This is a genomic window from Streptomyces sp. NPDC046915 (genome assembly GCF_040644935.1).
Classification (GTDB): Bacteria; Actinomycetota; Actinomycetes; order Streptomycetales; family Streptomycetaceae; genus Streptomyces.
The window spans coordinates 145,189-200,761 of record NZ_JBEYXB010000015.1 but is presented as its reverse complement, the minus strand read 5'-3'; the positions used below and the strand labels follow the sequence as shown (position 1 = coordinate 200,761).

The window sequence follows — 55,573 nt, the reverse complement described above, 5'->3', positions numbered from 1 at the left end:
GCGACCTGGGCGTACCGCCGGGCCGCCGTCCGGTGACGCGTCGCACAGGGCGACCTGGCACGATGTCAGGGTGACCGCACCACTGACTCCGCCTCCGCCGCCGCACGAACCGTCCCCGCACCAGGACCGGCAGGCGCCGCAGTCCGCCGGGTCCGCGGGAGGAGCCTACGAACAGGACGGCCCCGGGATGAAGACCGAAGTGCGGGACGCCGCCGTGATCACGGTGGCGATGGCGCTCGGTGGGGTGCTGCTCGGGCTGCTGTGGCTGTGGCTCGCCCCGCACGTGCCGCTGGTCGGTGACGCGAGCGGGAAGAACTGGATCGTCTACCTCAAGGACACCGAGGGGGAGCAGGCGATCGGCGTCGACGGAACGTTCACGCTGCTGGCGCTGGCCTTCGGGGCGGTCAGTGCGGTCGTGGTCTTCCTGCTGCGCCGGCGTGGGGGTGTGCCGCTGGTGGTCGCGCTGACCGTCGGGGGTGTGCTGGGGTCGTTGCTGGCGTGGCGGCTCGGGGTGTGGCTCGGGCCCGAGAAGGACGTCCTCGCCCATGCCAGGTCCGTGGGGAAGGGTGTGACCTTCTCGGCGCCGCTGAAGCTGGGGGCCCACGGGGCGTTGCTGGCGTGGTCGGTGTCCGCGGTGCTGGTTCATCTGGGGCTGACCGCGCTGTTCGGGCCGCGGGACCCTGACCCGTACCAGGAGGGGCCGTACGGGGCGTAGGCCGCGCCGCCGGCTTTTTCTCGCCCCCGCCGCCCTTACTCTTCCCGTCCCCAGGGGCTCTGCCCCTTCGGCCCCGCCAGGGGCTGCGCCCCCTGGACCCCCCTTCGGCCTGAACGGCCTCGTCCTCAAACGCCGGACGGGCTGATCATCAGGACCCGCGCCCCGAGCCAGGTCAGCCGCGGCCGATGGGGGCCAGGATGGCTTCCGTGAGGTTCGTCAGCTCGCTCGGGGCGAGTTCGACCTCCAGGCCCCGGCGGCCGGCCGAGACGCAGATCGTGGGGTGGGCGGTCGCCGAGTCGTCCAGGACCGTGGGGAGCTTCTTGCGCTGGCCCAGGGGGGAGATGCCGCCGCGTACGTAACCCGTGGTGCGTTCCGCGTGGGCCGGGTCCGCCATGGCCGCGCGTTTGCCGCCGACCGCCGCCGCGAGGGCCTTGAGGTCGAGGGAGCCCGCCACCGGGACCACGGCGACCGTCAGGGTGCCGTCGACGTCCGCGATCAGGGTCTTGAAGACGCGCTCGGGGGAGACGCCCATCGCCTCGGCGGCCTCCTCGCCGTAGGACGGGTGGGACGGGTCGTGGTCGTAGGAGTGGACCGTGTAGTCCACGCCGGCCGCCGTCAGGGCCACCGTCGCGGGGGTGCCGCCCGGCTGCTGCTGTTTCTTCGGCTTCTTCGCCATGGAGGGTCCCGGCCTCAGTTCAGGTTCGTCGGGCCGCGCGTCAGCTCCGCGGCGGGCAGTGACGGCAGGTTACGGATGATCGCCGTCTCCGCGCGAAGGAGTTTCAGCTCGTCGCGCAGCCGCGACGCGGTGTCCGGGGCCTGGAGCAGACGCTGCTTCGTCGGGGTGTCGAGCATCATCGCCGCCGCCACCAGGTAGGAGACGACGGCGGGCTCGTCCGGCAGGTCCGCGCCGGTGGACAGCGAGCGCTCCCGCGCGCCCGCCAGCCGCTTCTGGTACTGGCGGAACGCCCGCAGCACGCCCTCGGCCAGCGCACCCGCCTCGTCGCCCGGGTCCTCCGCCAGCTCCTCCAGCTCGGCGGTCAGGAACGGACCCGACGCGTCCACGGACAGCAGCCGTACCCGGGTGGTCCCGGTCGCCAGCACCTCGAAGGTGCCGTCGGCCCGCTCCCGGACGGTCGCGGCGTCCGCCACGCAGCCCACGGCGTGGAACGCCCGGGTGGGGTCGGCGCCGAAGCCCGCGGCGGGTCCGCGTTCGGGCAGGGCCGTCGGGTCCGGCATGCCCGGGGCGCTCGGCGCCACTTCGTGGCCGTCGCGGATCGCCACCACGGCGAACCGGCGCGGCTCTTCCTCGGGCGTCTTCAGCAGCTCGCGCATCATGGCGCGGTAGCGCTCCTCGAAGACGTTGAGGGGGAGCACCAGGCCCGGGAACAGAACCGAGTTCAGCGGGAAGAGGGGGAGACGGACGGTGGTCACGGCGCCACCCTAATGGTCACCGGCGGGGACGTGTCCGCGGTGCTCACTCCGCGGTCGCAGCGGGGCCGGGACCAGCCCGCTCCGGCCGCTGCGGGGGGCCGCCGTCCGGAGCTCCTCGCGCAGCCGCAGAAAGTGGCCGAGCGGGTCGTCGGAGACCCGCTCCCACGGGAAGGAGGTGGCGTACGGGCCGATCAGCCGGAGCTGGGCACGGGCGTCCTCCCGGCGGCCCAGCCGCATCAGCACGTAGGTGAGCTTGTTGCGGATCTCGGCGGGCCAGGGATCGGCCGCCGGGAACCGGGCGGACAGCGCGATCGCCCGGTCGGCCGCCGCCTCCAGCCGCTCGCGCGGCACCTCGGGCCCGCAGCCGTCGGTCAGGTAGCCGAGGGCCGCCCGCGCGGGCAGCGCCTGGACGAGCGAGTCCGCCGGGGCGTCCTGCGCGGCCAGGTCGGCGAAGTCGAAGCACTCGCGGTGCGAGCCGTGCCAGGAGGCGGCCAGATAGCGCAGGGCGGCCACATGGCAGCCGTAGTGGTGCGGGGCGCGCCGGACCGCCGCCTCCCACAGCTCCTCGAAGTACCGGGGGCCGGCCAGGGACCCGCGCGCGTGGTCCAGCGCGAGCCGCCACGGCACCGGGTCGCGGGCGTCGCCCCGGGCGGCGGCCGTGATCAGCGGGTTCAGCTCGCGCAGCAGCTCGGTCCGGGCCGGCGAGGGCCAGGCTCGGTCCACCGCCAGCTGGGCCCCCACCAGCAGCCCGTCGGGGTCGTCGGGAGCGGCCTTGCGCCACTCCTCGAACCACTCGGAGCGCGAGCGGGCGAAACCGGCCAGGCGCCGCGTGTACCGGTCGCGGTTCTCCCACTCGGCGGCCGCTCGGGTGGCGGCCAGCAGCTCGGCGGCGGCGCGGTGATCGCCGCTCCCGGCCGCGACGAGGGCGGGGCCGAGGCGGTCGTCGGGCGCGTCGAGCAGTACCTCGTCATCGGCCGGGGGTCCGACCGGACGCGAGGGGGTCCTTTTCATCCGGGTGGGGCGGACGAACGGGGGCAGCAGAGCCATGGTGTCGACCATTGAAAGACCGCAGGTCGACGACGCGCCAGCCCCTACGGCAAGGCCGGTGAAAGTTGTACGCGACCCGGTCAAGGACCGGCAAAAGATGATTACTGTTCAGCTTATGATGGGTACCTGTCAAGCGGGTGCCTGTCAAACGGTCCGGTCAGCTCCGCCCGGTCCCGGTCAGCTCCGCCGCAGCAGCCGCGTCGCCCCCGCCGCCACCGTCGTCGCCAGGACCCAGCCCAGCAGGACCAGCGCCGCCGCCAGCCACTGCCAGCCGCCGCGCAGCTGCCACTGGCCCACCTGGCCCAGGTCGATGACCGGCAGCAGCAGGTCCAGGGCGAACAGCGCCGGGCTCCAGGCCGGGTGGCCGCCGGAGTTCATCGGCGGATGGCTGGCGTGCGCGAAGGCGAGCGTGCCCGCCGCCCACAGCACCGCCATCCACACCGCGGCCCGGCCGGGCCGGTACCCGTAGGCGACCGTCCAGTCCTGCGCGTACCCCCAGAGCTTGGCGGCCAGCGGCAGGGTCTCGCGGCGGCGGCGCTGCTTGGCGAGCAGCACCTCGCGCGCGTCCTCGTCCTCCCCGGCCCCGCGCAGCACGGCGGCCAGGCGCTCGTACGGCTCGGGGTTGTACTCGGCGGTCGCCGCCGCCACCCAGTCCAGGCGCTCGGCCAGCGGGAACGGGCCCTGCGGCACCAGGCTCTCGTACGTGAAGCCGCCCATGTGCAGACTGCCCGGCCCCGGCCAGCTGGCCGCGCGGTCCACGAGGTTGGCCACCCGCGCCCCCGACAGCACCACCTTGCCGCGCTGCGGCCGCTCCCCGAGGAAACGCAGCTCGGGCGTCTGCACCCGGCGCAGCGACAGCTCCTGGTCCTCGGTGAAGCCGAACCGGGCCCGCTCGAGGTCGACCGCGTCGCCGAACCGCCCGTCATCGAGGCGTACCCCGCCCTGGCACTCGAAGCGCTGGACCCGCGTCCCGCGCGCGGGAGTGGTGCCGCTGAGCAGCGGGCTGCCCACGCCGGCCGGGGTCATGTAGAGGGTGCGTTCGACGGTCAGCTGGGGCGCGTTCAGGGCCAGCCGGGAGTAGGGGTTGGCCAGCTTGGCGCCGCGCAGGCTCAGCGACACGCCGACCTTGGCGCTGCGCAGGCTCAGCTCGCCGTGCGACTCCAGCAGCTCCGCCTGGAGGTCCTGGCCGACGGTCATGCCGTCGGCGGCGATCGAGCGGCCGGTGCGGTCCCGGTACACGACCGCCTGGTTGAGCAGCAGATCGGTGCCGATGTGCGCGTCGGTGAGCCGGACGCCGTTGTGGAAGCGGCAGCGCGGCAGATGCAGATCGCCCTCGGTGTGCACGCGGGCGGCCTCCAGGCGCGGCACCGTGCAGTCCACCAGGCGCAGGGTGGTGAAGCGGGCCTCGGGCAGCAGGACCTCCCGGTCGAAGCGGCAGCCCTTGAGTTCCACGTACGGCACCACCGTGCCGCCCGCCAGGTCCAGGGTTCCGCTGATCCGCACGCCGGACAGCTTCAGCGCCGACACGCGGCCGGCCAGCGCGGGCGGGCCGTCCAGGAGCAGCCAGCACACGATGCGGGCCCGTACGGTCCGCTCGGGCCCCCAGGGATGCCCGCCGTGCGGGTCGTCCACCACGGCGTCCCCGCTGCTCAGGTCGTACGGGCTGCCGTTGCGGAAGGCCTGCCACATCCCGGCCTCGGCTGCGGTCAGGTCGTCCGGCAGGTCCCCGGCGCGGAGGCCGGCCCCCTCGGTCACTGCTCTTCCTTCCCCCTCAGCTACTCGTGGGTTCACCTGCTCGTACAGCCGTTCATGCCCGCTGAGTGACGCCCCGAACGCTAGTGGTGAAGGGGATCTTCCGGGTTCCGGCCACGTTCTGTATCAGCCATTGATACGCGCGGACGACAGCCGACGCCGGTCTGAGAGAATTGGGGCTGTGATCTCCCGAATCGATCTGCGCGGCGACGCCCTTCCGGAGGGCCCCGCTCTGCGCGACCTGCTGCCCCGAGCCGACTTCGACGTATCGGCCGCCCTGGAGAAGGTGCGTCCGATCTGCGAAGCCGTGCATCATCGGGGAGACGCGGCGCTGATCGACTTCGCCGAGAAGTTCGACGGGGTCCGGCTGGAATCCGTACGGGTCCCGGCCCGGGCGCTCGCCGACGCGCTGGAACAGCTCGACCCGGCCGTGCGCGCGGCGCTGGAGGAGTCCATCCGCCGGGCCCGCCTCGTGCACCGCGCCCAGCGCCGTACGTCCCACACGACCCAGGTCGTGCCCGGCGGCACGGTGACCGAAAAGTGGGTGCCGGTCGAGCGTGTCGGGCTGTACGCGCCCGGCGGCCGGTCGGTCTACCCGTCGTCCGTGGTCATGAACGTCGTGCCCGCCCAGGAGGCCGGCGTCGAGTCGATCGCGCTCGCCTCCCCGGCCCAGGCCGAGTTCGATGGTCTGCCGCACCCGACGATCCTCGCCGCCTGCGCGCTGCTCGGCGTCGACGAGGTCTACGCGGCCGGCGGCGCCACGGCCGTCGCGATGTTCGCGCACGGCACCGAGTCCTGTCCGCCCGCCAACATGGTCACCGGCCCCGGCAACATCTGGGTGGCCGCCGCCAAGCGCTACTTCACCGGCAAGATCGGCATCGACGCCGAGGCGGGCCCCACCGAGATCGCGATCCTCGCGGACTCCACCGCCGACCCGGTGCACGTCGCCGCCGACCTGATCAGCCAGGCCGAGCACGACCCGCTCGCGGCGGCCGTGCTGGTCACCGACTCCACCGAACTGGCCGCCGCGGTGGAGAAGGAACTCGAACCGCAGGTCGCCGCCACCAAGCACATCGACGACCGGATCGTCCCGGCCCTCAAGGGCAGGCAGTCCGCGATCGTGCTGGTCGACGGCCTCGACGAGGGACTCAGGGTGGTCGACGCGTACGGCGCCGAGCACCTGGAGATCCAGACGGCCGACGCCGTCGCCGTCGCCGGCCGGGTGAAGAACGCGGGCGCGATCTTCATCGGCCCCTGGGCGCCGGTCTCCCTGGGCGACTACGCGGCCGGATCCAACCACGTCCTGCCCACCGGCGGCTGCGCCTGTCACTCCTCCGGTCTGTCCGTGCAGTCCTTCCTGCGCGGCATCCACATCGTCGACTACACGCGCGAGGCACTGGCCGAGGTCGCGCACCACGTGGTGACGCTGGCGGAGGCGGAGGACCTGCCCGCGCACGGCGCGGCGGTCAAGGCGAGGTTCGGCTGGAAGGTACCGACGAGCAAGTGAACATCCGAATCGACGATCTTCCCGTACGGGACGAGCTGCGCGGCAAGTCCCCCTACGGCGCGCCCCAGCTGGACGTCCCCGTACGGCTGAACACGAACGAGAACCCCTACCCGCTGCCCGAGCCGCTGGTCGAGCGGATCACCGAGCGGGTGCGCGAGGCCGCCCGGAACCTCAACCGCTACCCGGACCGGGACGCGGTCGAGCTGCGCACCCAGCTCGCGAAGTACCTGACCGACACGTCCGGCTACGAGGTGGGCCTGGCCAACGTCTGGGCGGCCAACGGCTCCAACGAGGTCATCCAGCAGCTGCTCCAGACCTTCGGCGGGCCCGGCCGTACGGCGATCGGCTTCGAGCCGTCGTACTCGATGCACGGCCTCATCTCGCGCGGCACGGGCACCGGCTGGATCTCCGGCCCCCGCAACGACGACTTCACCGTCGACCTGCCGGCGGCCGAGCGGGCCATCGCCGAGCACCGGCCCGACGTCGTCTTCATCACCACCCCCAACAACCCCACGGGCAACGCGGTACCGACCGAGACGGTCCTCGCGCTGTACGAGGCCGCGCAGGCGGCCAAGCCGTCCATGGTCGTCCTGGACGAGGCGTACATCGAGTTCAGCCACGGCAGCTCGCTGCTGCCGCTGCTCGAAGGTCGGCCGAATCTCGTCGTCTCGCGGACCATGTCGAAGGCGTTCGGCGCCGCCGGTCTCCGCCTCGGCTACCTCGCCGCGCACCCGGCCGTCGTGGACGCCGTCCAGCTCGTCCGGCTGCCGTACCACCTGTCGGCGATCACCCAGGCGACCGCCCTGGCCGCCCTGGAGCACACCGGCACGCTGCTGAAGTACGTCGAGCAGCTGAAGTCCGAGCGGGACCGGCTGGTGAGCGAGCTGAGGTCCATCGGCTACGAGGTCACCGAGTCCGACGCGAACTTCGTGCAGTTCGGGCGGTTCGAGAACGCCCACACCGCCTGGCAGGAGATCCTCGACCGGGGGGTCCTGGTCCGTGACAACGGCGTACCGGGGTGGCTGCGGGTCACCGCCGGGACCCCGGCCGAAAACGACGCGTTCCTCGACGCGGTCCGTGAGATGAAGAAGGAGAGCGCATGACTCGCGAGGCGCGCGTCGGAAGAATAGAGCGCACGACGAAGGAGACCTCGGTCCTCGTCGAGATGGACCTCGACGGCACCGGGAAGACCGACATCGCCACCGGCGTCGGCTTCTACGACCACATGCTCGACCAGCTCGGCCGGCACGGTCTGTTCGACCTGACCGTGAAGACCGACGGCGACCTGCACATCGACTCCCACCACACCATCGAGGACACCGCCCTCGCACTGGGCGCCGCCTTCAAGCAGGCCCTCGGCGACAAGGTGGGCATCTACCGCTTCGGCAACTGCACGGTTCCGCTGGACGAGTCCCTCGCCCAGGTCACCGTCGACCTCTCCGGCCGCCCCTACCTCGTGCACACCGAGCCCGAGAACATGGCGCCGATGATCGGCGAGTACGACACCACGATGACCCGGCACATCCTGGAGTCCTTCGTCGCCCAGGCCCAGATCGCGCTGCACGTGCACGTGCCCTACGGGCGCAACGCGCACCACATCGTGGAGTGCCAGTTCAAGGCGCTGGCGCGGGCGCTGCGCTACGCGAGCGAGCGGGACCCGCGCGCGGCGGGCATCCTTCCGTCCACGAAGGGTGCGCTGTAACCCATGAACGGTCTGTCCACCGTCCTGATCGTCGTCGGCCTCTTCCTGGTCGGCGGCATCTACTCGTTCGTCAAGCAGCAGATGCCGAAGAGCCTGATCGTGCTGCTCTCGATCGCCGCGGCGATGTGCCTGGTCGCCGGCGTCATGCGGCTGGAGGTGTGGAACTGATGAGCGCGCCGAGGAAGGTCGTGGTCTTCGACTACGGCTTCGGCAACGTTCGCTCCGCCGAGCGTGCCCTCGCGCGCGCGGGGGCCGAGGTCGAGATCACCCGCGACTTCGACAAGGCGATGAACGCCGACGGCCTGCTCGTGCCGGGCGTCGGTGCCTTCGCCGCCTGCATGAAGGGCCTGCGGGAGGCCCGCGGCGACTGGGTCGTCGACCGCCGGCTGTCCGGCGGGCGGCCGGTGATGGGCATCTGCGTCGGCATGCAGATCCTGTTCGCGCGCGGCATCGAGCACGGCGTCGAGACCGAGGGCCTCGACGAGTGGCCGGGCTCGGTCGAGCCGCTCCAGGCCGACGTCGTGCCCCACATGGGCTGGAACACCGTCGAGGCCCCGGCCGGTTCCGAGCTGTTCGCGGGCCTGGACGCGGACGCGCGCTTCTACTTCGTGCACTCGTACGCCGTCCACGACTGGAGCCTTCAGACCCACAACCCGGCGCTGCGCCCGCCCAAGGTCACCTGGGCGACGCACGGCAAGCCCTTCGTGGCCGCGGTCGAGAACGGCGCCCTGTGGGCCACACAGTTCCACCCCGAGAAGTCCGGCGACGCCGGAGCCCAGCTCCTCACCAACTGGATCGGAACCCTGTAGAGACATGGCCAAGCTCGAACTCCTCCCCGCCGTCGACGTCCGCGACGGCCAGGCCGTCCGCCTCGTGCACGGCGAGTCCGGCACGGAGACCTCCTACGGCTCCCCCCTGGAGGCCGCCCTGGCCTGGCAGCGGTCCGGCGCCGAGTGGCTGCACCTGGTCGACCTCGACGCCGCGTTCGGCACCGGCGACAACCGGGAGCTGATCGCCGAGGTCGCGCGGGCCATGGACATCAAGGTGGAGCTCTCCGGCGGCATCCGCGACGACGCCTCCCTGGCCGCCGCCCTCGCCACCGGCTGCACCCGGGTGAACCTCGGCACCGCCGCGCTGGAGACCCCCGAGTGGGTCGCCAAGGTCATCGCCGAGCACGGCGACAAGATCGCGGTCGGTCTCGACGTACGCGGCACCACGCTCCGGGGCCGCGGCTGGACCCGTGACGGCGGCGACCTCTACGAGACGCTGGAGCGGCTGAACAAGGAGGGCTGCGCGCGGTACGTCGTCACCGACATCGCCAAGGACGGCACGCTTCAGGGCCCCAACCTGGAACTGCTGAAGAACGTGTGCGCCGCGACCGATCGCCCGGTCGTGGCCTCCGGTGGCGTGTCGTCGCTCGACGACCTGCGGGCCATCGCCGGCCTGGTACCCCTCGGTGTCGAGGGCGCCATCGTCGGGAAGGCGCTGTACGCGAAGGCGTTCACCCTTGAAGAGGCCCTGGAGGCGGTAGCCCAGTGAGCGACGTACGACGTGTGACGACCGGCGCGCCCTGGGAGGAGAGCTTCGGCTACTCCCGAGCGGTGGAGCTGCCCAACGGCCTGGTGCTGGTCTCCGGTTGCACATCGATAGTGGACGGTGAGATCGCCGGAGGCGGACCGTACGAGCAGACGGTCAACGCCTTCAACGTCGCGCTCGCCGCGCTGGGGCAGTTGGGCCTCGGCCGCGACGATGTGGTGCGTACGCGCATGTACATCACCCACGCCCGGGACGTGGACGACGTCGGACGCGCTCACAAGGAGCTGTTCGACTCCGTCCGGCCCGCCGCATCCATGATCATCGTCTCCGGCTTCGTCGACCCCAGTCTGGTCGTCGAGGTGGAGGTGGAGGCCTTCCGAGGAGTGTCCGGAGCATGACGCTGGCCGTCCGAGTCATCCCCTGCCTGGACGTGGACAACGGCCGGGTCGTCAAGGGCGTCAACTTCCAGAACCTGCGTGACGCGGGCGACCCGGTCGAGATGGCCAAGGTGTACGACGCCGAGGGCGCCGACGAACTGACGTTCCTGGACATCACCGCCTCGTCGGGCAACCGCGAGACGACGTACGACGTGGTGCGCCGCACCGCCGAGCAGGTGTTCATCCCGCTGACCGTCGGCGGCGGCGTCCGTACGGCCGAGGACGTGGACAGGCTGCTGCGGGCGGGCGCCGACAAGGTGGGCGTGAACACCGCGGCGATCGCCCGCCCGGACCTGATCCGCGAGATCGCCGAGCGCTTCGGCCGGCAGGTGCTGGTGCTGTCGGTGGACGCGCGCCGTACGGATTCGGGCTCCTTCGAGGTGACCACCCACGGTGGCCGCAAGGGCACCGGCATCGACGCCGTCGAGTGGGCGCACCGGGCCGCCGAGCTCGGCGCGGGGGAGATCCTGCTGAACTCGATGGACGCGGACGGCACCAAGGACGGCTACGACCTGGAGATGATCACCGCCGTACGCAAGCACGTCACGGTCCCCGTCATCGCCTCGGGCGGCGCGGGCAAGCTCGCGGACTTCGGCCCGGCCGTCGCCGCCGGCGCGGACGCCGTGCTCGCGGCCTCCGTCTTCCACTTCGGCGACCTGCGGATCGGCGAGGTGAAGCAGGCGCTGCGGGAGGGTGGTCACCCGGTCAGGTGACACATCCCAGATATGAAAGGGAAGTTGCGCAAAATCTGTTGCGCAACTTTTCTTTCGTATCTAGCCTGAGGGTATGGCGAGCAAAGAGAACCGGCGGATCACCGACGTCGGCACGCTGAAGGCCCTGGCGCACCCGCTGCGGGCCGACCTGTACCGGCTGCTGTGCGTCGAGCGGGTCGCGACGGCCTCGCAGCTCGCCGAGCATGTGGACGAGGCCGTCTCCCTGGTCAGCTACCACCTGCGCAAGCTCGCCGAGCACGGGCTGATCGAGGAGGCGGAACCGCAGACCGGGGACGCGCGGGAGCGCTGGTGGCAGCCCGCGTCGGACGGGGTGAGCATCCGCGACGAGGACTTCCGGGGCGAGCCGGCGAAGGCCGCGGCCCACCTGGCGGCCACCCGCCTCTTCCACGACCAGCGTGCCGACCGCTACCGCCGCTACCTGGACGAACGCCCCACCTGGAACCCCGAGTGGAACGCCGCGTCCATGGACAACGAGTCCCTGATGCGGCTGACGCCGGCGGAACTCACCTCGTTCAAGCAGGAGTTGCTGTCGCTCCTGCGCAAGTACGACGAGCAGGGCCAGGCCGCCGAGGCCGCGGGCGAGACCGAGGGGCGCGAACACGTCGCCCTCTACATGTACGGCTTCCCCTTCCGCGTCTGAGAGAGGCCACCACCGTGACCACCGCGACCGCGATACCCGTCGAGGAGCACGTCCCGGACCGCCCCGCCCACCGCGACCCCAACGTCCTGCGCTGGCTCGGGGCGTACACCTCCTCGATGGTCGGCGACAGCGTCTACTACCTCGCCCTGTCCTGGGCCGCCGTGCAGGCCGGAAGCCCCTCGCAGGCCGGGATCGTGATGTCGGTCAGCGCGCTGCCGAGGGCCGTGCTGATGCTGGGCGGTGGCGTGATCGCAGACCGGCTGGGGCCGCGCAGGGTGGTCATCGGCAGTGACGCGGTGCGCTGCGCCGCCGTCCTCGCGGTGGCCGCCCTGCTGTTCCTCACCAGCCCCGGCCTGTGGCCGCTGGCCCTGCTGGCCCTGGTCTTCGGCACCGTCGACGCCGTGTTCGTACCCGCCGTGGGCGCCCTGCCCGCGCGGATCACCGGCAAGGACCAGCTCGGCCGGGTGCACGGCATGCGCGGCCTCGCGATCCGCTTCGCGAGCGTCGTCGGCGCCCCGCTCGGCGGCCTCGGCGTGGCGGTCGGCGGCGCGGCGGCCGCGTTCGGGCTCGCCGGGCTGCTGATCGCCGTGTCGTTGCCGCTGCTGATCACCGTGCGGGTACGGGAGCTCCCCGGCGACGACACCGTCGGCACCGATGCCGCCCGGGGCACCGCCTGGAGCGACCTCGTGGGCGGCCTGCGCTACATCCGCGGCCACCGCGTCCTCGCCCCGCTGATGATCACCATCGCCCTCGGCGACCTCGGCTTCGTCGGCCCGCTCAACGTCGGCCTGACCCTGCTGGCCGACCGGCGCGGCTGGGGTGCCTCCGGAATGGGCTGGGTGCTCGCCGGGTTCGGCGTCGGCGCGGGTGCCGCCTCGCTGCTGCTGACCGTCCGGGGCCGGCTGCCGCGGGCCGGGCTGGTCGCCGGGTGCGCCGTCACCGCGGGCTCCGTCGCCGTCGGCGCCCTCGCCTTCGTCCCCACCCTCGCCGGCGCCGTCGCCGCCGCCCTGGCCGTCGGGCTGCTCACCGGCCTGAGCGGCATGATGTGCGGCGCTCTGCTCCAGACCCAGTCCGACCCCGCCTACCTGGGCCGGGTCACCGCCGTCTCCGGCCTGGTCAGCCTCGGCCTGACCCCGCTGAGCATGCCGTTCTCCGCCGCCGCGATCGGCGCCTGGGGCCTCGGACCGGTGTACGCCGTCAGCGCCGCGGTGTGCGGCCTCGGCGGGATCGTCGCCCTGTGCGTACCGGACCTGCGCCGTGCCGAACTGCCCCGCTGACGCTCATTCCTTCGGCTGAGCCAGCTGCACCAGGTTGCCCACGGTGTCGTCCAGCACCGCGGCGATCACCGGACCCTGCTCCTGCGGCTCGTGGGTGAAGCGCACCCCGAGCCCGCGCAGCCGCTCGTACTCCGCCGCGATGTCGTCCACCGAGAAGACGATGGCCGGGATCCCCGCCTCGTACAGCGCCCGGCGGTACGGCTCCGCGATGTCGCCCCCGCCCGGCTCCAGCAGCAACTGGAGATCCGGCTGGGCCCCGCCGGGGGCGCCCACCGTGATGAACAGCGTGCCGCCGCCCAGGTCCAGGTGGGTGCGGGTCTCGAAGCCGAGGACGTCCGTGTAGAAGGCGTGGGCCTTCGGCACGTCGTCGACGTACACACCGGTCATCGCGACCTTGATCATGGGAGCCCCCTCAGATGCCGAGCTGCTTCGACTCGTGCAGCCTGGAGATCGCGTCCTCGTCGCCGTCCACGCCCACCTTGGCCGCACTCTGCCGGCCGAAGGCGAACAGCAGTAGCTCGGACGGCTCGCCGGTGACCGTCACCACCGGCGTGCCGCGGTGGGCGACCGCCGTCTGGCCGTCCGGGCGGCGCAGCACCAGACCCGTCGGCGCACCCCGGCCCATCAGACGCGCGGTGCGCTCCAGACGGGACCACAGCGCGTCCTGGAAGACCGGGTCCAGCTCACGCGCGCCCCAGTCGGGCTGGGCGCGGCGGACGTCCTCCGTGTGCACGTAGAACTCGACGGTGTTGGCCGCCTCGTCGATCTGCTTGAGCTGGAAGGGCGAGAAGCGCGGCGGGCCCGTACGGATCAGCTGGATCAGCTCCTCGTACGGCTTCGCGGCGTACTCCGCCATCACCTTCTCCAGGCGCGGCGCGAGCGGCTTGAGCAGGGTGCCGCCGGCCGCGTCGGGACGGCGCTCGCGCACCACGACGTGCGCGGCCAGGTCCCGGGTCCGCCAGCCCTCGCACAGGGTCGGCGCGTCCGGACCGGTCGTTTCCAAGAGGTCGGCGAGCAGGAGCCGTTCACGCTTGGCGAAGGTCGACATACCGTCAGCCTACGACCGCCCACCGGGTCCGCACACTGGACATCACCCTGCCGTGTCGGCGCCGCCCGGCACAATGGCACTCATGACCAGTACGACCGGCACGCCCGGGTCCAGCAGCCTCGACCCCGAGATCGCCGCGCGCCTCAAGCGCAGCGCCGACGGACTCCTGCCCGCCATCGCCCAGCAGTACGACACCAAAGAGGTGCTCATGCTCGGCTGGATGGACGACGAGGCGCTGCACCGCACACTCACCACCGGCCGCTGCACGTACTGGTCCCGCAGCCGCCAGGAATACTGGGTCAAGGGCGACACCTCCGGCCACTTCCAGTGGGTCAGGTCCGTCGCCCTGGACTGCGACGCCGACACCCTGCTGGTCACGGTCGACCAGGTCGGCGCGGCCTGCCACACCGGCGCCCGCACCTGCTTCGACGCCGATGTGCTGCTCAAGGACGCCGATTCCGGCGTCTCTGCCCCGGATCAGTAAGGTCTGCCGCCATGGACCTCGAGACGTTCCGCAAGCTCGCCTCCGACCGCCGCGTCATTCCGGTCACCCGCAAACTCCTCGCCGACGGCGACACACCGGTCGCGCTGTACCGCAAGCTCGCCGCCGAACGCTCCGGCACCTTCCTGCTGGAGTCGGCGGAGAACGGCCGCTCCTGGTCCAGGTACTCCTTCGTGGGCGTGCGGTCGGCGGCCACGCTGACCGAGCGCGACGGCCGGACCCACTGGCTCGGCACCCCGCCCGTCGGCGTCCCCACCGGCGGCGACCCGCTCGCCACCCTGCGCGCCACCGTCGAGGCCCTGCACACCCCCCGCGACCTGGCTCACGACCTGGGCCTGCCGCCCTTCACCGGCGGCATGGTCGGCTACCTCGGCTACGACATCGTCCGCCGCCTGGAGAAGATCGGCCCCGGCGAGCGGGACGACCTGAGGCTCCCCGAGCTGACCATGCTCCTGACCAGCGACCTCGCCGTCATGGACCACTGGGAGGGCTCCGTCCTGCTGATCGCCAACGCGATCAACCACAACGACCTGGAGACGGGCGTCGACGAGGCGTACGCGGACGCGGTGGCCCGCCTCGACGCGATGGAGGCCGACCTGACCCGCGCGGTCGCCCAGCCGCCCGCCGTGCTGCCGCCCTCCGAACTGCCCGAGTACACCGCCCTGTGGGGCGGCCCCGACTTCCAGCGGGCCGTCGAGGACGTCAAGGAGCGCATCCGCGCGGGCGAGGCCTTCCAGGTCGTACCGTCACAGCGGTTCGAGACGCCGTGCACGTCGAGCGCCCTGGACGTGTACCGGGTCCTCAGGGCGACGAACCCGTCCCCGTACATGTACCTGTTCCGCTTCGACGGGTTCGACGTCGTCGGCTCGTCCCCCGAGGCCCTGGTCAAGGTCGAGGACGGGCAGGCCATGGTCCATCCCATCGCCGGCACCCGGCACCGCGGCGCCACCCCGCAGGAGGACCAGGCCCTCGCCGACGAACTGCTCGCCGACCCCAAGGAGCGCGCCGAGCACCTCATGCTCGTCGACCTCGGCCGCAACGACCTCGGCCGGGTCTGCGAGCCCGGCTCCGTCGAGGTCGTCGACTTCATGTCCGTCGAGCGGTACTCGCACGTGATGCACATCGTCTCCACGGTGACCGGACGCGTCGCCGAGGGCCGGACCGCCTTCGACGTGCTGACGGCCTGCTTCCCGGCCGGCACCCTCTCCGGAGCCCCGAAGCCCCGCGCGATGCAGATCATCGACGAACTCGAACCGTCCCGGCGCGGGCTGTACGGCGGCTGCGTCGGCTACCTCGACTTCGCCGGCGACTCCGACACGGCCATCGCCATCCGTACGGCCCTGCTGCGTGACGGCACCGCCTACGTCCAGGCCGGCGCCGGCATCGTCGCCGACTCCGACCCGCTCGCCGAGGACCAGGAGTGCCGCAACAAGGCCGCGGCGGTGCTGCGGGCGGTGCACACGGCCAACCGGCTGGGCAAGTAGGGCGTTTATCACGTTCCTCACGTGAACCCCGGGTGACGGTTCGCCCGGGGTTCGGGAGATAGTGGAGTACGTGACTGCTGTACCCAACCCCCGTTCCCAGGCGCCCGCATCCGCGCGGTCCGGCCGCCGGAGCCTCGCCGTCGCCCTGCTGTGCGGCGCGCTCGGCGCGGCCGTGGCCCTGCTCGCCACCCGGCAGAGCTGGTCGGAGGGCACCGCGACGGTGGCCGGCGGCGCCTTCCCGCTGACCGCCAAGGGCAGCGACGTCACGGGCGTCCCCGCGGCCCTCGCCATAGTGGGCCTCGCCGCGCTCGTCGCCGTCTTCGCCGTCCGCAAGGCCGGCCGTTTCCTGGTCGCGGGGCTGCTCGCCCTCTCCGGCGCCGGTACCGTCGCCGCGGCCCTGATCGGCGCCTCCGACAGCTCCGCGCTCGACGAGAAGGCCGCCGAGACCACCGGCGACACCTCCGCCACGGTCGCCGAGCTCACCCACACCGGCTGGCCCTATGTCGCGGCCGTCGGCGGCGCCCTCCTGCTGCTCGCGGGCCTCCTCGCCCTGCGGTACGGCCGGCTGTGGCCCGCCATGTCCGGCCGCTACGAGCGCGACGGCACGCCCCGCCCGCGCCGCACCCCCAAGCCCGCCGACCCCGAGCGCCCCGAGGAGCTCTGGAAGGCCCTGGACCGGGGCGAGGACCCCACCGGGGCGTGACACCTTCCCGGGCACCCTCCGGGATGTGGCGAAACAGACGCCCGTCACCAGCCACCCCCGCTCACGGCACGCGTACGCGTACGGGACAATGGACGGCGAGCATCCGCCCCGGACACGGGCGGACCCGGAGACGTACGGCACCGTACGACACGCACACCAGCAACGAGGAGCAAGCAATGGCGGGCAGCAGCCACGGTCACACCCCGGCCGCCTGGACCGGTGTCACCATCACCTTCATCGGTTTCTGCGTCGCGGGCGCCTTCATGGTGATGGCACAGCCGCTGGGCTTCTGGGCCGGCATGGTGATCATTGCCCTCGGTGGTGTCGTGGGCCTCATCATGCGCTCGATGGGCCTCGGTCAGCCGAAGCAGACCCACGCGGTGCCGCACGCCGCCCCGGCCGCGACCCGCGAGCCGGCGAGCGTCGAGAGCTGAGTGGCCGAGTACTTCTTCTTCGCCCGCCCGTGAGGGGCGGCCGGTTCCGTGAGGCGCCGGCCGCCCCTCACGCGCGCGTGCGGCCCGTACGGGGCAGAATGCGAGGCGTGAACGCCCACAGCCCCAGCGCCCACGGGACGCCGCGGCCCACCACCCGGTGGGGAAGGCTCGCCGTGCCCGCCGGGATCCTCACGGCCGTCACCGGGGCCTTCGCCTACGTCGGGGCCGTCGACCCCAACCAGCCCGGCCACTACCCGGTGTGCCCCCTGCTGCGCTACACCGGCCTGTACTGCCCCGGCTGCGGCGGCCTGCGCAGCGCCCACGCCTTCGTCCACGGGGACCTCCTCACCGCGCTCCAGGACAACGCGGTGGCCGTGGCCGGCTATCTGGGCTTCGCCGCGCTGTGGGCCGTCTGGGCCGTCCACGCGGTACGCGGACGCCCGCTGCGGATCGACCCCTCCCCGGCGCAGCTGTGGACCGCCGGGGCGTTGCTGCTGGTCTTCACCCTCGTCCGGAACCTGCCGTTCGGCGGCTGGCTCCACCCTTGACCGGCCTGTGGACGTCCAGGTACTGGGATCGGCGTCAACCGGATGTGAGGCCTGCGCCCTCCTCCGGATACCATCGCAGTGACCATGGCTTTTCAATGGCTTTTCAACCGTCTGGAACAACCGTCTGGAAGGGGGCCGCTCGCGTGAGTGTGCTCGACGAGATCATCGACGGAGTCCGTGCCGACCTCGCGGAGCGGCAGGCGCGCGTCAGCCTCGACGAGCTCAAGGAGCGCGCGGCGAAGGCTCCCGCCGCCAAGGACGGCGTGGCCGCGCTGCGCGGTGAGGGCGTCAAGGTCATCTGTGAGGTGAAGCGCTCCAGCCCGTCCAAGGGCGCGCTGGCCGCGATCGCCGACCCGGCCGGGCTCGCCGCGGACTACGAGGCGGGCGGTGCCGCCGTCATCTCGGTCCTCACCGAACAGCGCCGCTTCGGCGGCTCGCTGGCCGACCTGGAGACCGTCCGGGCCCGCGTGGACATCCCTGTCCTGCGCAAGGACTTCATCGTCACGTCGTACCAGCTGTGGGAGGCCCGTGCGTACGGCGCCGACCTCGCGCTGCTGATCGTCGCCGCCCTCGACCAGCCGGCCCTGGAGTCGCTGATCGAACGCGCCGTCTCCATCGGCCTCACCCCGCTCGTCGAGGTGCACGACGAGGACGAGGTCGAGCGCGCGGTGGACGCGGGCGCCAAGGTGATCGGCGTCAACGCGCGCAACCTCAGGACGCTGGAGGTCGACCGCGGCACGTTCGAGCGAGTCGCCCCGGAGATCCCGAACCACATCGTCAAGATCGCCGAGTCCGGCGTCCGCGGCCCCCACGACCTCATCGCCTACGCCAACGCCGGCGCCGACGCGGTCCTGGTCGGCGAGTCCCTGGTGACCGGCCGCGACCCCAAGACGGCGGTGGCCGACCTGGTGGCGGCGGGCGAGCACCCGGCACTGCGGCACGGCCGGGGCTGATTTCCCGCTAGGGTTTTCTCCGATGACTCCGCTGACCCCTGTCACGACCACGGACCGCTATGCCCGCCTCGCGCGCGGCTGCCGTCCGCGTGGCTGCCGCGCGCCCGCACGCAGGGTGCACGGCCGACGGGTGCGATACGTCATCGGAGACGAACCTGGACAGGTAAACGGGCGGCGATGGCAGCGCCCCGAAAGGGGCGCGGGGCTGTATTCGATCTGCGGCTACCGCCGCGCGGGCGCGACAAGCCACTGACGGCTCGCAGCCAACGGACGAACCCCCGCCCCCACGGCGAATAGTGTCTTTTCACACGCACTCACCGTGAGGTACCCGCATGCCCAGCGACTTCTTCATCCCCGACCCAGAGGGTCAAATCCCCACCCCCGAAGGCTACTTCGGGGCCTTCGGCGGCAAGTTCATCCCCGAGGCCCTCGTCGCGGCAGTCGACGAGGTGGCCGTCGAGTACGACAAGGCCAAGCACGACCCCGAGTTCGCCCGCGAGCTCGACGACCTGCTGGTCAACTACACCGGCCGCCCCAGCTCCCTCACCGAGGTGCCCAGGTTCGCCGAGCACGCCGGTGGCGCACGTGTCTTCCTGAAGCGGGAGGACCTCAACCACACCGGCTCCCACAAGATCAACAACGTGCTCGGCCAGGCCCTGCTGACCAGGCGCATGGGCAAGACCCGTGTCATCGCGGAGACCGGCGCCGGCCAGCACGGTGTCGCGACGGCGACGGCCTGCGCCCTGTTCGGCCTCGAGTGCACGATCTACATGGGCGAGATCGACACCGAGCGGCAGGCCCTCAACGTGGCCCGTATGCGCATGCTGGGCGCCGAGGTCATCGCCGTGAAGTCCGGCAGCCGCACGCTGAAGGACGCCATCAACGAGGCCTTCCGCGACTGGGTGGCCAACGTCGACCGCACCCACTACCTCTTCGGCACGGTCGCCGGCCCCCACCCCTTCCCGGCCATGGTCCGCGACTTCCACCGCGTGATCGGCGTGGAGGCCCGCCGCCAGCTCCTGGAGCGGGCGGGACGCCTCCCGGACGCCGCCGTCGCCTGTGTCGGCGGCGGTTCCAACGCCATCGGCCTCTTCCACGCGTTCATCCCGGACGCCTCCGTCCGCCTGATCGGCTGCGAGCCCGCCGGCCACGGCGTCGAGACCGGCGAACACGCGGCCACCCTGACCGCGGGCGAGCCCGGCATCCTGCACGGCTCCCGGTCCTACGTCCTCCAGGACGAGGAGGGCCAGATCACCGAGCCGTACTCGATCTCGGCCGGTCTGGACTACCCGGGCATCGGGCCCGAGCACTCCTACCTCAAGGACAGCGGCCGCGGCGAGTACCGCGCGGTCACCGACGACGCGGCGATGCAGGCCCTGCGCCTGCTGTCGCGGACCGAGGGCATCATCCCGGCGATCGAGAGCGCCCACGCGCTGGCCGGCGCCCTGGAGGTCGGCAAGGAGCTGGGCAAGGACGGGCTGATCGTGGTCAACCTGTCCGGTCGCGGCGACAAGGACATGGACACGGCCGCCCGCTACTTCGGCCTGTACGACACCGACGCCGAGGTCGCCGCCAACGCGGCCGACACCGCCGAGATCGAGGGGGACGCCAAGTGAGCGGAAACATCCAGCTGCTGTCCGACACCCTCGCCGCCGCCAAGGCCGAGGGCCGCTCGGCGCTCATCGCCTACCTCCCGGCCGGGTTCCCGACCGTGGACGGCGGCATCGAGGCGATCAAGGCCGTGCTGGACGGTGGCGCCGACATCGTCGAGGTCGGACTGCCGCACAGCGACCCCGTGCTCGACGGGCCGGTCATCCAGACCGCCGACGACATCGCCCTGCGCGGCGGCGTCAAGATCGCGCACGTCATGCGCACGGTCAAGGAGGCCCACGAGGCCACCGGCAAGCCGATCCTCGTCATGACGTACTGGAACCCCATCGACCGCTACGGCGTCGAGCGCTTCACCGCCGAGCTGGCCGAGGCGGGCGGCGCGGGCTGCATCCTGCCCGACCTGCCCGTGCAGGAGGCGGCACTGTGGCGGGAGCACGCCGAGAAGCACGGCCTCGCCACGGTCTTCGTGGTGGCGCCGAGCAGCAAGGACGAGCGGCTCGGCGAGATCACCGCGGCGGGCAGCGGCTTCGTCTACGCGGCCTCGCTGATGGGCGTCACCGGCACCCGGGAGTCGGTCGGCGCGCAGGCGCAGGACCTGGTGGAGCGGACCCGCGCCACCGGAACCGACCTGCCCGTCTGCGTCGGGCTCGGTGTCTCCGACGCGGCCCAGGCCGCCGAGGTCGCCGGCTTCGCCGACGGCGTGATCGTCGGCTCGGCCTTCGTCAAGCGGATGCTGGACGCGCCGGACCACGCGGCGGGCATCGAGGCGGTCCGCGCGCTCGCCGGTGACCTGGCGCAGGGCGTACGCGGCCGGGGCTGACTCATTCGGTCACTCGAACGAGTGGACCTGGGACCGGGGAGGCGCGCTGCGCCTCCCCGGTTCGTTCTGGGGGTGTGAGCGAGAAGAACCGTGAGGGAAAGCGCACCGCCCGGGAGCGGCTGGCGGTCGAGCGCGAGAAGCAGAAGTCCGCGGAGAAGCGACGGCGCGCGCTGATCGTCGGTGCGAGCGTCGTCTGTGTCCTGGGCCTCGCGGCGGTGATCGGAGTGATCGCCGCGAACTCGGGCAAGGAGAAGGGCGCCGCCAAGGCGGGCCCGGTCGTGGCGCCCTCGGGGGCACAGGGCAAGGACAGCCTCGCGATCCCGGTCGGCAAGGACGGCGCCAAGTCGACGCTCACCGTGTGGGAGGACTTCCGCTGCCCGGCCTGCCAGGCCTTCGAGACGGTGTACCGGCCGACGCTCCACGAGCTGACCGACGCGGGCAAGCTCAGAATCGATTACCACCTGGTCACGCTGATCGACGGCAACCTCGGCGGCAGCGGATCCCGCCGCGCGGCCAACGCCGCGGCCTGCGCCCAGGACGCCGGAAAGTTCCGTGACTACCACGACACGCTCTACCGGAACCAGCCCAAGGAAACCGACGACGCCTTCTCCAGCGACGCCAAGCTGATCGAGCTGGCGGGCAAGGTCCCCGGCCTGGACACGGCCGCCTTCCGCAAGTGCGTCAACGACGGCACGCACACCGGCTGGGTGGTGAAGTCCAACAAGGCCTTCCAGGCGGGCGGCTTCACCGGCACCCCGACCGTGCTGCTGGGCGGCAAGAACATCTACGAGGACCGCACGATGACCCCGGCCAAGCTGAAGCAGATGGTGGAGGAGGCCAACAAGGGATAGCCGACGACAGTAAGCGTTTCTCACGCCCCTGTTATGGACCCGTAGCCGGGCCGCCTGCCGTGTGCCCGGCCGGGCACGGTAGCGTCGACCCTGCCATGGAACTTGCCTATATTCCCAGCCCGTCGCGCGGGGTGATCCACCTCGGTCCCATTCCGCTGCGCGGCTATGCGTTCTGCATCATCATCGGCGTCTTCGTCGCCGTCTGGCTCGGCAACAAGCGGTGGGTCGCCCGCGGCGGGCAGGCCGGCACGGTGGCCGACATCGCTGTCTGGGCCGTGCCCTTCGGCCTGGTCGGCGGACGTCTCTACCACGTGATCACGGACTACGAGCTGTACTTCAGCGAGGGCCGCGACTGGGTGGACGCCTTCAAGGTGTGGCAGGGCGGCCTCGGCATCTGGGGCGCCATCGCGCTCGGCGCGCTGGGCGCGTGGATCGGCTGCCGGCGACGGGGCATCCCGCTGCCCGCGTACGCAGACACCATCGCCCCGGGCATCGCCTTCGCGCAGGCCATCGGCCGCTGGGGCAACTGGTTCAACCAGGAGCTGTACGGTCGCGAGACGCACGTTCCGTGGGCGCTGCACATCACCTCCTCCGAGGGTGGCCGGGTGCCGGGCTACTACCACCCGACCTTCCTGTACGAGTCCCTGTGGTGCATCGGCGTCGGCTTCCTGGTCATCTGGGCCGACCGCCGCTTCAAGCTGGGCCACGGCCGGGCGTTCGCGCTGTACGTCGCGGCGTACTGCGTGGGTCGCGGCTGGATCGAGTACATGCGCGTGGACGACGCCCACCACATCCTGGGGCTCAGGCTCAACGACTGGACCGCGATGATCGTGTTCCTGCTCGCGGTGGCCTACATGGTGATCTCGGCGAAGAAGCGGCCGGGACGGGAAGCCGTGGTGGAACCGGGTGTCTCCGACGGTTCGACCGAGGGCGAGGCTGCCGCCGAGCCCGACGGCGAGGACAAGGCCGCGACGGAGCCGGAGACGTCCGACGCGAAGACGGACGTGAAGCCGGACGCGAAGGCAGAGGGCGGCGACGAGACCGCGACCGAGGCAGAGGCCGAGACCGAGGTCAAGGACGAGGCCGGGTCCGGGACGAAGAAGAGCTGACGTCCGACCGTACGGCCAGTACGAAGGCGAGGGCGCCCGGGATGCCGGGCGCCCTCGCCGTGTCTCAGGATCAGGACCTGTCCGCCAGCGCCAGTGTCCGCTGGGCCGCCGCCACCACCGCCGCGTCGACGAAGCGGCCGTCCGGCAGGGCCTGCGCGCCCTGGTCTGCCATGGCCGCCTTGACGATCGTCTCGGCCTGTTCCAGCTCCGCCTGGGTGGGGAGGTAGGCCCGCTCGATCACCGGGAGCTGGCGCGGGTGGATCGCGGCCCGGCCGAGGAAGCCCAGGGCGCGGCCGTGGGCACAGGAGGCACCCAGACCGTCCAGGTCACGGATGTCGGGGTGCACCGACTGGGGCGGCGGGGGCAGCCCGGCCGCGCGCGCGGCGACGACCACCCGGGAGCGGCACCAGTCGAGGCCCACGTCGTCCCGTACCCCCAGGTCGGCCCGCAGGTCCGTCTCGCCCAGGGCGATGCCTCGCAGCGAGGGATGGGCGGCGGCGACGGCGTAGGCCCGTTCGATGCCCAGCGCGCTCTCCAGCAGGGCGAACAGGGGCAGCGCGGTGCGCTCGGCGACGCCGACCACGTCCTGCGCCGACGTCACCTTGGGCAGCCGCAGCCCGGCCACGCCGTCGAGCGAGGCCACCGCCCGGACGTCCGCCGCCGCCCACTCCCCGTCCAGGGCGTTGACCCGCACGTGCACGGGGACCGGCTGGGGTTCGGCGAGCAGCTCGGCGGTGGCGGCGCGGGCGTACGCCTTGCGGTCGGGGGCGACCGCGTCCTCCAGGTCGACCACCACGACGTCCGCGCCGGAGACCAGCGCCTTGGTGACGACATGCGGGCGGTCGCCGGGGGCGTACAGCCAGGTCAGTGGGAACGGGCTCACAGGACGCCCTCCTCGCGCAGGGCGCGCAGTTCCTCCGGGGTGAGCCCCAGCTCGGTCAGGACGGCCTCGGTGTCCGCGCCGTGCGGCCGGCCCGCCCAGCGGATCGCGCCGGGCGTGGCGGACAGCCGGAAGAGGACGTTCTGCATGCGCAGCGGGCCGAGCTCCGGGTCGTCGACGGTGGTGACGGTGTCCAGGGCCTGGTACTGCGGGTCGGCCAGCACACCGCGTACGTCCTGGATCTCCGCGATCGCGGCCTCCGCCTTCTCGAAGGCCGCGAGGACCTCGGTGCGGGTCCGCCCGGCGATCCAGCCGCCGACCGCCCGGTCCAGCACGTCGGCGTGCGCGGCCCGGTCGGCGCCGGTCGCGAACCACGGTTCGTCGATCAGCTCCGGCCTGCCCACCAGCCGCATCACCCGTTCCGCGACCGACTGGGCGGACGTGGACACGGCCACCCAGGAGCCGTCGGCCGTGCGGTAGGTGTTGCGCGGGGCGTTGTTGGCGGACCGGTTGCCGGTGCGTGCCTGGACGTATCCGAGCTGGTCGTACCAGGTGGGCTGGGGGCCGAGGACGGTCAGGATCGGTTCGATGATCGCCATGTCGACGACCTGGCCGGCGCCGGTGCGCTCCCGTGCCGCGAGCGCGGTCATGACGGCGTACGCCGTCGCCAGAGCGGCGATGGAGTCGGCCAGGCCGAACGGCGGGAGGGTCGGCGGGGCCTCCGGGTCCCCGGTGATCGCCGCGAAGCCGCTCATCGCCTCGGCGAGGGTGCCGAAGCCGGGGCGGTGGGCGTACGGGCCGAACTGGCCGAACGCGGTGACCCGGGTGAGGATCAGCCGCGGGTTGACGGCGGACAGCTCGTCCCAGCCCAGGTCCCACTTCTCCAGGGTGCCGGGGCGGAAGTTCTCGATCACCACGTCGGCGGTGGCGGCCAGCCGCAGCAGGGTGGCCCGGCCGCCCGGCCTGGACAGGTCCAGGGTGATCGTGCGCTTGTTGCGGCCGAGCAGCTTCCACCACAGGCCGACGCCCTGCTTGGCGGGGCCGTGGCCCCGGGACGGGTCGGGCTTCGCCGGATGCTCGACCTTGACGACCTCGGCGCCGAAGTCACCGAGCAGGGTGGCGGCCAGCGGCCCGGCGAAGAGGGTGGCGAGATCGAGGACGCGCAGACCGCTGAGCGGTTGGCCGGTACTCGTGCGGTCGGTACTCGTGCGGTGGGTACTCATGCGGTGGGTGCTCATGCGGTGGGTGCTCATGCGGTGTACTGCGCCTCGATCTCCGGGCGGTACGGCATCGACGCCGACGCCCCCTCCCGCTGGACGGAGATCGAGGCCGCCGCGGCCGCCCAGGTCAGCGCCTCCCGCACCGGCCGCTCCTCGGCGAGGGCCACCGCGAGGGCGCCGACGAAGGTGTCGCCCGCGCCGGTGGAGTCCACGGCGGTCACCCGGGGCGCGGGCACCACGAGGGGTTCGGCGTTCCGGAGCATGTACAGACAGCCCGCCGCGCCCAGGGTGATCACGACCTCCGGCACCCGGTCGAGCAGGGCGGCGGCCGCGTCGAGCGGGTCGGTGCGGCCGGTGAGGGTCGCCGCTTCGTACTCGTTGGGCACCAGCAGGTCGGTGGCGGCGAGCAGTTCGGGCGGGAGCGGCCGGGCGGGCGCCGGGGTGAGGACCGTACGGACGCCGTGCCGGCGGGCCGCCTCCGCGCCCGCGAGAACGCCCGCCGACGGGATCTCCAGCTGGAGCAGCAGTGCGTCGGCGGAGGCGATGACGCCCTCGTCGCCCGGGGTGAGGTGGTCGACGGTGCCGTTCGCGCCGGGGATCACGACGATCGCGTTGCCGCCCTCGTCGTCCACGACGATGTGCGCGGTGCCGGACGGGCCCTCGATGGTGCGAAGGCTGTCGGTGTCCACGCCCGAGTGCTCCAGGGCGGAGCGCAGCCGGGTGCCGAAGACGTCGTTGCCGACCGCGCCGATCATCGAGACCGTCGCGCCGGAGCGGGCCGCGGCGATCGCCTGGTTGGCGCCCTTGCCGCCGGGGATCGTACGGAACTCCCGTCCCGTGACGGTCTCCCCGCGCTGCGGGGCCTTCTCGACGTACGCGACCAGGTCCATGTTCGTGCTGCCGAGTACGGCGATGTGGGTCATGGGTGGGTCACCTCCGGACGGGTGAGCGAGTGGGTGAGGTGGGCGAGGGCGTCGAAGCCGGTGCCGTCGAAGCCGGCGACGGACGTGGCGAGGCGGTTCTTCAGGGGGGCCGTCCAGCGGAGCGGGAGGGCGCCGGGGGAGCCGGCCAGGAGACCGGCGATGCTCCCGGCGGTGGCGCCGTTGGAATCGGTGTCCCAGCCGCCGGACACCGCCCGGCAGACGGAGCCGGTGAAGTCGCCGTCCGCGTGGGTGAGGGCGGCGGCGATCAGGGCGGTGTTGGGGATGGCGTGGACCCAGTGGTAGGTGGCGGAGTGGGTGGCGTGGAGTTCGTCCACGACCTCGTCGAAGTCCTGGTGGGACCGGGCGAGCCGGACCGCGTGGTCGATCGCCCCGGCCAGGCGGGAGCGGGGCGGGACCACCGTGCGGCCGGTGCGCAGGCAGGCGTGGATGTCGTGGGTGCCGGTGGCCGCCGTGGCGATGGTGGCGGCGGTGAACATGGCCGCGTAGACGCCGTTGGCGGTGTGGGTGAGGGCGGCGTCGCGGTGGGCCTGTCCGGCGGCGGCGGCCGGGTCGCCCGGGTTGGTCCAGCCGTGGACGTCGGCGCGGATCAGGGCGCCGATCCATTCGCGGAAGGGGTTGCGGTGGTGGGCGGTGTGCGGGGGCTCGACGCCGGTGAGCAGGTTGCGCAGGGCGAGGCGCTCGGCGGTGAAGGTACGGCCGGGCGGGAGTTCGTCCAGCCAGAGCCCCGCCACGTCGGTGGTGGTGAAGCCCTTGCCGTGCCGTCGGAGGAGGACGAGGTTGAGGAGGGGGTAGTTGAGGTCGTCGTCCTCGGGCATGCCGTCGATGTTCTCGGCGAGGGAGGTGGCGGCCGAGCGGCGGTTCCAGGGGTACGCCTCCGTCAGCTCCGCGGGGACTCCCCGGGCCGTGAACCAGGTGTGCAGAGGCCAGTTGCCGGTGGCGCGGGCCAGCCGGCGGATGCCCTCCAGGGGGAGCTTCTCCACCGGTTTGCCGAGGAGGCAGCCCACGGCCCTGCCGAGCCAGGCGGCTTCGAGGGCGAGCGGGGTGGGGGCACCGCTGCCCGCGGGCCGGGTGGGCCAGGCCGGGCAGGCGGCCCTGATCCCCGCCAGGTCCGTCGGTTCGTCCTCCGCGAACCGGCTGGGGAGGTCGGCCAGTTCGTCCAGCAGGTCCTCCGCCAGCGTCCGCAGATAGCGTGACGCCGGCCGCGCCGACGCCCCCGCCCTGGCCGGCGCCTCCCGCCCGCCCGCCGCCCTCCAGCGCGCCGCGATCGCCGACGGCTCACGGCCGTCCTGGCGGGCCTGGCGGAGTTCGTGACCGAGCAGGTCCTCCGGCTGGACCCAGGTCAGGCGGAGCATCCGGTGCCCCCGAGCCGGGCGAAGGCCGCCTCGTGGGACCGGCGGCGGCTCACGTCCCGCGCGAACACCTCCTGGGTCACCTCGGCCAGTGCGCGCGCCGGTTCCCACAGGTCCAGGCGGCTGGCCTCGGCCACCGCCTTCGACCAGTCCTCCGGGACCGGTGAGCCGAGTGCGCCGGCCAGGGCGCCCGCCATCGTGGCGATGGAGTCGCAGTCCCGGCCGTAGTTGACCGCGCCCAGGACCGCCTGCCGGTAGTCGCCGCCCGACACGAGCAACATGCCCAGCGCGACGGGGAGTTCCTCGATCGAGTGCAGCCGGGAGGGGCGGCGGGCGCCGAGGGAGGGGTTGCGGTAGTCGGGGCCCACCGTGTCGTACGGGGCGACCGCCTCCCGGATCGGGGTCAGGGCCGACTCGAAGTCCCGGTGGCCGCCCGCCACTTGGCAGACCCGGTCGATCGCCTCCCGGGTGCCGTCCTTCGCCAGGTCCAGGCACGCGGCGACCACCGACTCCGGCGTCGCGTCCGGCGTGGTCGCCGCCGCCACCGCCGCCGCGAGGACCCCGGCCGCCTCACGGCCGTACGACGACTGGTGCGCGCCGGCGACGTCCAGCGCCTCGGCGTACGCGCCCGCCGGGTTCGCCGCGTTGACCAGGCCGACGGGGGCCATGTACATCGCCGCACCGCAGTTGACGATGTTGCCGGTGCCGGCCTCGCGGGGGTCGGCATGGCCGTAGGCCAGCCGGGCCACCAGCCACTTCTCCGCCAGGAAGATCCGTTGCAGCGGGAGTGCCTCCGCCTCCAGCTCCGGGATCCAGCGCGGGGTGGTCATCAGGTCGGGGACCAGGTGGTCGGCGATCGCGTACGCGTCCAGGTGGTCCCGGACCCGGGCGTACACCCGGACCAGGGCGTGGGTCATCAGGGTGTCGTCGGTGACGTGTCCGTCGCCCTTGTGGTACGGCGCGATCGGGCGGGCGGTGCGCCAGGCGTCGCCGTTCCACGGGCCGACGATGCCGTGGACGCGGCCGCCGTGGCGCTCGGCGATCCGGTCGGGGGAGTAGCCCTCGACGGGGCCGCCGAGCGCGTCGCCGACGGCGGCGCCGACCAGTGCCCCGGTGATCCGCTCGTCCAGACCGGCGCCGCTGCTTTCTTCTCCTTTGGGCGTCATGCCCCGAATCATCCTCCTGGTCGGACCGGTTGCGTGGCTTCCAGGAGTCCGGCGAGTTCCACCAGGTCGGTGCCGGTCAGACGGGGCAGGGCGCAGCCGGAGAGGGTGCGGCAGGCGTCCCGCCAGGCCCGCGGGATCGCCTCGCCGCCGCCCAGTGCGCCGGTCAGCGCGCCGGCCAGGGCGGGGGCGGAGTCGGCGACCCGGGACAGGCAGGCCGCGGCGGGGACCGCCTCGCCGATCCGGCCGCGGGCCGCGGTGACCAGGGCCAGGGCGACCGGGACGGTCTCGGCGGCGGCGATGCCGTAGCTGTAGACGTGGTCGACGATCTGGTGTTCGAGGAGCGGGACCAGCCCGAAGGCGGTGTCGGTGTCCTCGACCAGGGCCAGCGCGTGGCGGGCGTTGCGGCCGATCTCCGTCTCCCCGGGCAGCTCGGCGAGCGCCGCCGTCACACAAACCCCGGCCTCGGCGCCGCCGAGCGCGAGCGCCAGGGCCGCCGCCATCGCGCGGGCCCCGTGCACGCCGTCGCCGTCCTGGGTGTAGCGGGCGTCGAACTCGGCGAGGTCGGCCGCGCGGGCGGGGTCGCCGGGGTGGGCCACGGCGAGCACGCAGGCCCGTACGCAGGCGGCGTCGTCGAAGTAGTGCGGGTTGTCGTGGCCGGTGGCGGGCGGACGGAGGCCGGCGGCGAGGTTGCCGAGTCCGGCGCGGACCGAGATCCGGGCGCGCAGCGGCAGCACCGCCGACTCGACCTCGGGGGCGCGTTCGGCGGCCGCCGCGACCTCGGAGGCGACGGCGGTCCAGGTCAGGTCGATGGCGGCACGCATCCGGCGGTCCCGGCTCAGGTCCCCGAGCGCGCTGTCGTCCCCGGCGCGCAGCACCGCCTCCGCCGCGAACGCCGCCCATTCGGCGTCGTCGGAGGGGCCGAGCCGCAGTGGCTCCGGCGGCTGGTTGAGCGCGATCGGCACCGGCAGCGTGGTCGTCGCGTTGTGCTCGGCGAAGGTGTCCAGCTCACGCGTGAGCCGCCGCGTCCACTCGGGCATCCGCGCGGCCCGGTGCCGAGCCGCGGGCCACCCGGCGGCGTCCCCGGCGGCGAGTCCGAGGAGGAGGCCTTCGATGCGGCGGGTCATGGCCGTACCTGGTCGTGGTCGGCGTCGTGCTCGGCGAAGGTGTCCAGCTCACACGTGAGCCGCCGCGTCCACTCGGGCATCCGAGCGGCGGGCCACCCGGCGGCGTCCCCGGCGGCGAGCCCGAGGAGGAGGCCCTCGATGCAGTCGGTCATGGCCGTACCTCGCTGTTCCGGTCACGGGCGCGGGTGGTGGTCGGTTCGGGGGTGAGCCGTCGGGGATGCAAGGGCATCCGTGCGGTGGGCCGGCCGGCGGCGAGTCCGGGGAGGAGGCCTTCGAGGCGGCGTGTCATGGCCGCACCTCGCTGCTCAGTTCGCCGGCGCCGGTGGTGGTCACCAGGCGGCTGCCGGCGAGGAGCTGTTCCACCGTCGGCAGGAAGTCGGGCACCACGACTTCCGCGCCCCACTTCCCGCCCTCCTCCGGCACCAGCAGCTCGGCCACGTCCAGCACGTGGTGGCCCGCCATGGAGGGCAGGCAGCTGCCGCGGGCCGGACCGATCGCGGCGGCCCAGTCGACGGGGATCGCGGAGACGCCCCGGGTCGCCCCGGCCAGGGCGCCCGCGACCGCGGCCGTGGTGTCGGCGTCCCGGCCCATGTTCACGGCCGTGAGCACCGCCTCCCTGAGGTCGCCGTCGGCCGCCGCGTACGCGCCGAAGGCCAGGGCGACCGCCTCGGGAGCCAGGTCGGTCCAGGGGTAGCCGCCGATGACGACGGCGGAACGGACCGCGCGTTCCCCGCGGTGGGCGACGGCCACCGCGCGGCGCAGCGAGCGGGCCGTCCAGGAGTCCTCCGGGACCACGGCGAGGGCGGCGGCCACCACGGCGACGGTCGGCGCGCCCGCCATCGCCGCCGCGACCCCGGCGGCCACCGCCTGGCCGCCGTAGATGCCCTCGCCCTCGTGGCTGACCGAACCGTCGATCGCCACCAGCCGGGCCGCCTCGGCCGGGCGGCCCGCCGCGAACACCCCGAAGGGGGCCGCCCGCATCGCCAGGCCGTCGCTCCAGGCGTGCCGGTGCTGGGCGGAGATGGGGGCGGCCAGGCCCCGGCGGAGGTTCTCCAGGGTGCCGCGCTCACTGAAGCCCGCGCCCCGGAAGGGGCCCTCGTGGCCGTCGGCGATCCACTCGTGCCAGGCCGCCTCGACGTGGGCGGGGGTGAGCGCAGAGCCGTGCCGGGCCAGCAGGAGACCGGAGAAGATCGCGTACTCGGTGTCGTCCGTGCCGGCCGGCCGCTCGGCCACGTACCCGGTGATGCGGCCCCAGCGGGCGCGGATCTCGGAGGGCTTCATGTTCTCGGCCGGTGCCCCGAGCGCGTCCCCGACGGCCAGACCGAGCAGCGCGCCGCGCGCCCGTTCGCGGACCGATGCCTCAGTGGCCGATGCCATGCGGGCCTCACCTCCGGGGGAGCTCCGCCCGGGGCGCGGAGCCCTTTGCGGAGGTGTCCCACGGGAGCGGCCCGGTAGCGCCTCCGATACCGCCAAGTCACCCGGTCGGGGTCAAAACCGCAGGTTAGCCCAGCCTTTCCTTGCTGGCGGCGATGGAATTCGAGGCGTAGCTTCGGTGTTGTCGAAAAATAGAACTCGTCCAAAGTTAGCTTTGGCTAAGCTTCCTGGGGGACCCCTGATGGCCATCATCGAGACCGAGGCGGTGCTGCACGAGGCGCACCGTGACAACCACACGCACCGGGATGTGAACGGCGGCTGGCTGCGCCCCGCGGTGTTCGGCGCGATGGACGGCCTGGTCTCCAACCTCGCCCTGCTGACCGGCGTCGCGGGCGGTTCGGCCGGTCAGCACACCATTGTGATCACAGGGCTCGCGGGCCTGGCGGCCGGGGCCTTCTCCATGGCGGCCGGCGAGTACACCTCCGTCGCCTCGCAGCGCGAGCTCGTCGAGGCCGAACTGGATGTCGAACGCCGTGAGCTGCGCAAGCACCCTCAGGACGAGGAGGCCGAGCTCGCCGCGCTCTACGAGGCACGCGGCGTCGAGCCCGAGCTGGCGCGCGAGGTGGCCCGGCAGCTGTCCCGCGACCCCGAGCAGGCGCTGGAGATACACGCCCGCGAGGAACTGGGCATCGACCCCGGTGACCTGCCGTCGCCGCTGGTCGCGGCCGTGTCCTCGTTCGGGTCCTTCGCGCTGGGCGCCCTGCTGCCCGTACTGCCGTTCCTGCTGGGCGCGACCGCGCTGTGGCCGGCCGTGCTGCTGGCCCTCGCCGGGCTGTTCGGCTGCGGTGCCGTGGTGGCCCGGGTGACCGCGCGCAGCTGGTGGTACAGCGGCCTGCGGCAGCTCGCGCTCGGCGGCGCGGCGGCCGGTGTGACGTACGCCCTGGGCAGCCTGTTCGGAACGGCCGTAGGATAGTCCGAACGCTACTTATGCGTTGGGCTGTATAAATAGCCGTTACCTGCTGGTTTCGAATGCTTAACCACCGGGCATGAGCCGTAAGCGCTGCGGGCAATGAGGCCTGCCGTGTACCCGTGGGGCGGGCGACGACGCTTCTCCCGTCCCCTCCGGCCGACCGACACCGATCTACCGATCATGTCCGGATCGGTCCCCACACACTTCCACCACGCTGTGCGGTACCCCCCACCGCCACCCCGTGGTGTCCGCATGTTGGAAGGCAGTATCCGGTTCCCGAGAACCATTCCATCATGTAACCTGCACGAAATTTTGCACTCACGCAGAGGGCCAACGTCGTCCCTCGGCACTTTGCACATGCCACATGACGACGACGGGAGAGCCGATGCGTACGCCGCGCCAGCCGTCCCAGCATTCCGCGAATGGCCAGAACTGGTCGTTCATGGATGCTCGCCCTGCTGCGCAGGGTATGTACGACCCCCGCAACGAGCACGACGCCTGTGGCGTCGGCTTCGTGGCCACCCTCACCGGCGAGGCGAGCCACGCGCTGGTCGAGCAGGCGCTCACGGTTCTGCGCAACCTCGAGCACCGCGGCGCCACCGGCTCCGAGCCCGACTCCGGCGACGGCGCGGGCCTCCTCTCGCAGGTGCCGGACGCCTTCTTCCGTGAGGTGGCCGGATTCGACCTGCCCGCGGCGGGCTCGTACGCCGTCGGTATCGCCTTCCTCCCGGAGGAGGGCGCCGAGGACGCCGTCTCGCGGATCGAGACGATCGCGGCCGAGGAGAGCCTGACGGTCCTCGGCTGGCGCGAGGTCCCGGTCGCCCCCGAGCTGCTGGGCGCCACCGCCCGTTCGACCATGCCGTCCTTCCGGCAGGTCTTCGTCACCGACGGTGCCGGCGAGGGCATCGCGCTGGACCGCAAGGCCTTCGTGCTGCGCAAGCGCGCCGAGCGCGAGGTGGGCGTCTACTTCCCGTCGCTGTCCGCGCGGACCATCGTCTACAAGGGCATGCTGACCACCGGCCAGCTGGAGCCCTTCTTCCCGGACCTGTCCGACCGCCGCTTCGCGTCCGCGATCGCGCTCGTGCACTCCCGGTTCTCCACGAACACCTTCCCGTCGTGGCCGCTCGCGCACCCCTACCGCTTCGTCGCCCACAACGGTGAGATCAACACCGTCAAGGGCAACCGCAACTGGATGGTCGCCCGCGAGTCCCAGCTGGTCTCCGAGCTGTTCGGCCCGCAGGAGAAGCTCGACCGCGTCTTCCCGATCTGTACGCCCGACGCCTCCGACTCGGCGTCCTTCGACGAGGTGCTCGAACTCCTGCACCTGGGCGGGCGTTCGCTGCCGCACTCGGTGCTGATGATGATCCCGGAGGCGTGGGAGAACCACGACTCCATGGACGCGGCCCGCCGCGCCTTCTACGGCTTCCACTCCACGATGATGGAGCCCTGGGACGGCCCCGCCTGCGTCACCTTCACCGACGGCACCCAGGTCGGCGCCGTGCTCGACCGCAACGGCCTGCGCCCCGGCCGCTACTGGGTCACCGACGAGGGCCTCGTCGTCCTCGGCTCCGAGGTCGGCGTCCTCGACATCGACCCCGCCAAGGTCGTCCGCAAGGGCCGCCTCCAGCCCGGCCGCATGTTCCTCGTGGACACCGCCGAGCACCGCATCATCGAGGACGACGAGATCAAGGCGCAGCTCGCCGCCGAGTACCCGTACGCGGAGTGGCTCGAGGCCGGCGAGATCGAGCTGGGCGACCTGCCCGAGCGCGAGCACATCGTGCACACCCACGCCTCGGTCACCCGCCGCCAGCAGACCTTCGGCTACACCGAGGAGGAGCTGCGCGTACTCCTGGCGCCGATGGCCAAGGCCGGCGCCGAGCCGATCGGCTCCATGGGCACCGACTCGCCGATCGCCGCGCTGAGCGAGCGCCCTCGCCTGCTCTTCGACTACTTCACCCAGCTGTTCGCGCAGGTCACCAACCCGCCGCTGGACGCGATCCGGGAAGAACTCGTCACGAGTCTGCGCTCGTCGCTGGGCCCCGCGGGCAACCTGCTCGACCCGACCGCCGCGTCCTGCCGCTCCGTCGTGCTGCCCTTCCCGGTGATCGACAACGACGAGCTGGCCAAGCTCATCCACATCAACGCCGACGGCGACATGCCCGGCTTCAAGGCCGCGACCCTCTCCGGCCTGTTCCGGGTCTCCGGCGGCGGTGACGCCCTCGCCGCGCGCATCGAGGAGATCTGCGCCGAGGCCGACGCGGCCATCGACAACGGCGCCCGTCTGATCGTCCTGTCCGACCGGCACTCGGACGCCGAGCACGCGCCGATCCCGTCGCTGCTGCTCACCGCGGCCGTCCACCACCACCTCATCCGGACCAAGCAGCGCACCCACGTGGGCCTGCTGGTCGAGGCCGGTGACGTCCGCGAGGTCCACCACGTCGCCCTGCTGATCGGCTTCGGCGCCGCCGCCGTCAACCCGTACCTGGCGATGGAGTCCGTCGAGGACCTGGTCCGCGCGGGCACCTTCCTGCCGGGCATGGAGGCCGAGAAGGCCATCCGCAACCTGATCTACGCCCTCGGCAAGGGCGTCCTCAAGGTCATGTCCAAGATGGGCATCTCGACGGTCGCCTCCTACCGCGGCGCCCAGGTCTTCGAGGCCGTCGGTCTCGAAGAGGGCTTCGTGGAGAAGTACTTCAACGGCACCGCCTCCAAGATCGGTGGCGTCGGCATCGACGTCGTCGCCAAGGAGGTCGCCGCCCGCCACGCCAAGGCCTACCCCGCCTCCGGCATCGCTCCCGCGCACCGCGCGCTGGAGATCGGCGGCGAGTACCAGTGGCGCCGCGAGGGCGAGCCGCACCTGTTCGACCCGGAGACGGTCTTCCGCCTTCAGCACTCCACGCGCGCCAACCGCTACGACATCTTCAAGAAGTACACGGACCGTGTGAACGAGCAGTCCGAGCGGCTCATGACGCTCCGCGGCCTGTTCGGCTTCAAGTCCGGTCCCGAGGGCCGTCCGCCGATCTCCATCGACGAGGTCGAGCCGGTCTCCGAGATCGTCAAGCGGTTCTCCACCGGCGCCATGTCGTACGGCTCCATCTCGCGCGAGGCCCACGAGACCCTCGCCATCGCCATGAACCAGCTGGGCGGCAAGTCCAACACCGGTGAGGGCGGCGAGGATCCGGACCGTCTGTACGACCCGGCGCGGCGCAGCGCGATCAAGCAGGTCGCCTCCGGCCGCTTCGGTGTGACCTCCGAGTACCTGGTCAACGCGGACGACATCCAGATCAAGATGGCCCAGGGCGCCAAGCCCGGCGAGGGCGGCCAGCTGCCCGGCCACAAGGTCTACCCGTGGGTCGCCAAGACCCGGCACTCGACCCCGGGCGTCGGCCTGATCTCCCCGCCGCCGCACCACGACATCTACTCCATCGAGGACCTGGCCCAGCTGATCCACGACCTGAAGAACGCGAACCCGCAGGCGCGGATTCACGTCAAGCTGGTCTCCGAGGTCGGCGTCGGCACGGTCGCCGCGGGTGTGTCGAAGGCGCACGCGGACGTGGTGCTGATCTCCGGCCACGACGGTGGTACGGGTGCCTCCCCGCTGACCTCGCTGAAGCACGCGGGCGGCCCCTGGGAGCTCGGCCTGGCCGAGACCCAGCAGACGCTGCTGCTCAACGGCCTGCGCGACCGCATCGTCGTGCAGACCGACGGCCAGCTGAAGACCGGCCGTGACGTGGTCATCGCCGCGCTGCTCGGCGCCGAGGAGTTCGGTTTCGCGACCGCCCCGCTCGTCGTCTCCGGCTGCATCATGATGCGCGTCTGCCACCTGGACACCTGCCCGGTCGGCGTCGCCACCCAGAACCCGGTGCTGCGCGAGCGCTTCACCGGCAAGGCCGAGTACGTGGTGAACTTCTTCCAGTTCATCGCCGAGGAGGTCCGCGAGATCCTCGCCGAGCTGGGCTTCCGCTCCATCGAGGAGGCCGTCGGCCACGCGGAGACGCTCGACGTCACCCGTGCCGTCGACCACTGGAAGGCGCAGGGCCTGGACCTGGAGCCGCTGTTCCACGTGCCCGAGCTGGCCGAGGGCGCGCTGCGCCACCAGGTGGTCGCCCAGGACCACGGCCTGGAGAAGGCGCTGGACAACGAGCTGATCAAGCTCGCCGCCGACGCGCTGGCCGCCGACTCGGCGACCGACGCCCAGCCGGTGCGCGCCCAGGTCACCATCCGCAACATCAACCGCACGGTCGGCACCATGCTCGGCCACGAGGTGACGAAGAAGTTCGGCGGTGCCGGTCTGCCCGACGACACCATCGACATCACCTTCACCGGCTCCGCCGGCCAGTCCTTCGGCGCCTTCCTGCCGCGCGGTGTCACGCTGCGCCTGGAGGGCGACGCCAACGACTACGTCGGCAAGGGCCTCTCCGGCGGCCGGGTCGTCGTCCGCCCGGACCGGGGCGCCGACCACCTCGCCGAGTACTCGACGATCGCGGGCAACACCATCGCGTACGGCGCGACCGGCGGTGAGCTGTTCCTGCGCGGCCGTACCGGTGAGCGGTTCTGCGTCCGCAACTCCGGCGCGCTGGTCGTCTCGGAGGGCGTGGGCGACCACGGCTGCGAGTACATGACCGGCGGTCACGCGGTGGTCCTCGGCGAGACGGGCCGCAACTTCGCGGCCGGCATGTCCGGTGGTGTCGCCTACGTGATCGACCTCGACCGCGACAACGTCAATGCCGGGAACCTCGAATCGGTCCACGAGCTCGACGACGCCGACAAGCAGTGGCTGCACGATGTCGTGCGCCGCCACGCCGAGGAGACCGGCTCGACGGTCGCCGAGAAGCTGCTGGCCGACTGGGACCAGGCCGCGGCTCGCTTCACCAAGATCATTCCCAGCACGTACAAGGCAGTGCTCGCCGCCAAGGACGCCGCCGAGCGAGCCGGTCTCACCGAGACCGAGACCCACGAGAAGATGATGGAGGCGGCGATCAATGGCTGACCCCAAGGGCTTCCTGAACCACGGCCGTGAGGTCGCCAAGACCCGCCCCGTCGATGAGCGCGTCAAGGACTGGAACGAGGTCTACGTTCCCGGTTCCCTGCTGCCGATCATCAGCAAGCAGGCCAGCCGGTGCATGGACTGCGGCATCCCGTTCTGCCACAACGGCTGCCCGCTGGGGAACCTGATCCCCGAGTGGAACGACTACGCCTACCGCGAGGACTGGGGCGCCGCCTCCGAGCGCCTGCACGCGACCAACAACTTCCCGGAGTTCACCGGTCGCCTCTGCCCGGCCCCCTGCGAGTCGGCGTGCGTGCTGGGCATCAACCAGCCGCCGGTCACGATCAAGAACGTCGAGGTCTCGATCATCGACAAGGCGTGGGAGACCGGGGACGTCGCCCCGCAGATCCCCGAGCGTCTGTCCGGCAAGACCGTCGCCGTCATCGGCTCGGGCCCGGCCGGCCTGGCCGCCGCCCAGCAGCTCACGCGGGCGGGCCACACGGTCGCGGTGTACGAGCGCGCGGACCGCATCGGCGGCCTGCTGCGCTACGGCATCCCCGAGTTCAAGATGGAGAAGCGGCACATCAACCGCCGCATCGAGCAGATGCGCGCGGAGGGCACCCGCTTCCGTACGGGCATCGAGATCGGCCGCGACCTCAAGGCCACCGACCTGAAGAAGCGGTACGACGCGGTGGTGCTGGCGGTCGGCGCGACGACCTCCCGTGACCTGCCCGTGCCCGGCCGCGAGCTCAAGGGCATCTACCAGGCCATGGAGTACCTGCCCCTGGCCAACAAGGTGCAGGAGGGCGACTACGTGGCGCCCCCGATCTCGGCCGAGGGCAAGCACGTCGTCGTCATCGGCGGCGGTGACACCGGCGCGGACTGCGTGGGCACCGCCCACCGCCAGGGCGCGGCCTCCGTCACCCAGCTGGAGATCATGCCCCGCCCGAACGACGAGCGGCACCCGACGAACCAGCCCTGGCCGACCTTCCCGATCCTCTACAAGGTCACCTCGGCCCACGAGGAGGGCGGCGAGCGCATCTACTCGGCGTCCACCACCCACTTCGAGGGCGACGAGGACGGCAACGTGCAGTGGCTGCACCTGGCCGAGGTCGAGTTCGTCGACGGCAAGCTGACCCAGAAGCCGGGCACCGAGCGCAAGGTCCCGGCCCAGCTGGTCACCCTCGCCATGGGCTTCACCGGCACCGACCGTGAGAACGGCCTGGTCGAGCAGTTCGGCCTGGACCTCGACGAGCGGGGCAACATCGCCCGCGACGCCGCCTTCCAGACCAATGTGCCGGGCGTGTTCGTCGCCGGTGACGCCGGCCGCGGCCAGTCCCTCATCGTCTGGGCCATCGCGGAGGGCCGCTCGGCCGCCCGCGGCGTCGACCGCTTCCTCACCGGCGCGAGCGACCTGCCGGCCCCGATCCGCCCGACGGACCGTGCGCTGATGGTCTGACGGCCACGGGGAGACACCCCAAGAGACGTCCCGTACAAAGGCGTACGGAACACAGACGGCGCCTGCCCAGTCCCCGACCGGACCCGGGCAGGCGCCGCCGCCTTTCTCAGGTCAGTGCGGAGACTTTCGCCCAGGCCAGCACCAGCAGCAGCGCCAGCAACCCCACGCACACCCCCGCCTGTACCAGCGTCCGCCGGCCGTCACGGGGCGCGTACGCGTACGCCAGCGTCACCACGCCGCCCGCCAGCAGGCCGCCGAGGTGGCCCTGCCAGGAGGTGAGGCCGGCGGAGATCAGCAGCCACAGCAGCAGACCGCCCATGAACCGGTTGACGGTGTCCATGTCGGAGCCGAGGCGGCGGGCCATGACGTAGTAGGCGGCACCGAGCCCGAAGATCGCGCCGGACGCGCCGACGACGAGATCGTGCGGGGCGATCAGCAGGACCAGGACCGAGCCGCCGAGCGCGGACAGCAGATACAGGGCGAGGTAGCGGACGCGGCCCAGTTGCCCCTCCACGACCCGGCCGATGTTCCACAGCGCGGCCATGTTCATCAGGATGTGCAGGATCCCGAACGTGCCGTCCGTGGGCGGGCTGTGCAGGAACGCGCCGGTCAGCAGGCGGTACCACTCGCCGTGCGCGACACCCTCCGGGAGATAGCCCGCCGGCACGGTGCCCAGCATCCCGAACCGGCCCACGACCGACGGCCGCACCAGCTCCGCCAGGTACGCGAGCACGTTCAGCCCGATGAGCACGTACGTCACCAGCGGCACGGCCGCGATCCGGCCGCCGAACGCCGTTCGCGCCTGGCGCACCGACCTGGCGCCCTCCTTCACGCACTCCACGCACTGGTGGCCGACCGCGGCCTCCCGCATGCAGGCGGGGCAGATGTAGCGGTCGCAGCGGGTGCAGCGGACGTGGGACTCCACCTTGGGGTGGCGGTAGCAGGTGGTGACGGCGGGCGCGGCGGCATCGGGGGACGCGCCGGACTCGGGGGACTGGGTGGACTCGGCGGACTCGGGCGCCACGGCCGGCTCCTCGGGAAGGTTGGGGACGGATGAGCCGGTGGGGACGGCGGCGATCAAAATAGCGAACGATGCGGCCGGGATGGGAAGGTGGGGCCATGGTTGCGATCAGTCTCAGCAAGGTGGAGCAGACCGCGCCCGCGCTGGTCAGCCTGTACAAGAGCGCCGGGGCGTCCCTCGCCCGGCACGGGCTGGACGGGCAGCGGGCCGCCGTCTACCTCGTGGTCGACTACTCCGGTTCGATGAAGCCGTACTACGCCGACGGCAGCGTGCAGGCCCTCGCCGACCGCGTGCTGGGCCTGTCCGCCCACCTCGACGACGACGGCCGGGTGCCGGTGGTGTTCTTCTCGACCGACATCGACGCCGTCTCCGACATCTCCCTGGCCGACCACCAGGGCCGGGTCGAGCGGATCGCCGCCGGACTCGGGCACATGGGGAAGACCAGCTACCACCTGGCGATGGACGCCGTCATCGACCACTACCTCGACAGCGGCTCCCGCCACCCCGCCCTCGTCGTCTTCCAGACCGACGGCGGCCCGATCAACAAGCTCGCCGCCGAGCGGTACCTGTGCAAGGCGGCGAAGCTGCCCATGTTCTGGCAGTTCATAGGCTTCGGCGATCCGGGCAGCAAGCAGTTCCAGTTCCTGCGCAAACTCGACGAGCTGGCGGTGCCGCAGAAACGGGCCGTCGACAACGCCGGCTTCTTCCACGCGGGCGCGGACCCGCGGACCGTGCCCGACACGGAGCTGTACGACCGCATGGTGGGCGAGTTCCCCAAGTGGCTGGTGGCCGCGCGGGCCGCGGGAATCGTACCGGGCTGACGGAGGCTCACCCGCGACCGTCACTTCCGGCCGTCACTCCCGGCTGTCACCCCCGGCCGTCCTCCCCGCCGAGCACCAGGTCCCGGCACTCGTCCGGGCCGCCCCAGGCGGTGCGCAGGGCCCGGGCGCGGGTCAGCCAGAGGGACAGGTCGTACTCCGCCGTGTAGCCGATGGCGCCGTGCAGCTGGAGCGCAGCACGGGCCGTGGTGTACGCGGCCTCGCACGCGCTCAGTTTGGCGGCGGCCACGTCCGCCGGGTCCATCGTCAGGGCGGCGCCGAAGAGCAGGGGGCGGGCGAACTCCAGGGCGATCTTCGCGTCGGCCAGCCGGTGCTTCACCGCCTGGAAGGAGCCTATGGGGGCGCCGAACTGGGTGCGTTGCCTGACGTAGCGGACGGTTCTGTCCAGGAGCGCGAGGCCGACGCCGAGTGCCTGCGCGGCGGTGGCCAGCCGGGCCCAGGTGACGGCCCGCGCCAACGGCGGGTCCGGGGTGAGGAGTTCGCCGCCCGGGGCGAGGGCGGTGAGGCGGCGCGCGGGGTCCAGGCAGGCGCGGACCGGGCCGGGGCCGGGGGACAGGTGCAGGCCCTCGGGGGAGAGGGCGAGGTGGAGGGTCGCCGCGTCACCGTCCAGGGCGTACTCCGTGACGGCGACCGTGGCCATCGTCTCGCCCGCGACGAGCGGGGGCAGGAACCGCTTGGCCAGGCCCGGCTCGGCGAGCAGCACGGCGGCCGCCACTGTCTCCGCCAGCGGGCCGGGCACCGCGTGCCTGCCCAACTCCACGAAGGCGACCGCCAGTTCCACGGGCAGGGGGCCCGTCCCGTCGTACGCCTCCGCGACCGCCAGCCCGAACACCCCCGCCTCCGCGACACGGGCCCACAGCGCGCGTCCGCCCGTGTGGTCGCCGCGGCCCCAGTCCCGGATCGCCGACGGGGTGTCGGCCGCCGTCAGCATCGCGTGCAGCGAGTCGGCGAGGGCGCGCTGCTCGGTGTCGAGGAGGAAGCGCATCAGCGGCGTCCCTTCGGCAGGCCGAGCAGGCGCTCGGCGACGATGTCCCGCTGGATCTCGTTCGTGCCCGCGTAGATGGGGCCGGCGAGCGCGAACACATACCCCTCCGACCAGGCGGAGTCCGCCGCCTCGCCCTCGGCGCCGAGGAGGTCCAGGGCGGTCTCGTGCAGCGCCAGGTCGTACTCGGACCAGAAGACCTTGTTCAGGCTGGACTCCGGGCCGAGGGTGTCGCCGTCGAGGAAGCGGGAGGCGGCCGCGTAGGTGAACAGCTGATAGGCGCGGGCTCCTATGAGGGCGTCGGCCACGCGGGCGCGTGCGGAGTGCGGACCGCCCTGTTCCCGCCACAGGGCGTGCAGCCGGTCGGCGGCGGCGAGGAAGCGGCCCGGGGAGCGCAGGGTGAGGCCGCGTTCGTTGCCCGCCGCCGACATCGCGATCCGCCAGCCCTGGCCGGGCTCGCCGATGACGTCCGCGTCCGGCACGAACACCTCGTCCAGGAACACCTCGGCGAAGGCCGGCTTGCCGTCCAGGCGGCCGATCGGGCGGACCGTGACGCCGGGCGCGCGCAGGTCGAACATGAGGTAGGTCAGGCCCTGGTGGGGTTTCGGCGTGTCGGGGTCGCTGCGGAACAGGCCGAAGGCCCGGTCGGCGAACGCGGCCCGCGACGACCAGGTCTTCTGCCCGCTGAGCAGCCAGCCCCCGTCGGTTCGTACCGCCCTGGAGGTGAGCGAGGCCAGATCCGAGCCCGCCTCCGGCTCCGACCACGCCTGCGCCCAGACCACCTCGCCGGTCGCCATGGGCGGCAGCACGCGCGCCCGCTGCTCCGCCGTGCCGTGGTCGAAGAGGGTCGGTGCGAGCAGGCTGATCCCGTTCTGGCCGACCCGGCCCGGCGCGCCGGACGCCCAGTACTCCTCCTCGAAGACCAGCCACCGGACCAGGCCGCAATCCCGCCCGCCGTACTCCGCCGGCCAGTTGACGACCGACCAGCGGTCCGCGGCCAGTTCGGCCTCCCACGCGCGGTGGGCCGCGAAGCCCTCCGCCGTCTCCAGGGACGGCAGCGGGCCGGCGGGCACATGCGCCCCGAGCCAGGCACGGGCCTCGGCGCGGAACCGCTCGTCGGCCGGAGCGAGGGTGAGGTCCACGATCGGGTCACCGTCCTTCCCTAACAAGTGTTTGGTAGGTTAGCGTGGCCCTATGACAGGCGTCGAGAGCCCGGCCCATGTGCCCGGGCACGGGCTGCTGGAGGGGCGCACCGCCGTCGTCACCGCGGCGGCCGGAGCCGGGATCGGTGGGGCGACCGCACGCCGCTTCCTGGAGGAGGGCGCACGCGTCCTGATCAGCGACGCGCACACCCGCCGGCTGAAGGAGTACGAGGCCGGGCTGAGCCGGGAGTTCCCGGGAGCGGTGACGGCCGTACCCTGCGACGTCACCGACGAGGCACAGGTGCGGGCCCTGTTCGACACCGCCGTGCGGGAACACGGGCAGCTGGACGTCGTCGTCAACAACGCCGGGCTCGGCGGGACCTCGCACCTCGTCGACATGACCGACGAGCAGTGGTCCCGCGTGCTGGACGTGACGCTGAACGGCACCTTCCGGTGCACCCGGGCGGCCCTGCGCGCCATGCGGGAGACCGGGAGCGGCGTGATCGTCAACAACGCCTCCGTGGTCGGCTGGCGCGCCCAGGCCGGGCAGGCGCACTACGCCGCCGCGAAGGCCGGGGTGATGGCGCTGACCCGGTGCGCGGCGATCGAGGCGGCCGAGTACGGGGTGCGGGTCAACGCGGTCGCGCCGAGCCTCGCCATGCATCCGCACCTGGTGAAGGTGACGACGCCCGAACTGCTGGAGGAACTGACCGCGCGCGAGGCCTTCGGGCGGTACGCGGAGCCCTGGGAGGTGGCCAACGTGATCGTGTTCCTGGCGTCCGGCTACTCCTCGTACATGACCGGGGAGGTCGTCGCCGTGAGCAGCCAGCATGCCTAGGTCCTGTCGGCCCAGGACCACAATGGACCCGTGCCGACCAAGAAGAAGCCCCAGGTGACCGCCGCGAGCAAGCCCGCGGCCGCCGCCGCTCACGATCGCCGCCGCGAACTCCTCGGCACCGCCGCCGAGGTCTTCGCCGAGCAGGGCTACAACGCCACCACCGTCCGCAAGATCGCCGACCACGCGGGCATGCTCGCGGGCAGCCTCTACTACCACTTCGACTCCAAGGAATCGATGCTGGAGGAGATCCTGCGGACCTTCCTCGACGAACTCTGGGGCGGCTACGACACCGTCCTGGCCGCCCGACTCGGCCCGCGCGAGACGCTCGAGGCGCTCGTCACCGAGTCCTTCCGGGAGATCGACCGGCACCGCGCCGCCGTCGCGATCTACCAGAAGGAGAGCAAGCAACTGGTCGCGCAGGAACGGTTCACGTTCCTCGCCGAATCGCAGCGCAAGTTCGAGAAGGCGTGGCTGTCCACCCTGGAACGCGGGGTCGCCGCGCACGTCTTCCGGGCCGACCTCGACGTCCGGCTCACCTACCGGTTCGTCCGCGACACCGTGTGGGTCGCCGCGTCCTGGTACCGGCCCGGCGGACAGCACAGCCCGGAGGAGATCGCCCGGCAGTACCTGTCGATGGTGCTGGACGGGATCGCCGTACGCGAATAGCCCTTATCCGCGAGGGAGTTGTCATGGCCGAGGCCTACATCGTCGAAGCGGTCCGCACGCCTGTCGGGCGGCGCCGGGGAGGACTGAGCGCGGTCCACCCGGCCGACCTGGGCGCACATGTGCTGAAGGAGCTCGTCGCCCGCTCGGGGGTGGACCCGGCCGCCGTCGAGGACGTCGTCTTCGGCTGCCTGGACGCGGTGGGCCCGCAGGCGGGGGACATCGCCCGGACCTGCTGGCTGGCGGCCGGACTGCCCGAGGAGGTGCCGGGCGTGACCGTCGACCGGCAGTGCGGCTCCTCGCAGCAGGCCCTGCACTTCGCCGCGCAGGCCGTGCTCTCCGGCACCCAGGACCTGGTGGTCGCGGGCGGCGTGCAGAACATGTCGCAGATCCCGATCGCCTTCGCCACCCGGCTGGCCGCCGAGCCCCTCGGCTTCACCGAGGGCCCCTTCGCGGGCAGCGAGGGCTGGCGCGCCCGCTACGGCAGCCGGCCGGTGAACCAGTTCGCCGGCGCCGAGATGATCGCCGCGAAGTGGGGGATCAGCCGCCAGGACCAGGAGGAGTTCGCCCTGCGCTCGCACGGCCGGGCGGTACGGGCCATCGACGAGAGCCGCTTCGACCGGGAGACCGTGCCCTACGGCGACGTCACCGTGGACGAGGGCCCGCGCCGGGACACCTCCCTGGAGAAGATGGCCGCGCTCAAGCCGGTCATCGACGGCGGCACCGTCACCGCCGCCTGCTCCTCCCAGGTCTCCGACGGCGCCGCGGCCCTGCTGCTGGCCTCGGAGCGGGCCGTACGGGAACACGGGCTGCGCCCGCGCGCCCGCGTGCACCACCTCTCCGTACGCGGCGAGGACCCCATCCGCATGCTCACCGCGCCCATCCCGGCCACCGCGCACGCCCTGAAGAAGACCGGCCTGACCCTCGACGACATCGACCTCGTCGAGATCAACGAGGCCTTCGCCCCCGTCGTCCTGGCCTGGCTGAAGGAGACCGGCGCGGACCCGGACAAGGTCAACGTCAACGGCGGGGCCATCGCCCTCGGCCATCCGCTCGGCGCGACCGGAGCCAGGCTGATGACGACCCTGCTCCACGAACTGGAGCGCACCGGCGGCCGGTTCGGACTCCAAACCATGTGCGAGGGCGGCGGCCAGGCCAACGTGACGATCATCGAACGCCTGTGAGGAGGGAGCCGATCATCGAAAGGCTGTGAGCTTTCCTCGTACCTCCTCCGCCTCCTTCATGATCCGCTCCACCAGCTCCGCGCACGACGGCAGGTCGTCGATCACCCCGGCGACCTGCCCGGACGCCATCACCCCGAGGTCCGTACGCCCGTCCACCATCGCGGACCTGAGCAGCATCGGCGTGTTCGCGGCGAGCAGCACCTGACTCCAGGACAGCTCCTTGCCGTGCTTCAGAGCGAGACCGTCCCGCACCATCCGCCGCCAGGTCAGCCCCGACAGCCGCCGGAACCCCGCCGCCCGCCGGACGGCGTGCAGCAGCGCGCGCGTGCGGCCCGACCGCTCCAGGGCGTCCACCAGGTCGGTGCGCAGCATGCGGTGCGGCAGACCGTCCACGGCCGTGGTCACGGTGACGTCCCGGACGGTGGCCGCGAGGTATCTGGCCTTGACCGCGTCCGGCACCGTCGAGTCCGAGGTGAGCAGGAACCGCGTGCCCATCGCGATCCCCGCCGCCCCGTAGGCCAGCGCCGCGACCAGTCCCCGCCCGTCGAAGAAGCCGCCCGCCGCCACGACGGGTATCCGCACCGCGTCCACCACCTGCGGCAGCAGCACGGTGGTCGCCACCTCGCCGGTGTGCCCGCCGCCCTCGCCGCCCTGCACGATCACCGCGTCCGCGCCCCAGGCCGCCACCTTCTCCGCGTGCCGCCGCGCCCCGACGGACGGGATCACGACCACGCCCGCCTCCTTCAGCTCCGCGATCAGCTCCCGGGAGGGCGCCAGAGCGAAGGACGCCACCCTGACCCCCTCGTCGATGATCAGACGGACCCGGTCCCCGGCGTCGCCCGCGTCCGCCCGGAGGTTCACCCCGAACGGCGCGTCCGTGCGTGCGGCGACCTCGCGTATCGCCGCGCGCAACTGGTCGAGGGTCATCGTCGCGGAGGCCAGGACGCCCAGCGCGCCCGCGTTCGCCGCCGCCGAGACCAGACGCGGGCCCGCCACCCAGCCCATCCCCGTCTGCACGACCGGATGCCGGACCCCGGCCAGCCGGGTGAGCGCGGTCCGCATCAGCCCCTCACCCCCTCGGGGACCTCGCGGGCGCGGGCGCCGCCCGGGTCGAGCACCTCGCGGATCAGCCGCAGCTCCTCGGCCGTCGGCTCCCGGGTCGCCGGCACCTCCTCCGGTATCGCGAGCGTGAAGCCCGTCGCCTCCGCCACCCGCGCCACGGTCACTCCCGGGTGCAGTGAGGCGAGCCGCATCGAGTGGTCGGGCGTCGCGAAGTCGAACACGCCCAGGTCGGAGACGACCCGCGGGATGCGGTGGTACCCGGCCGTGCCCGGATACCGGGCGGCCCGGTCGTACCCCACCCCGCACACCATGTCGACCCGCTCCACGAAGACCCGCCGGGAGTGCCTCGGGATCCAGTAACTCGTCGGGTTGTTCAGTGTGTTGAGCGGCGCGCCACGCACGCCGAGCAGCTGCCGCCGGGGTCTCGCCCAGTCCCCGATGCACGAGATGTTCTGGTTGCCGAAGCGGTCGATCTGGCTGGCCCCCATCATCACGTGCCGCCGCCCGCCGGCCACCAGCGTCAGATGCTGCCGGTAGGGCAGCCAGCCCTCGGCCGTCCCGTCCGGCCGGACCAGCAGCGCCTCGCCGTCGGTCAGCAGCAGGTCCGGCGCGAAGGTGAGCCGGGCCAGCCGCGCGCCCAGCGACGGGATCAGGCCCATGGGGCTCGCCAGGATCTCGCCGGCGCCGCGCCAGGCGTCGGCGCAGGCGATCACGCAGTACTCGGCGCGAGTGGGCCCCGTCATCGCCGCCCCTCCTGCCACGCCCGCACCGCCGACCGGTACGCCTGCTCGTCCCCGCCGAGGAACCGCTCGGCGAACTCCGGCCAGGGCGCGGTCGTGTACTCCTTCTGGAAGTCCTCGTCCCGCTCGTAGTCGGGGGCGCACGAGGTGAAGTGGGCGCCGTTCGGCGCCTCGACGACACCGGTCACCACATGCCGCTTGACCAGCAGCGACTGCGGTGCCGCCGCCTTCGTCAGCTCGGCCGTGTCCACGATCCGCTCGCACGAGACGTAGGCCGCGTCCGCCGCCTCGCAGAACAGGTCGTCGAAGTACGGATCCGGACCCAGATACTGCCCGTTGCCCAGCCGGTCCGCGCGGTTGACATGGACCAGGGCGGCGTCCAGCCGCAGCGCGGGCATCGCCACGAACGTCTCCCCGTCCTCGTACGGCGACGCGACCGTCCGCAGGCCGGGGTTCACCCGCATCACGTCCGAACCGATCCCGGCCCGCACCGGCAGGAAGGGCAGCCGGTTCGCCGCCGCGGTGAGCCCCCACATGAACATCCCCTCGTCCACCTCCATCAGCTCGAAGGCCCCCCGCTCGCGCGCCGCCCGGTAGTGCGGTTCGAGCGGGACGGAGTCGAGCGTGACGAAGGCGGCCACCAGCTTGCGGATCCGGCCCGCGGCGGCCAGCATCCCGACGTCCGGGCCGCCGTACGAGACGACGGTGAGGTCACCGATCCCGGACCGCAGCAGGGCTCTGACCAGGGCCATCGGCTTGCGCCTGGACCCCCAGCCGCCGATGCCGAGGGTCATGCCGCTCGCCAGCCGTGAGACGGCCTCGTCGGCGGTCATCGTCTTGTCCCTCACCTACGCACCCTCCTTCCCGAACGTGTCGCGGACCCGGTCGGCCACCCCGCTCATGGCCGCCTCGAAGGTGAAGCCCTGCTCGAAGCGGTAGCTGCGGCGCACGTCGACCGGATCGATCCCGTTGATGGCGGCCTTCGCCAGGCGCAGCAACCGCCCGTCCTTGGCGGCGATCTCCCGCGCCAGCTCCAGCGCGGCCGAGTGCAGTTCGTCGCGGGGTACGACCCGCCACACCGAGCCGTGGGCGTGCAGCTCGGCCGCGCTCGCCGTGCGCGAGGTGTAGTACAGCGTCCGCATCAGATGCGGTGGGACCAGGCGGGCCAGATGGGTGGCCGCGCCCAGCGCACCCCGGTCCAGCTCGGGCAGCCCGAAGACGGCGTCCTCGCTCGCCACGATCGCGTCCGCGTTGCCCACCAGGCCTATCCCGCCGCCCAGGCAGAAGCCGTGCACCGCCGCCACCACCGGGGTCTCGCACTCGTACACCGCCGCGAAGGCCTCCGCGCAGCCCTGGTTGGCGCCGAGCAGGGCGTCGTTCCCGCCCGCCTGTATCTCCTTGATGTCCACGCCCGCGTTGAAGCCCCGGCCCTGCGCGGTCAGCACCACGCACCGGGTCTCGGGATCGCGGCCCGCCGCGCGCACCGCTTCCGCCAGTGCGAACCAGCCGCGCACCGGCAGCGCGTTCACCGGCGGGAAGTCGACCGTGACGACGGCGATTCCATCTTTTTCCGGCCCCTTTTCCGGGGACGAGGTGGAGACACCCATGGACGCATCAGCTACCTTCGCACTCAACGCCTTTCCACCAAACATTTGTTAGGTGAGGTCTCGAAGTTAGCAGTCGGCTCCGACAAGCGGGAGGCCCTGTGGATAACTCACTGCGCGGTCGAACCGTCGTCGTCACGGGCGGCACACGGGGCGTCGGGGCCGGGATCGTCCGGGCCTTCGCCGAGGCCGGTGCCCAGGTGCTGACCTGTGCCCGCCGACCACCCGAACAACCCCTCGACGGCGTCGGATTCACCCCCCTCGACCTCCGCGACCCACCCGCCGTGCGCGCCTTCTTCGACGCCCTGCCCCGCCTCGACGTGCTCGTCAACAACGCCGGCGGCACCCCCTACCGGCGGCTCGCCGACGCGGACGCCGAGCGGCACGCCCGGGTGATCGAACTGAACCTCGTCACGCCGCTGACCGCTTCCCTCGCCGCGTACGAACACCTCAGGAGGAGCCGGGGCTCGGTGGTGATGATCGGCAGCGTCAGCGGCAGCCGTCCTTCGCCGGGCTCCGCCGCGTACGGCGCGGCCAAGGCGGGACTGGAGAACCTGGCCGGGTCCATGGCGGTGGAATGGGCGCCGGAGGTCCGGGTCAACATGCTGGTCGTCGGCATGGTCCGCACCGAGCTGGCCCATCTCCACTACGGCGGCCAGGACGGCATCGACGCCGTCTCCCGCACCGTCCCGCTCGGCCGCCTCGCCGCCCCGTCCGACGTCGGCGCCGCCGCCGTCTTCCTCGCCTCCGACGCGGCCGCCTACATCAGCGGGGCGAGCCTCCTCGTGCACGGGGGCGGAGAACGGCCGGCCTTCCTGGACGCGGCAACCGCCAACAAGGAGGACTGAGATGAGCGGAATCTGCATGGGCCGGGTCGTCGTCGTCACCGGCGCCGGGCGCGGACTCGGCCGGGCCCACGCGCTCGCCTTCGCCGCCGAGGGCGCCCGGGTCGTCGTCAACGACCTCGGCGTCGGCCTCGACGGCCTGCCGGGTCCGGACAGTCCCGCCGGGGCCGTCGTGGACGAGATCCGGGCGGCCGGCGGCGAGGCGGTGGCGCACGCCGGCGACATCGCGACGGCCGCCGGGGCCGCCTCGCTGATCAGGACCGCGGTCGATACGTACGGCTGTCTCGACACCCTCGTCAACAACGCCGGTTTCCTGCGTGACCGCATGCTGGTCAACCTCGACGAGGACGACTGGGACGCCGTCCTCCGCGTCCACCTCAAAGGTCACTTCCTGCCCCTGAAGCACGCCGCCGCGCACTGGCGGGCCGAGGCCAAGGCGGGGCGCACACCGGTCGCCCGGATCGTCAACACCGGTAGCGGCGCCGGACTGCTGGGCTCGGTCGGGCAGGGCAACTACAGCGCCGCCAAGGCCGGGATCGTCGGGCTGACCCTGGTCGCGGCGGCCGAGCTGCGCCGGTACGGGGTCCAGGTGAACGCGATCGCCCCGGCCGCCCGCACCCGTATGACGGAACACACCTTCGCCGAGACCATGGCCGCGCCCGGCTCAGGCTTCGACGCGATGGCCCCCGGCAACGTCTCCCCGCTGGTGGTCTGGCTGGGCTCCGCCGCGAGCGTCGGCGTGACCGGCCGGGTCTTCGAGGCGGAGGGCGGCCGGATCACCGTCATGGAGGGCTGGCGGCCGGGCCCCACCGCCGACAGAGGGGCGCGGTGGACTCCGGCCGAGGCGGGGGAGACGGCGCTGAAACTGCTGGCGGAGGCGGAGGTTCCGGGGGCGGTCTACGGGGTGTAGGGGAGTCGGCCGGAGAGCCGGGCGGAGAACCGGGCGACGGCCGGGCACCGAGGATGACCGGGCGCCGCGTGACCCTACGTGTCGCACTCCAGCACCGTCCGGCACAGCGAACACCTCGCCCGCACCCGCCCCCGCACCGGCACCCGGATCCGCTGGTGGCAGGTCGGGCAGGGGAAGGAGACACGCAGACGACCGCCGACGTCGGGGGAGAAGGTGTAGCCGATGCCCGGCTGGGGCCCCGGGGCATGGCGGCGGTCGCGGGCGTAGCGGCGGCGCCCCGCCCAGCCCGCTCCGGTCAGCGGCGGCTGCTGCTCGTCCCGGCGGGCCTCGGCCATGCCCTTGGCGTACGCCGTGTAGGCCTGCGGGCTGGTGAACCACACCGAGGGGTCCTCGTGGAAGACCAGGGCGCGCTTGGCCAGCACGTAGCCGAACTCCTCCGGGGTGAGGTAGCCCAGCTTCTGGGAGGACACGGCGTCCTCCCGGTAGGCGTCCAGCAGCAGCCACCCGGCGCCCAGGTACGTCGTCGCCGTGTCGGTGAGGATCTCGTTCTCCCGGGTGCCGGGGAAGGACAGGTCCAGACGGTGCAGATAGACGTGCATCACCTCGTGGGCGAGGGCCGCGCCGATGTCCCGCCGGTGATTGCGGAAGCGGTCGTTCAGCTCCACGAAGTACTCGGGGCCCGCCGCGAGTTCGACGTTCGCCGCGTGCGTCATCTCGCGGAAGCTCACCACCAGGCGGGCGTCCGGCAACCGGAAGTGCCGCACCATCTCGCGGGCCACCCGCTGCGCGCCCAGGTAGAGGTCGTCGGTGTCGCAGAAGGCCACGTCGGCGGGGGCCAGGCTGGTGGCGAAGGTCTGGATCGTGTCGTAGGAGAGGCGCTTGTACAGCGCGGTGATGGAGGCCCGCACCGTCTCCAGATGTGGGTAGCCGTGCTCGACCGGTCCGCCGTTCGCCACGTCCGTACCCCCAAAGACGTTCGGGCCTCCTCTCCACTCTATGCGGCAGGCTGCGGCGGGGCGCCCAGACGCACGGCGCACGCACCCGGCTCGGTCCCCTCCAGCTCCAGCACCCACACCTCGTTCTCCCCCTCCCGCAGCACCGGGCCGGGGACGTACAGCGAGCGCTGGGGGCCCACGGACCAGTAGCGGCCCAGACCGAAGCCGTTGATCCAGACGAACCCGCGGGTCCAGCCCGGCAGTTCCAGCCGCGCGTCGCCGGCACCGCGGACCGTGACGGTGCCCCGGTACAGCCCCGGGGTGCCGTCGCCGGGCAGCGCGCCGAGGGGCACCCGGCCGGCCCCGTCGTCGAGGGTGTCCAGCCGCAGCCCACGCGCGCGTACGCCGTGCAGATACTGCCGCTCGTGCAGGATGCCCCCGGTCACGCCCTTGGGCTCGCCGCTGCGGGGCCCGTAGTTGACCCGGCCGAGCGACTCCACCCACACCTCCACGCGCGCGGGCCCGGCGACGGGCTTCTCCAGCACGGGCTCATCCTCGGTGAGCACCCCGGCCCGCTCCCCGTCGACGTACACCACCGCCAGGTCTCGCAGGCCGCGCAGCGTGAGCGGGTACGGCTGCCGCGGGCCGGGCACGGTCACCTCGTAGCGGACCAGCCCCCGGTCGACGTCGAGCTCCTCGAACGTGGGCGGGACACCACCGACGCTCTCCGGCCCGCCGAGCGTGTCCAGCACCTCCCCCAAGGACGCCCAACCGGACAGCCCCACCTCTGCCGGAGCACCCAACGGCGCGGGCGGCCCGGGAAGTTCGGGCAGCGGGTCCGGGTGGTGGGCGGCGAGGACCTCGCGGAAGGCCCAGAACTTCGCCGTGGGGCGCCCGTACTCGTCGATCGGCGCGTCGTAGTCGTACGACGTCACGTCCGGCTCCAGCGGCCCCTCGTGCATGTCGCCGCCGCCGCGGTTGGCGCCCGCCCAGCCGGCGAAGCTGGTGCCGCCGTGCGCCATGTACAGGTTGACCGAGGCACCGCACTCGAGGATCTCCCGCAGGCTCCGCGCCGCGTCCCCGGCGTCCCGTACCACGTGCTCGCCGCCCCAGCGGTCGAACCAGCCGCACCAGAACTCCATGCACATCAGCGGCCCCGAGGGACGGTGCCGGCGCAGCGTCGCGAAGGCCTCGCGCGCGTGGGAGCCGAAGTTCACCGTCGCCAGGACGCCCGGCACCGAGCCGCCGGAGAGCATGTGGTCCTCGGGCCCGTCCGAGGTGCACAGCGGCACCGTCACGCCCTCGGCGCGCAGCAGGTCGGTCAGGTGCCGCAGGTAGACCTCGTCGGAGCCGTAGCTGCCGTACTCGTTCTCGACCTGCACCATGATCACCGGTCCGCCGCGGTCCAGCTGCCGCGGCACGATCTCGTGCAGCAGATGGTGGAACCAGTGGTCCACATGGGCCAGGCAGCGCTCGTCACGGGTACGCGCGCGCGTGCCCAGCTCGCCCGTCAGCCAGTGCGGCAGCCCGCCGTTCTCCCACTCGCCGCAGATGTACGGCCCCGGCCGGACGATCGCCCACAGGCCGGCCTCCCGCACCGCGTCCAGGAAGCGGCCCAGCGCCTGCACGTCCCGGAAGGTACCGGGGTTCGGCTCGTGCAGGTTCCACGGGACGTACGTCTCCACGCAGTTGAGGCCCATCGCCCGCAGCAGCGCCAGCCGGTGCCGCCAGTGCTCCTCGTGCACCCGGAAGTAGTGCAGCGCCCCGGACAGCAGCCGCACCGGCCGCCCGTCCAGCAGGAAATCCGTGTCCCCCACAGTGAACTCGCTCATGCGCCCACCCTCGCCCCTGGCGGCGATCCACGCCATGGACAAAGATCGGCTCTACTTGGACGGAAACGACGACGGAAACGACGACGGAAACGACGGCGAAGACGCCGGGAACGACACAGGACACCGGAAACGACGCCGGGAGCTACGCGGGGGAGGAGCGCGCGGCCATGTACCACACCTGGATGCGGTACTTCAGCCCCAGCCCGGTCCACCACCGCCTCGGCCTCGTCTGCCTCGGCGTCGGCCTCCAGTACGGCGCCCTGCCCGCCGTCGGACCGCGCACCCTCGACCACCACGTCGCCGTCGTGATCAGCGCCGGCGGCGGCTGGTACCGCGCCCCCGACGGACGCCGCACCACCGTCACCGCGCCGGCGCTGCTGTGGCTCACGCCCGGCGTGCCGCACCACTACGGGCCCGACCCGGCGACCGGCTGGGACGAGGGATTCGTCGACTTCACCGGGCCCGCCACCACCACCTACACCGAACTCGGCTACATCGAACCCGAGCGGCCCGTGGTGCCCCTCGCGGACGCCGCCGGCCCGCGCGCCGTCATCGGCCGCATCGCCCGCGCCTCCCGCCGCGACAACCCCCTGCTGGAGGTCGAGACCGCCGCCGCCGTGCACGAACTCCTCGTCGTCCTGCGCCGCGCCCGCGCCGGCCTCGCCCCCGACGGCGACGACGTCCTCCAGGCCCTCGCCCGGGACGCCTGCACCCCGATGACCGTCGCCGAGCACGCCGACCGGCACGGCATGACCCCCGCCGAACTGCGCGCCGCCGTCCGCCGCGGCGCCGGATGCAGCCCCAAGGACTACCTGCTCGGCATCCGCCTGGGCCGCGCCAAGGAACTCCTGGCGGCCACCGACCTCCCCGTGGCCGCCGTGGCCCGCCGCGTCGGCTACGACGACCCGGCCTACTTCTCCCGCCTGTTCGCCCGCCGCGTCGGCCTCGCCCCCGTCCGCTTCCGCGCCCAGCAGGGCCGCGCCGCCCCCGGTGGCTGGAACGACCGGCCCCCCGACGGTCCACCGGCGAACGACAGCGCGCGCCCCTTAGGGTTGACGCCCATGACCACCAGCAACACCGGTACCGGTGCCGTCGACCCGTCCGTCCGCGAGGAACTCGAGCGGCTGCGCGACAGCATCGACAACATCGACGCGGCCGTCGTGCACATGCTCGCCGAACGTTTCAAGGCCACCCAGCAGGTGGGCCGGCTCAAGGCCGTCCACCAGCTGCCACCGGCCGACCCGGCCCGCGAGGCCCGGCAGATCGCCCGGCTGCGCAGCCTCGCCGAGAACGCCAAGCTCGACCCGGCGTTCGCGGAGAAATTCCTGAACTTCATCATCGCCGAGGTGATCAGGCACCACGAACGCATCGCCGAGGACACCGTCAACCACCAGGCATCCGACGTCGGCTGACCGCCGGCGGGCGCACCCGGCCGGGCCGTCCCCGCGCACGCATCGTCAACCGGCGAGCACCCGGTGTCAGTGCCCGGACGTAAGCTGGTCGTCCACGTGGGAGGGACGTCGGGCCATGCCGTCGGATGCCAAGATCCTCATCGTCGACGACCACAAGGACACTCTGTACGCGCTGGAGAGCGCCCTCGCCCCGCTGGGCTACCGGCTCGGCCGGGCCACCAGCGGTGACGAGGCGCTCAAACAGGTGCTGCGCGGCCAGGTCGGCCTCCTGCTGCTCGACGTGCGCATGCCCGGCGTCAGCGGCCTGGACGTCGTGCGCTATCTGCGCCGCCTGGAGCAGACCCAGAACATACCGGTCATCCTGCTCACCGGCTTCGGCCCCGACCAGGAGCTGACCGCCACCGCCTTCGCCCTCGGCGTCGCGGACCTCGTCCTCAAGCCCGTCGACCCCTGGGCCCTGCGCACCAAGGTCCGCTACCTCTACGACGCCCACCAGCACCGGCTCGCCCTGGAACAGGAGATCCGCGAACTGCGCGCCCTGGTCAAGGACCCCGCCCGGCCCCAGGACCACACCGCGCACCCCTCCCTGCCCCACCCCGGCGCCCACGTCCCGCCCCAGCGCGACGCCTATCGCACCGGCGCGGGCCGCGACCGGCCCTGACCCGGCGCACGCCCCGCATCCCCCCGGCGCGGACCGGACATATGGCGCGTACCGATCCGCCCCTGTGCCGTGTCGGAGACATCAGGCAGCATGTCGTTCATGTCCGTACTGACGCGCGACGAAGCGCAGACCCGTGCCCAGCTCCTCGACGTCCACCGCTACACCGTCGACCTCGACCTGACCACCGGGGACGAGACCTTCGACTCGCGCGCCGTCATCCGGTTCACCGTGCGGTCGGACAGCGCCACCGTGGACACCTTCGTCGAGATCAAGCCCGCCGAGCTGCGCTCCGTCACCCTCGACGGACAGCCCCTCGACCCGGAAACCCTGGACCGGGACCGGCTGCCCCTGAAGGACCTCACCCCCGGCGAGCACGAACTGCGCGTCGACGCGGCGATGCGCTACTCCCGCACCGGCGAGGGCATGCACCGCTTCACCGACCCCACCGACGGCGAGACCTACACCTACACCCAGCTCTTCATGGAGGACGTGCAGCGCGTCTTCGCCGCCTTCGACCAGCCCGACCTGAAGGCCGTCTTCGAGCTGACCGTCAAGGCCCCCGAGGGCTGGACCGTCCTCGCCAACGGCA

The 55,573-nt window shown here is 72.6% G+C and carries 57 protein-coding genes and 2 pseudogenes (2 of these 59 running past the window's edge); 35 read left to right on the top strand and 24 right to left on the bottom strand.

Going from position 1 to position 55,573, the window contains the following annotated elements:
* Both ABZ915_RS33415 and ABZ915_RS33410 read left to right on the top strand, forming a co-directional pair.
* Positions 1-36, top strand: partial view of an ABC transporter permease gene (locus ABZ915_RS33415; protein WP_361810992.1) — the 3' portion only. It extends 747 nt beyond the left edge of the window; the window shows 36 of its 783 coding nt (coding positions 748-783); its start codon lies beyond the left edge, outside the window; its stop codon occupies positions 34-36.
* 34 nt (positions 37-70) lie between these two features.
* Positions 71-715, top strand: coding sequence for an AAA family ATPase (locus ABZ915_RS33410; protein ID WP_361810990.1), 645 nt, complete (start codon positions 71-73; stop codon positions 713-715).
* 172 nt (positions 716-887) lie between these two features.
* Here ABZ915_RS33410 and ybaK read toward each other — a convergent pair whose 3' ends face one another.
* The 4 genes from ybaK to ABZ915_RS33390 all read right to left on the bottom strand — a co-directional run bounded on the left by ybaK (position 888) and on the right by ABZ915_RS33390 (position 4,948).
* Entirely contained in the window at positions 888-1,391 is a 504-nt protein-coding gene (gene ybaK, locus ABZ915_RS33405; RefSeq protein ID WP_361810988.1) for a Cys-tRNA(Pro) deacylase, read from the bottom strand.
* A 14-nt stretch (positions 1,392-1,405) separates the two neighbouring features.
* Entirely contained in the window at positions 1,406-2,146 is a 741-nt protein-coding gene (locus ABZ915_RS33400) for an LON peptidase substrate-binding domain-containing protein (RefSeq protein WP_361810986.1), read from the bottom strand.
* Between the two features lie 9 nt (positions 2,147-2,155).
* Positions 2,156-3,205: a hypothetical protein gene (locus ABZ915_RS33395; RefSeq protein WP_361810985.1), complete on the bottom strand. Its 1,050-nt coding sequence runs from the start codon at positions 3,203-3,205 to the stop codon at positions 2,156-2,158.
* A gap of 165 nt (positions 3,206-3,370) precedes the next feature.
* Positions 3,371-4,948 carry an oxidoreductase gene (locus ABZ915_RS33390; protein ID WP_361810983.1) on the bottom strand — a complete coding sequence of 526 codons (1,578 nt, stop codon included), beginning with the start codon at positions 4,946-4,948 and terminating at the stop codon, positions 3,371-3,373.
* Between the two features lie 178 nt (positions 4,949-5,126).
* On the opposite strand from ABZ915_RS33390, the gene hisD reads away from it, so the two are divergent.
* The 10 genes from hisD (at position 5,127) to ABZ915_RS33340 (ending at position 12,778) form a co-directional block, all read left to right on the top strand.
* The gene (gene hisD, locus ABZ915_RS33385; RefSeq protein ID WP_361810981.1) at positions 5,127-6,452 is read left to right on the top strand and encodes a histidinol dehydrogenase; all 1,326 of its coding nucleotides are present in this window, start codon (positions 5,127-5,129) and stop codon (positions 6,450-6,452) included.
* On the top strand, positions 6,449-7,555 hold the full coding sequence (locus ABZ915_RS33380; RefSeq protein ID WP_361810979.1) for a histidinol-phosphate transaminase: 1,107 nt from the start codon (positions 6,449-6,451) through the stop codon (positions 7,553-7,555). Before hisD ends, ABZ915_RS33380 begins: the two co-directional genes overlap by 4 nt.
* A complete protein-coding gene (gene hisB / locus ABZ915_RS33375) occupies positions 7,552-8,154 on the top strand; it encodes an imidazoleglycerol-phosphate dehydratase HisB (protein ID WP_361810977.1) in 603 nt (200 codons plus the stop codon). Before ABZ915_RS33380 ends, hisB begins: the two co-directional genes overlap by 4 nt.
* Before the next feature lie 3 nt (positions 8,155-8,157).
* Positions 8,158-8,322: a hypothetical protein gene (locus ABZ915_RS33370; protein ID WP_361810975.1), complete on the top strand. Its 165-nt coding sequence runs from the start codon at positions 8,158-8,160 to the stop codon at positions 8,320-8,322.
* Positions 8,322-8,963, top strand: coding sequence for an imidazole glycerol phosphate synthase subunit HisH (gene hisH, locus ABZ915_RS33365; protein WP_361810973.1), 642 nt, complete (start codon positions 8,322-8,324; stop codon positions 8,961-8,963). The genes ABZ915_RS33370 and hisH overlap by 1 nt, the downstream gene beginning before the upstream one ends.
* 4 nt (positions 8,964-8,967) lie before the next feature.
* The gene (gene priA / locus ABZ915_RS33360; RefSeq protein WP_361810971.1) at positions 8,968-9,693 is read left to right on the top strand and encodes a bifunctional 1-(5-phosphoribosyl)-5-((5-phosphoribosylamino)methylideneamino)imidazole-4-carboxamide isomerase/phosphoribosylanthranilate isomerase PriA; all 726 of its coding nucleotides are present in this window, start codon (positions 8,968-8,970) and stop codon (positions 9,691-9,693) included.
* Positions 9,690-10,088, top strand: coding sequence for a RidA family protein (locus tag ABZ915_RS33355; protein ID WP_361810969.1), 399 nt, complete (start codon positions 9,690-9,692; stop codon positions 10,086-10,088). Before priA ends, ABZ915_RS33355 begins: the two co-directional genes overlap by 4 nt.
* The gene (gene hisF, locus ABZ915_RS33350; RefSeq protein WP_361810967.1) at positions 10,085-10,840 is read left to right on the top strand and encodes an imidazole glycerol phosphate synthase subunit HisF; all 756 of its coding nucleotides are present in this window, start codon (positions 10,085-10,087) and stop codon (positions 10,838-10,840) included. The genes ABZ915_RS33355 and hisF overlap by 4 nt, the downstream gene beginning before the upstream one ends.
* A 73-nt stretch (positions 10,841-10,913) precedes the next feature.
* Positions 10,914-11,501 carry a helix-turn-helix domain-containing protein gene (locus ABZ915_RS33345; RefSeq protein ID WP_361810965.1) on the top strand — a complete coding sequence of 196 codons (588 nt, stop codon included), beginning with the start codon at positions 10,914-10,916 and terminating at the stop codon, positions 11,499-11,501.
* A gap of 14 nt (positions 11,502-11,515) precedes the next feature.
* Positions 11,516-12,778: an MFS transporter gene (locus ABZ915_RS33340; RefSeq protein ID WP_361810963.1), complete on the top strand. Its 1,263-nt coding sequence runs from the start codon at positions 11,516-11,518 to the stop codon at positions 12,776-12,778.
* Positions 12,779-12,781: 3 nt separating this feature from the next.
* Here ABZ915_RS33340 and ABZ915_RS33335 read toward each other — a convergent pair whose 3' ends face one another.
* Together ABZ915_RS33335 and ABZ915_RS33330 are read right to left on the bottom strand one after the other, a co-directional pair.
* A complete protein-coding gene (locus ABZ915_RS33335) occupies positions 12,782-13,180 on the bottom strand; it encodes a VOC family protein (RefSeq protein WP_361810961.1) in 399 nt (132 codons plus the stop codon).
* Between the two features lie 10 nt (positions 13,181-13,190).
* A complete protein-coding gene (locus ABZ915_RS33330) occupies positions 13,191-13,826 on the bottom strand; it encodes a TIGR03085 family metal-binding protein (protein WP_361810959.1) in 636 nt (211 codons plus the stop codon).
* Positions 13,827-13,908: 82 nt separating this feature from the next.
* Here ABZ915_RS33330 and hisI point away from each other — a divergent pair, with 82 nt between their 5' ends.
* The 10 genes from hisI (at position 13,909) to lgt (ending at position 22,841) form a co-directional block, all read left to right on the top strand.
* Entirely contained in the window at positions 13,909-14,310 is a 402-nt protein-coding gene (hisI, locus tag ABZ915_RS33325) for a phosphoribosyl-AMP cyclohydrolase (protein ID WP_361810957.1), read from the top strand.
* A gap of 11 nt (positions 14,311-14,321) precedes the next feature.
* A complete protein-coding gene (locus ABZ915_RS33320) occupies positions 14,322-15,812 on the top strand; it encodes an anthranilate synthase component I (RefSeq protein WP_361810955.1) in 1,491 nt (496 codons plus the stop codon).
* A gap of 61 nt (positions 15,813-15,873) precedes the next feature.
* Positions 15,874-16,515, top strand: a complete 642-nt coding sequence (locus ABZ915_RS33315; RefSeq protein WP_361810953.1) for a TIGR02234 family membrane protein — start codon at positions 15,874-15,876, stop codon at positions 16,513-16,515.
* A gap of 176 nt (positions 16,516-16,691) precedes the next feature.
* Positions 16,692-16,949 carry an HGxxPAAW family protein gene (locus ABZ915_RS33310; RefSeq protein WP_361810951.1) on the top strand — a complete coding sequence of 86 codons (258 nt, stop codon included), beginning with the start codon at positions 16,692-16,694 and terminating at the stop codon, positions 16,947-16,949.
* Between the two features lie 98 nt (positions 16,950-17,047).
* Positions 17,048-17,497: a DUF2752 domain-containing protein gene (locus tag ABZ915_RS33305; RefSeq protein WP_361810949.1), complete on the top strand. Its 450-nt coding sequence runs from the start codon at positions 17,048-17,050 to the stop codon at positions 17,495-17,497.
* 143 nt (positions 17,498-17,640) lie between these two features.
* Entirely contained in the window at positions 17,641-18,450 is an 810-nt protein-coding gene (gene trpC, locus ABZ915_RS33300; RefSeq protein ID WP_361810947.1) for an indole-3-glycerol phosphate synthase TrpC, read from the top strand.
* 332 nt (positions 18,451-18,782) lie between these two features.
* Entirely contained in the window at positions 18,783-20,066 is a 1,284-nt protein-coding gene (gene trpB / locus ABZ915_RS33295) for a tryptophan synthase subunit beta (RefSeq protein ID WP_361810945.1), read from the top strand.
* A complete protein-coding gene (gene trpA, locus ABZ915_RS33290; protein ID WP_361810943.1) occupies positions 20,063-20,881 on the top strand; it encodes a tryptophan synthase subunit alpha in 819 nt (272 codons plus the stop codon). Before trpB ends, trpA begins: the two co-directional genes overlap by 4 nt.
* A 74-nt stretch (positions 20,882-20,955) precedes the next feature.
* Positions 20,956-21,732 carry a thioredoxin domain-containing protein gene (locus ABZ915_RS33285; protein ID WP_361810941.1) on the top strand — a complete coding sequence of 259 codons (777 nt, stop codon included), beginning with the start codon at positions 20,956-20,958 and terminating at the stop codon, positions 21,730-21,732.
* A gap of 95 nt (positions 21,733-21,827) precedes the next feature.
* Positions 21,828-22,841 carry a prolipoprotein diacylglyceryl transferase gene (gene lgt / locus ABZ915_RS33280; protein ID WP_361810939.1) on the top strand — a complete coding sequence of 338 codons (1,014 nt, stop codon included), beginning with the start codon at positions 21,828-21,830 and terminating at the stop codon, positions 22,839-22,841.
* A 70-nt stretch (positions 22,842-22,911) separates the two neighbouring features.
* On the opposite strand, the gene ABZ915_RS33275 is transcribed toward lgt, so the two are convergent.
* The 9 genes and pseudogenes from ABZ915_RS33275 to ABZ915_RS33235 form a co-directional block, all read right to left on the bottom strand.
* Entirely contained in the window at positions 22,912-23,724 is an 813-nt protein-coding gene (locus ABZ915_RS33275) for a CoA ester lyase (RefSeq protein WP_361810937.1), read from the bottom strand.
* On the bottom strand, positions 23,721-24,944 hold the full coding sequence (locus ABZ915_RS33270; protein ID WP_361810935.1) for a CoA transferase: 1,224 nt from the start codon (positions 24,942-24,944) through the stop codon (positions 23,721-23,723). Before ABZ915_RS33270 ends, ABZ915_RS33275 begins: the two co-directional genes overlap by 4 nt.
* Positions 24,945-24,970: 26 nt before the next feature.
* Positions 24,971-25,864, bottom strand: a complete 894-nt coding sequence (rbsK, locus tag ABZ915_RS33265) for a ribokinase (protein WP_361810933.1) — start codon at positions 25,862-25,864, stop codon at positions 24,971-24,973.
* Complete coding sequence (locus ABZ915_RS33260) at positions 25,861-27,237, bottom strand: ADP-ribosylglycohydrolase family protein (RefSeq protein ID WP_361810931.1); 1,377 nt, start codon at positions 27,235-27,237, stop codon at positions 25,861-25,863. The genes rbsK and ABZ915_RS33260 overlap by 4 nt, the downstream gene beginning before the upstream one ends.
* Positions 27,225-28,400: an ADP-ribosylglycohydrolase family protein gene (locus tag ABZ915_RS33255; RefSeq protein ID WP_361810929.1), complete on the bottom strand. Its 1,176-nt coding sequence runs from the start codon at positions 28,398-28,400 to the stop codon at positions 27,225-27,227. Before ABZ915_RS33255 ends, ABZ915_RS33260 begins: the two co-directional genes overlap by 13 nt.
* 8 nt (positions 28,401-28,408) lie before the next feature.
* Positions 28,409-29,524 (bottom strand): ADP-ribosylglycohydrolase family protein, encoded by a 1,116-nt coding sequence (locus ABZ915_RS33250; RefSeq protein WP_361810927.1) that lies wholly within the window; start codon positions 29,522-29,524, stop codon positions 28,409-28,411.
* Positions 29,525-29,544: 20 nt separating this feature from the next.
* Positions 29,545-29,676, bottom strand: a pseudogene (locus tag ABZ915_RS33245) (ADP-ribosylglycohydrolase family protein); the annotation flags it as partial.
* Positions 29,673-29,813: a hypothetical protein gene (locus ABZ915_RS33240; protein ID WP_361810925.1), complete on the bottom strand. Its 141-nt coding sequence runs from the start codon at positions 29,811-29,813 to the stop codon at positions 29,673-29,675. The gene ABZ915_RS33240 and the pseudogene ABZ915_RS33245, both read right to left, overlap by 4 nt.
* Positions 29,810-30,901 carry an ADP-ribosylglycohydrolase family protein gene (locus ABZ915_RS33235; protein WP_361810923.1) on the bottom strand — a complete coding sequence of 364 codons (1,092 nt, stop codon included), beginning with the start codon at positions 30,899-30,901 and terminating at the stop codon, positions 29,810-29,812. The genes ABZ915_RS33240 and ABZ915_RS33235 overlap by 4 nt, the downstream gene beginning before the upstream one ends.
* Positions 30,902-31,139: 238 nt before the next feature.
* Here ABZ915_RS33235 and ABZ915_RS33230 point away from each other — a divergent pair, with 238 nt between their 5' ends.
* The 3 genes from ABZ915_RS33230 to ABZ915_RS33220 all read left to right on the top strand — a co-directional run bounded on the left by ABZ915_RS33230 (position 31,140) and on the right by ABZ915_RS33220 (position 38,314).
* Positions 31,140-31,871, top strand: coding sequence for a VIT1/CCC1 transporter family protein (locus tag ABZ915_RS33230; RefSeq protein ID WP_361810921.1), 732 nt, complete (start codon positions 31,140-31,142; stop codon positions 31,869-31,871).
* A gap of 382 nt (positions 31,872-32,253) precedes the next feature.
* Positions 32,254-36,858, top strand: a complete 4,605-nt coding sequence (gene gltB / locus ABZ915_RS33225; protein WP_361810919.1) for a glutamate synthase large subunit — start codon at positions 32,254-32,256, stop codon at positions 36,856-36,858.
* On the top strand, positions 36,851-38,314 hold the full coding sequence (locus ABZ915_RS33220) for a glutamate synthase subunit beta (RefSeq protein ID WP_361810917.1): 1,464 nt from the start codon (positions 36,851-36,853) through the stop codon (positions 38,312-38,314). Before gltB ends, ABZ915_RS33220 begins: the two co-directional genes overlap by 8 nt.
* A gap of 106 nt (positions 38,315-38,420) precedes the next feature.
* Here ABZ915_RS33220 and ABZ915_RS33215 read toward each other — a convergent pair whose 3' ends face one another.
* Positions 38,421-39,239, bottom strand: a complete 819-nt coding sequence (locus ABZ915_RS33215) for a rhomboid family intramembrane serine protease (protein ID WP_361811069.1) — start codon at positions 39,237-39,239, stop codon at positions 38,421-38,423.
* Positions 39,240-39,433: 194 nt separating this feature from the next.
* Between ABZ915_RS33215 and ABZ915_RS33210 the strand changes: the two genes are divergently transcribed.
* Positions 39,434-40,156, top strand: a complete 723-nt coding sequence (locus ABZ915_RS33210; RefSeq protein WP_361810915.1) for a VWA domain-containing protein — start codon at positions 39,434-39,436, stop codon at positions 40,154-40,156.
* 46 nt (positions 40,157-40,202) lie between these two features.
* On the opposite strand, the gene ABZ915_RS33205 is transcribed toward ABZ915_RS33210, so the two are convergent.
* Both ABZ915_RS33205 and ABZ915_RS33200 read right to left on the bottom strand, forming a co-directional pair.
* On the bottom strand, positions 40,203-41,159 hold the full coding sequence (locus ABZ915_RS33205) for an acyl-CoA dehydrogenase family protein (protein WP_361810913.1): 957 nt from the start codon (positions 41,157-41,159) through the stop codon (positions 40,203-40,205).
* A complete protein-coding gene (locus tag ABZ915_RS33200; protein ID WP_361810911.1) occupies positions 41,159-42,298 on the bottom strand; it encodes an acyl-CoA dehydrogenase family protein in 1,140 nt (379 codons plus the stop codon). Before ABZ915_RS33200 ends, ABZ915_RS33205 begins: the two co-directional genes overlap by 1 nt.
* A gap of 52 nt (positions 42,299-42,350) precedes the next feature.
* Between ABZ915_RS33200 and ABZ915_RS33195 the strand changes: the two genes are divergently transcribed.
* The 3 genes from ABZ915_RS33195 to ABZ915_RS33185 are packed head-to-tail and all read left to right on the top strand — an operon-like array spanning position 42,351 to position 44,983.
* On the top strand, positions 42,351-43,136 hold the full coding sequence (locus ABZ915_RS33195; RefSeq protein WP_361810909.1) for an SDR family oxidoreductase: 786 nt from the start codon (positions 42,351-42,353) through the stop codon (positions 43,134-43,136).
* Positions 43,137-43,166: 30 nt separating this feature from the next.
* Complete coding sequence (locus ABZ915_RS33190; RefSeq protein WP_361810907.1) at positions 43,167-43,802, top strand: TetR/AcrR family transcriptional regulator; 636 nt, start codon at positions 43,167-43,169, stop codon at positions 43,800-43,802.
* A 23-nt stretch (positions 43,803-43,825) separates the two neighbouring features.
* The gene (locus tag ABZ915_RS33185) at positions 43,826-44,983 is read left to right on the top strand and encodes an acetyl-CoA C-acetyltransferase (RefSeq protein ID WP_361810905.1); all 1,158 of its coding nucleotides are present in this window, start codon (positions 43,826-43,828) and stop codon (positions 44,981-44,983) included.
* 12 nt (positions 44,984-44,995) lie between these two features.
* Here ABZ915_RS33185 and ABZ915_RS33180 read toward each other — a convergent pair whose 3' ends face one another.
* Genes ABZ915_RS33180 through ABZ915_RS33165 form a run of 4 tightly spaced genes read right to left on the bottom strand, consistent with a single transcriptional unit; the run spans position 44,996 to position 48,392 of the window.
* Positions 44,996-46,045 carry a nitronate monooxygenase gene (locus tag ABZ915_RS33180; protein WP_361810903.1) on the bottom strand — a complete coding sequence of 350 codons (1,050 nt, stop codon included), beginning with the start codon at positions 46,043-46,045 and terminating at the stop codon, positions 44,996-44,998.
* Entirely contained in the window at positions 46,045-46,788 is a 744-nt protein-coding gene (locus tag ABZ915_RS33175; protein ID WP_361810901.1) for a CoA-transferase, read from the bottom strand. The genes ABZ915_RS33180 and ABZ915_RS33175 overlap by 1 nt, the downstream gene beginning before the upstream one ends.
* Positions 46,785-47,633, bottom strand: coding sequence for a CoA-transferase (locus ABZ915_RS33170; RefSeq protein ID WP_361810899.1), 849 nt, complete (start codon positions 47,631-47,633; stop codon positions 46,785-46,787). Before ABZ915_RS33170 ends, ABZ915_RS33175 begins: the two co-directional genes overlap by 4 nt.
* Complete coding sequence (locus ABZ915_RS33165; protein ID WP_361810897.1) at positions 47,634-48,392, bottom strand: enoyl-CoA hydratase family protein; 759 nt, start codon at positions 48,390-48,392, stop codon at positions 47,634-47,636.
* Positions 48,393-48,490: 98 nt separating this feature from the next.
* On the opposite strand from ABZ915_RS33165, the gene ABZ915_RS33160 reads away from it, so the two are divergent.
* Both ABZ915_RS33160 and ABZ915_RS33155 read left to right on the top strand, forming a co-directional pair.
* On the top strand, positions 48,491-49,237 hold the full coding sequence (locus ABZ915_RS33160; protein WP_361810895.1) for an SDR family oxidoreductase: 747 nt from the start codon (positions 48,491-48,493) through the stop codon (positions 49,235-49,237).
* A 1-nt stretch (position 49,238) separates the two neighbouring features.
* Complete coding sequence (locus ABZ915_RS33155) at positions 49,239-50,144, top strand: SDR family oxidoreductase (protein ID WP_361810893.1); 906 nt, start codon at positions 49,239-49,241, stop codon at positions 50,142-50,144.
* Positions 50,145-50,218: 74 nt separating this feature from the next.
* Here the strand turns inward: ABZ915_RS33155 and ABZ915_RS33150 are convergent, their stop codons facing one another.
* Entirely contained in the window at positions 50,219-51,100 is an 882-nt protein-coding gene (locus tag ABZ915_RS33150) for a hypothetical protein (RefSeq protein ID WP_361810891.1), read from the bottom strand.
* 38 nt (positions 51,101-51,138) lie between these two features.
* Positions 51,139-52,911 carry a beta-galactosidase family protein gene (locus ABZ915_RS33145; protein WP_361810889.1) on the bottom strand — a complete coding sequence of 591 codons (1,773 nt, stop codon included), beginning with the start codon at positions 52,909-52,911 and terminating at the stop codon, positions 51,139-51,141.
* Positions 52,912-53,078: 167 nt separating this feature from the next.
* On the opposite strand from ABZ915_RS33145, the pseudogene ABZ915_RS33140 reads away from it, so the two are divergent.
* The 4 genes and pseudogenes from ABZ915_RS33140 to pepN all read left to right on the top strand — a co-directional run.
* A pseudogene (locus tag ABZ915_RS33140) lies at positions 53,079-53,936 on the top strand (AraC family transcriptional regulator); the annotation flags it as partial.
* Between the two features lie 36 nt (positions 53,937-53,972).
* Positions 53,973-54,323, top strand: a complete 351-nt coding sequence (locus ABZ915_RS33135; protein ID WP_361811067.1) for a chorismate mutase — start codon at positions 53,973-53,975, stop codon at positions 54,321-54,323.
* Between the two features lie 115 nt (positions 54,324-54,438).
* Positions 54,439-54,984, top strand: a complete 546-nt coding sequence (locus tag ABZ915_RS33130) for a response regulator (RefSeq protein WP_361810887.1) — start codon at positions 54,439-54,441, stop codon at positions 54,982-54,984.
* A gap of 99 nt (positions 54,985-55,083) precedes the next feature.
* Positions 55,084-55,573 carry the 5' end (the start) of an aminopeptidase N gene (pepN, locus tag ABZ915_RS33125; protein WP_361810885.1) on the top strand. It continues 2,012 nt past the right edge of the window, so only the first 490 of its 2,502 coding nucleotides appear in the window; its start codon is at positions 55,084-55,086; its stop codon lies off the right edge, out of view.

Bases quoted from the DNA above. Each gene is read 5' to 3' on its own strand.
- ABZ915_RS33130 (WP_361810887.1), top strand. From the start codon at position 54,439: ATGCCGTCGGATGCCAAGATCCTCATCGTCGACGACCACAAGGACACT.
- hisH (WP_361810973.1), top strand. From the start codon at position 8,322: ATGAGCGCGCCGAGGAAGGTCGTGGTCTTCGACTACGGCTTCGGCAAC.
- ABZ915_RS33145 (WP_361810889.1), bottom strand. From the start codon at position 52,911: ATGAGCGAGTTCACTGTGGGGGACACGGATTTCCTGCTGGACGGGCGG.
- ABZ915_RS33230 (WP_361810921.1), top strand. From the start codon at position 31,140: ATGGCCATCATCGAGACCGAGGCGGTGCTGCACGAGGCGCACCGTGAC.
- ABZ915_RS33270 (WP_361810935.1), bottom strand. From the start codon at position 24,944: ATGAGTACCCACCGCACGAGTACCGACCGCACGAGTACCGGCCAACCG.
- trpB (WP_361810945.1), top strand. From the start codon at position 18,783: ATGCCCAGCGACTTCTTCATCCCCGACCCAGAGGGTCAAATCCCCACC.
- ABZ915_RS33165 (WP_361810897.1), bottom strand. From the start codon at position 48,392: ATGGGTGTCTCCACCTCGTCCCCGGAAAAGGGGCCGGAAAAAGATGGA.
- ABZ915_RS33250 (WP_361810927.1), bottom strand. From the start codon at position 29,524: ATGACCCGCCGCATCGAAGGCCTCCTCCTCGGACTCGCCGCCGGGGAC.
- ABZ915_RS33320 (WP_361810955.1), top strand. From the start codon at position 14,322: ATGGACCTCGAGACGTTCCGCAAGCTCGCCTCCGACCGCCGCGTCATT.
- ABZ915_RS33240 (WP_361810925.1), bottom strand. From the start codon at position 29,813: ATGACACGCCGCCTCGAAGGCCTCCTCCCCGGACTCGCCGCCGGCCGG.
- ABZ915_RS33235 (WP_361810923.1), bottom strand. From the start codon at position 30,901: ATGGCATCGGCCACTGAGGCATCGGTCCGCGAACGGGCGCGCGGCGCG.
- rbsK (WP_361810933.1), bottom strand. From the start codon at position 25,864: ATGACCCACATCGCCGTACTCGGCAGCACGAACATGGACCTGGTCGCG.
- ybaK (WP_361810988.1), bottom strand. From the start codon at position 1,391: ATGGCGAAGAAGCCGAAGAAACAGCAGCAGCCGGGCGGCACCCCCGCG.
- ABZ915_RS33370 (WP_361810975.1), top strand. From the start codon at position 8,158: ATGAACGGTCTGTCCACCGTCCTGATCGTCGTCGGCCTCTTCCTGGTC.
- hisF (WP_361810967.1), top strand. From the start codon at position 10,085: ATGACGCTGGCCGTCCGAGTCATCCCCTGCCTGGACGTGGACAACGGC.
- ABZ915_RS33180 (WP_361810903.1), bottom strand. From the start codon at position 46,045: ATGCGGACCGCGCTCACCCGGCTGGCCGGGGTCCGGCATCCGGTCGTG.
- ABZ915_RS33255 (WP_361810929.1), bottom strand. From the start codon at position 28,400: ATGACGCCCAAAGGAGAAGAAAGCAGCGGCGCCGGTCTGGACGAGCGG.
- ABZ915_RS33310 (WP_361810951.1), top strand. From the start codon at position 16,692: ATGGCGGGCAGCAGCCACGGTCACACCCCGGCCGCCTGGACCGGTGTC.
- ABZ915_RS33335 (WP_361810961.1), bottom strand. From the start codon at position 13,180: ATGATCAAGGTCGCGATGACCGGTGTGTACGTCGACGACGTGCCGAAG.
- ABZ915_RS33210 (WP_361810915.1), top strand. From the start codon at position 39,434: ATGGTTGCGATCAGTCTCAGCAAGGTGGAGCAGACCGCGCCCGCGCTG.
- lgt (WP_361810939.1), top strand. From the start codon at position 21,828: ATGGAACTTGCCTATATTCCCAGCCCGTCGCGCGGGGTGATCCACCTC.
- ABZ915_RS33185 (WP_361810905.1), top strand. From the start codon at position 43,826: ATGGCCGAGGCCTACATCGTCGAAGCGGTCCGCACGCCTGTCGGGCGG.
- ABZ915_RS33305 (WP_361810949.1), top strand. From the start codon at position 17,048: ATGCGAGGCGTGAACGCCCACAGCCCCAGCGCCCACGGGACGCCGCGG.
- ABZ915_RS33175 (WP_361810901.1), bottom strand. From the start codon at position 46,788: ATGACGGGGCCCACTCGCGCCGAGTACTGCGTGATCGCCTGCGCCGAC.
- hisI (WP_361810957.1), top strand. From the start codon at position 13,909: ATGACCAGTACGACCGGCACGCCCGGGTCCAGCAGCCTCGACCCCGAG.
- ABZ915_RS33395 (WP_361810985.1), bottom strand. From the start codon at position 3,205: ATGGTCGACACCATGGCTCTGCTGCCCCCGTTCGTCCGCCCCACCCGG.
- ABZ915_RS33135 (WP_361811067.1), top strand. From the start codon at position 53,973: ATGACCACCAGCAACACCGGTACCGGTGCCGTCGACCCGTCCGTCCGC.
- hisB (WP_361810977.1), top strand. From the start codon at position 7,552: ATGACTCGCGAGGCGCGCGTCGGAAGAATAGAGCGCACGACGAAGGAG.
- ABZ915_RS33330 (WP_361810959.1), bottom strand. From the start codon at position 13,826: ATGTCGACCTTCGCCAAGCGTGAACGGCTCCTGCTCGCCGACCTCTTG.
- ABZ915_RS33195 (WP_361810909.1), top strand. From the start codon at position 42,351: ATGACAGGCGTCGAGAGCCCGGCCCATGTGCCCGGGCACGGGCTGCTG.
- ABZ915_RS33155 (WP_361810893.1), top strand. From the start codon at position 49,239: ATGAGCGGAATCTGCATGGGCCGGGTCGTCGTCGTCACCGGCGCCGGG.
- ABZ915_RS33345 (WP_361810965.1), top strand. From the start codon at position 10,914: ATGGCGAGCAAAGAGAACCGGCGGATCACCGACGTCGGCACGCTGAAG.
- gltB (WP_361810919.1), top strand. From the start codon at position 32,254: ATGCGTACGCCGCGCCAGCCGTCCCAGCATTCCGCGAATGGCCAGAAC.
- ABZ915_RS33220 (WP_361810917.1), top strand. From the start codon at position 36,851: ATGGCTGACCCCAAGGGCTTCCTGAACCACGGCCGTGAGGTCGCCAAG.
- ABZ915_RS33205 (WP_361810913.1), bottom strand. From the start codon at position 41,159: ATGCGCTTCCTCCTCGACACCGAGCAGCGCGCCCTCGCCGACTCGCTG.
- ABZ915_RS33260 (WP_361810931.1), bottom strand. From the start codon at position 27,237: ATGCTCCGCCTGACCTGGGTCCAGCCGGAGGACCTGCTCGGTCACGAA.
- priA (WP_361810971.1), top strand. From the start codon at position 8,968: ATGGCCAAGCTCGAACTCCTCCCCGCCGTCGACGTCCGCGACGGCCAG.